This is a genomic window from Oceanobacillus locisalsi (assembly GCF_042675985.1).
Taxonomy (GTDB): Bacteria; Bacillota; Bacilli; order Bacillales; family Amphibacillaceae; genus Oceanobacillus; species Oceanobacillus locisalsi.
Genome location: NZ_JBHTKK010000028.1, coordinates 1 through 49,091, shown reverse-complemented (window position 1 = coordinate 49,091; position 49,091 = coordinate 1). Strand labels below are relative to the sequence as shown.

Below are 49,091 nucleotides of genomic sequence, written 5' to 3'. Positions count from 1 at the left end.
GCTCTCCCAATGTCCCTGTTCATCAAATAAGATGCGTTTTAGAATGTTCGTCTCCATACATTAAATCTACCACAGTGTTTCACACTGTGGTAGATTTAAATTTATATACTTTCTTATCTTTTAAAAAGAGCCCTTGGCCTTGCCGAAATAAAACTGATTTGCGCAGGAAGCACAGGCAATGAAGATACAGAAGTGATCAGACTATATCCTTTTCTCCCTGTCAAACGAGCATACACAATGATTGAAGAGATGTTACCGACTTATCAGATAACTTCAGAAATGAATCGTTTGCCTAAAAAAGCTTGGTTGCTTCGGATATTAAAGCCCAGCTGGGTATGGATGATAGCAACAGCCTTATTTTATTTTGTCAGACCTGACTTTTATAGTTTGAAAATACCTTGGTGGATACTTTCTTTCCTTCTTTTCACTCTGATAATGATGTCCAGACTGCTTTCTTCTTATCAAACCCGCTATAAGTTAAACAAGACATGTGTCCAGTTCAAGACTGGTGGATTTAACACAAGATTCTTTCTGTCAAAGAGAAAGAAGATATCGGAATTACAGCTGACACGTCATATCGTACAGCAAAAGCTTGGATTAACTTCAATTGTGATAAGCAATCGTGCAAAGCCTGTTATGCATACAAGGGTAAATCATCTTCCTATCGAATGGTGCAAAGCATTTGACAGATGGTACATGTTAAAGGAATAATATAAATTGCTTTTTCTCACAAAGAAGCGTCCGTAAAATGCCCACGGAGTAAAGTTTTTTATTTGAAAGAAGGCAATGCATGATGAAAATACTGCAGAGTATTTTATGCGGGTTCGGCTTTGTTATGATTTATGTTGTAATCATCCTTTGCGCGCCCTTTATCCTGAAAATGTTTTCTATTTTAGGTATACCTATCCATGCTACTATCTTTGGAACTGGTCTATTTGAGATGGAAACAAGTCAAGGCGGTTTTTATTCTCACCTGTCTCTCTTGGGTTGTATTCTTTCCTTTTTAACAGGCATCTTCTTTTATTATCTTTTATATCCAATCCAAGAGAAGCAGAAAAATCGGGAGTAAAAAATAGATAAACTGAAAAAATTCCTCAGACTTTTAATGAACGTGAAAATCTGAGGAATTTTTCATTCAAGCACTATGCTTTCTGTATAATTCCTTTCTCCAATATTTGTATAATTCTTTCTGTCTCTACTTCTTCTTCATCCCAATTGATTTCCGGAAGAAACACGTAACGAGCTACAATATACGATAAAATAGACGAAGCAACCGTACGTATAATGGCATCCGTCTTTATATCCGCCAGCTGCCCTTTTTCTTGATAATACGTGACAATTTCTCGCAGCTTATCAAAAACATCATTTCCCACATATTCAATAAACTTTTCTTTCAGGTCGGGATGAAACGGAATTTCCTGCACCAATATTTTTAACATCGGCAAATTATTTTGGATGAATTCTTTTCGATTTTCAATCATCGCCCGAATAAAATCTTGAATGTACTCAAATTCCTGATCAAGCACCTTATTCAGATCTTTTTTTATCATGGGGGCAATCCACTTCACCATCATTGGCGAAACAACCGCCAGCAGCAGTCCTTTTTTCGATTTAAAATGCTTAAAAATCGTTCCTTCTGCTACCTCTGCTTTATTGGCAATTTCACTCGTTGAAGTCCCTGCATAGCCTTTTTCTGCAAATAAATCCGTTGCCGCTTCTAGTATCGCTATTTGTTTTTTCGTCAGTTTAGGTTCTTTGTTTGTCATATTCACTCGCCTCTTATCACGTTAGACATATCTATCTATACTATATCGGATATGCAGCAAGTTTGTCATGAATAATGCGATGACTTCATACAACTGACAATAAACCAAAACAAAAAAATTTCCGATTATCTCATTTGGACAACCGGAATTTTTTTGACCTGCTATGTCAAAGCCTCTTCTCTATCACTTAATCCATTCTCCTAAAGGGAATTCGTTGCTCCGCCATCAATCGGAAATTCAGCACCTGTTGTATAAGAAGAATCATCCGATGCTAAGAACAACACCGTTTTCGCTACCTCAGCCCGTTTTCCTAAACGGCCAAGCGGATACCCTTCTCCAACTTCTTCCGTAGATTTTCCTTGTTGCTCCGCGCCATAATCTGCCATCTGCGTATCAATATAACCGGGATGGATAGAGTTCACACGAATCTGATCTTTAGCAACTTCCATCGCAACATCCTTACTCATAATACGGACTGCTCCTTTGCTTGCACCGTATAATGCATGTCCAGGAGCTCCGCCAAGTCCTGCAACAGAAGAAGCGTTGATAATGGAGCCACTTTTTTGCTTCTGCATCACTGGAAGCACATGTTTCATACCTAAGAAAGTACCTGTCACATTGATATTCATTAATTTATTCCATGTATCTAATTCAATTTCGGTGACTGGCTTAATAATATAGATACCAGCGTTGTTAAACAAGACATCAATTGTACCAAACTGGTCCACTGCTTTTTGAACAACTTCTTGCCAATCCGCTTCCTGACTGACATCATGCTTTATCGAAATAGCCTCTGCTCCAAGATCCTTTACTTCTTTTTCTGTTTCTTGTATACCCTCCACATTGACATCTGTCAAAATAAGCTTTGCGCCTTCTTTTGCAAATAAATGAGCTGTTTCTTTTCCAATACCTGTTCCAGCTCCTGTGATGAGCGTTACTTTATCTTGTACTCTCAATCTAAACTCCTCCTTGAACTACTTCTTAAAACATACAATTTCCTACACCCATTGTATATTTCCCTTTTTTTGTATGAATAAACATCAAAACATAATGTACATCGTATAGTTTCTGAGGAGTTTTATTTTTTATACATCGTCAAAATTGTAATCATTGATTCGCATTTGGACTCTGTAAATAGCAATACATGTAAAAATATTTTCAATATCCTTTTTGAACATCTACTTTATTTTCCAACACTTCTCCCGCTTCAACCTTATGCAGTGTATCAACAAAACAATCCGCCGCTTCTTTAGCAGTCGTCACAGCGGATATATGCGGCGTGACTGTTATATTTGGATGCCTCCAAAAGGCATGCGTTTCCGGCAACGGCTCTTCGCGGCAAACATCCAGCACCGCAAATCGCACCTGCTCCTTATCGATTGCTTCTATCAAGTCGTCCTCAACGACAGACTTTCCTCTGCCCACATTGATAAACCCGATATGCCCAACTTGGTTAAAGAATGATTTATCAAATAAATCAGCTGTTTTATCGGTTAATGGCAATGTATTTATGACATAATCAGCTTCTTTCATCAACGAGTTATTGGAACTAGCAGCTGCCACTTGTTCAAAAGCCGGCTTCTGCTTCCCGCTTAAAGATATGCCATACACCTTCATTCCAAACCCCGTCAATATATTAGCTACTGTACTGCCAATTTCGCCGGTTCCATAAATCACTGCTATTTTCGCATCCAATAGCGCAGGAGTAACTTCGCGCCACACTTTGTTCTCCTGCTGTGCTGCAAAAGTGGCATGTTCTTGGGTATCCTTTAGAATATAACTCAGACAATACTCTCCAATACGCTGCCCAAACGAGCAAACGGTCCGCGTTAATAATACGTTTTCATTCCAGTCCTGATGATACAAAAAACCATCGACGCCGGCTCCCAGAGAATGTACCCATTTTACTTTACTATAGTCAGTATCTTTCTGTACTTGAAAACCGCAAAAAACATCTGCCCAATCCAGGTCTTCTTCAGTCAAAACATCTTCGGTTACGTAACGAATGTTTTTGTCTAGTTTATATTGTTCTATGTGTTCTTTTAATTCCTTTATCATCGGGCTGACAATAACTATTTTTTGAATATCCACATTAACATCCCCTCTCCTTTTTTATTATAGAGGATTATTTGATTTTTTAAAAATATTCAATATAATGCTTTTATATAAAAACATCATCCTATTAGAGATGATCGTATTAAATTTTGAAGGTTCTCAAGCCTCTTTACAACTTATACTAATTTAGATATGATATGAATTACCATAACAACTGCATAAACCGAATCTCACTAGGGGAGCTTTTTTAAATAGCTGAGAAGGTGAAAACCTGACCCTTAATACCCGATCTGGATAATACCAGCGTGGGGAAGTGTAGTGGACCGTATGTCAATCGTTTTATTGATGCTACATTTTTCATACATACGTACAAACTGCATTCCCATCGGAGTGCAGTTTTTTTATGGATAAATATTATTGGAGGTATGGAAATGACGATCGAATGTGGTACAAGTCGAATTGCAGGGTGTCAATTTACGCTGTTTCCGATGAGCGATGATTTTGCGGAGGTTATTTTATCAACATTAGAAGAAGTTGACATGTCAAAGGTGTGGAAATCAACCGATGATGTAACGACATGTATCAGAGGCAAAAGAGTGCATATTTTTGACGTTACAAAAGCGCTTTTTCTTCATGCTGCTAAAACAGGGAAGCATGTCGCGATGAGCGGCACGTATTCCATCGGCTGCCCTGGCGACTCAACGGCTGATGTCTATATGGATGAGAGTAACGAGCTGATGAATGAATCCTCTTCGAAAGCGGTTCAGCAGCAAGCCGGATGTAAATTCTCTCTATATCCTTTAGGCGAAGAAGATTATATGGAAAAAATATATCAGCAGATCGATTGGTCCAAAACTACGGAAGTGTCTGTCAGTCACGCCCATTATGCGACAAGATTAGACGGGGATGTGCATGATATTTTCCGCGTTTTACAGCAATCCTTCGAGCAGGTGCAGGATGTAGTTTCACATGTGACGATGACGTTTACGATTTCAGCAAACAGCCCTTCTAATCCAAAAGAACAGGAGCAATAATCATGAAACAATGGAAATTGAAAGATATCGTTTTGATGTCCATTCTTGGAGTTGTTTTTGGACTGATCTACCTTGCTTTTTTCGGAGTGGGAAATGTGCTGTACGGCGTCTTGACACCGTTTGGATTGGGACCGCTCAGCTATGAGCTCATCTTTGGTGTCTGGTTTATTGTCTCGATTATTGCTGCTTATATTATTCGAAAACCCGGGGTAGCTTTTACCTCAGAGACCATTGCAGCACTAACAGAGGTGTTAGTCGGCTCTACTGCAGGACCAACTTTGATTTTATCCGGTATGGTACAAGGTCTTGGCGCAGAACTTGGCTTTGCTCTCACAAGGTGGAAAGATTACCGCCTGCGAGTTTTGATCCTGTCAGGTATGTTGGCAGCCACGGTAAGCTTTCCTTATGCTTACTTTATGTCCGGGTATGACGCCTATACGAACTGGCTTGTTATCGCCATGTTTATTACCCGTGTTATTAGTGGTGCGCTGATTGCCGGTTTATTAGGAAAATATATCGCCGATCAATTAGCAGCTACAGGAGCACTGAGCGGTTACCCGTTAGGAAAGGAGAGGCAGAAGCGACATGAGCAATCAAGCGCATCGTAACCCTTTATTCCAATTGAATGATTTTTCTTTTTTCTATCAAGATCAAGCAGAAGCCGTTATCAACCAGCTTACTGTTTCTCTTTATGCGGATGAAGTTACTCTATTGATGGGGGCGAGCGGTGCGGGTAAAAGCACTCTTGCCCTCTGCCTTAATGGGCTATACCCAGAAGCTGTAGAAGGAACAACGAAAGGCGAGATTCTTTTTCAAGGAAGAGCCACACAAGATTACGCAAAAGGCAAGCTTAACCAAAAGGTCGGCATTGTTTTTCAGGATCCAGAGAGTCAATTTTGTATGATTCGTGTCGAGGATGAATTAGCTTTTGTCTTAGAAAACATGGCCATACCAAGAGAAGAAATGTATATGCGTATCTTAACAGCACTAAAACAAGTAGGCATGCAAGATTTTCTCTATCATAAAATCCATGATTTATCAGGAGGACAGAAGCAGAAAATTGCCTTGGCCTCTGTATTGCTGATGGAACCAGATTATTTAATTTTAGATGAACCAACAGCCAATTTAGACCCGGTTTCCAGACTTGAATTCATTGAAACTATAATGCGGCTTCAAAAGGAATTGCAGCAAGGGGTGCTGGTCATTGAACATCAAGCTGAAGATTGGGTGGATTATGCAGATCGGATGCTGGTATTAAACCATGCCAGCCAAGTAGTTATCGATGATCAGCCAGCTACGGTTTTTTCAGCCTATCGGGAGGAATTGCACGCCCATCATATTGCCTTTCCGCCGGCCTATCGGAAAGAACTGGAGCAAGCATTACCAGCCATTCATGAATACGATTCAGCACCTATTATGGAGGTTGATCAGCTCGCTTTTCAATATAAAAAACAATCGATCTTAAATTATGTGTCGTTCTCTATTTATCCAGGTGAATTAATGGCAATCTTAGGTGAGAATGGTGCGGGCAAATCTACATTGCTGCAGTTGCTCACGCGATTAAAACAGCCTCAGGACGGTCAGATAACCTTGCATCAGAAAAATCTAAATGCATGGTCAGAACATGAATTAAGAAAACGGACCGGTTTTGTTTTTCAACAGCCGGAACATCAGTTTATACGCGACGCCGTTTATCAGGAAATAACATTTGGTATGCAATTAAATGGCATGCCGGCAAAGCAATTGGAAAGCAGAGCTTCTGCCTTATTGAAATTATTACATTTAGAAAAGCATCAGGCTCGTAATCCTTTTATGTTAAGCGGCGGCCAGAAGCGGCGCTTAAGTGTGGCAACCATGCTGGATGAAACCCCTGATCTATTATTCTTTGACGAACCAACGTACGGGCAGGATCATCAGACGACCAAGGAGCTGCTGGATATTATTCACAATTTGAGAGAGCAAGGAACTGCTGTCATGATCGTAACCCATGATATGGAATTAGTTGCCAAACATTGCCAACGGGCAGTTGTATTGAACGAAGGCGGCATTGCTTTTGATGGGGCTCCTGATTACTTATGGGAACAGACTCCGCTTTTAAATAAGGCGAGACTTCGATCTCCTTATCATAAAAGGTTCTCTAGCAAAGCGGCGATTGTTCCATGATTCAATCGATTAATCCGACGATAAAAGCACTGGCAGTTTTAATTCCAGGCATTCTATTAAGTTTCGCTTTCGATATGATCACGCCGCTTATTTTCTTGATATATATATTGATGCTAACTTTATTTTTCACTAATATACCATTAAAAAAATGGCTATTGTTTTTTATTCCGCTTTCACTATTTGCCATTGGACTGGCTTGGATGACTATGCTTTATACCGATGAATCTTACAATACCGGTCCGGTAGTTTTTCAGTTTCTATGGTTCGAGATCACCTCCGGAAGCTTTCAAGTCGGAATCAGCCTGGCATTACGATCGTTATGCTTTATCTCATTATCCTTGTTATTTGCCCTGACGACGGATCCGACTAAATTTATGCTCAGTTTAATGCAGCAGGCAAAGCTCTCCCCTAAACTGACCTATGGTATTTTAGCAGGTTACCGTTTTCTGCCTACCTTTAAAACGGAGCTTAATTTAATCAGGCAAGCACATCAAATACGCGGCGTACAGCGAACAAAAGGGCTTCGTCAAAAATGGCAGAACAACAAACAATATATTATCCCGCTGCTTGCCAGTTCGATTCGAAAGGCAGAGCGGGTGGCGATTGCAATGGAATCCAAAGGGTTTACCGGGGAACGCAACCGCACCTTTTATCACCAATTAACGATATCGAGTAAAGACTGGATTTTCTTCATTTCCATGTTCGTCGCCTTATGTTTCGCCTTCTTTATATCGGATCAGCTTGGATTTCTTCGCCTGATCGGGCAGGGTTAATTAATAAGGAAGAGGTAGATCTTGCATGATAGGCAATCTACCTCTTCCTTGTTTTACTAACTAAATAGAAAGAGAAGCTAATTGGCGATTTCTTCATCTGCTCTATCCAATTCCACCTGACAGCTTCCTTTTGTATGTTTTCCAATAACAAGTAACATACAATTCTTCCGTGAAGATGTAAAAGAAAAAGATCCCTTTTCGCTCTGATGAAATTCTTTATGGAAAACGACATTCCTTCGCTGCCTGAATGTTAATTCAAGCGAGCCCTTTTCTACTACGACATCATAATCAAAATGCACATTTTGATTTGTACCTACAACAAAAATATGATTGGAAATACCATTAAATTTTTTATAGCGGATGCGTAACTGGTTGTTTTTCAGGTGATTGGTAACAAATCCAACTTTGATAACGGGAAATCGAATATTTTTTATCACCCTTTTTTTGTACAGGAAATAGACAATACCAGCAGTAATTAAAATACCGATAAGCTCCATAGAGACACCTCTTTTTTTAACAAACGTTTATTACGTTCCCTTAATTCCTTTTTCCATCTTACAAAAGATAGACTAGTAAACCTTATAAGCCTGTCCAGTCTGCGCACCAAACACACTTTTTCGATAAGCCAGGCCAATTCGCTTGGAAGAAACAGGCTCAAATCCTTGGAATAGCTTCCCATACTTTTCTTTCGATTTCTCAAGCATGGATGGACTGACATGATTAATCCGGATCCCGCGCGGCATTTCAATTGCTGCTGACTTCACAAATGCTGATACACCGCCGTTTGCCATCGCTGAAGAGGAAGCTGTTTTTAATGGATCATCCATCAGGACACCAGTTGTCAATGTAATGCTTCCGTTATCCTTTAGATAATGTTGACCTATCAATACTAAATTTACCTGCCCCAGCTGCTTACTATTTACAGCAACCATATTCTGCTCCGGTGTCAATTCATCTACTGTTGCAAAGTGTGCGGAACCTGCTGCACAAATAATAGCATCTACTTGCCCCACTTTTTCAAAAAGCGCTTTTATGCTCGCTTCCGACGTCATATCGATCGGGTAATCCGAAGCGTTCCTGCTGGCTTGAATGATTTCTGCATCGTCCTTAAACTCTTCATACACAACTTCTCCGATGGATCCGGTTGCTCCTACTAATAGTATTTTCATGTTTATCTCCCCTTTAAATATAATTCTATTTGTCTGTGTATAGTATCTCATAGTGCTCTATAAATTGCATAGATTTTAAATAATCGGATTTTTATAATTATTGAATTAAAATCAAAATTTCTTTCTTTTCAAATTGTGCTTAAACCATGAAATCCAATAAAAAGATTATAAAGGCCTGTATTCGTTATATAAAGGAGTCGCTGTCAAATACAGCGACTCCTCCTTTTGCCCTATACCCATTTTGTGGTAATAACTTTCTTTCTTGTATAGAAATGCAATCCGTCTTTCCCATTGGCATGTAAATCTCCATAAAATGAATCCTTCCATCCAGAAAAAGGGAAAAACGCCATTGGCGCTGGCACTCCAATATTAACTCCAAGCATTCCTGCATCAATCGTTTCTCGAAATTGACGAACGCTTCCTCCATCTCTCGTAAAAATACATGCTCCATTAGCAAAGCGAGATTGATTAGTAAATTCAATTGCTTTACTTAAATCTTTCACACGAGCAATAGATAATACTGGAGCAAAAATTTCGTCCTGCCATATCTTCATTTCTGAAGTAACATGATCAAAGATAGTCGGTCCGACAAAATAGCCTCTTTCCTTTACAGTTTCATCCTTACGACCATCTCGAACCAAATTAGCACCTTCTTCTAGTCCAGCTTCGATATAGCTTAACGTACGTTCTTTATGGTTCTCACGTATCAATGGTCCAAGAAAAACCCCTTCATCTAAACCATTTCCAATTTGAATTTCATTGGCTTTTTGTATCAAAAGTTCGATAAATTCATCTGCAATGCTGTCTTCTACAGCTACTACAGAGGCCGCCATACAACGTTCTCCAGCTGAACCAAATGCTGCATTCATAATTTGTGTTGTAGCATTATCAAGATTAGCATCACGTAACACGATTGAATGATTCTTTGCGCCTGCTAAAGCTTGAACCCGCTTTAAATTATCTGTTCCACGTTTGTAAACATACTCGGCTACCGGCTGCGAACCAACAAATGAAATCCCTGCTACTTGCGAATGATCTAATAATCCATTTACAACATCATGTGCGCCATGAACGATATTAAATACACCACTTGGCAGGCCAGCTTCTTCCAATAACTCTGCTAGACGATTAGCAAGCAATGGCGTACGTTCAGAAGGTTTCATCACAAATGTATTTCCAGTAGCAATCGCCAAAGGGAACATCCAACATGGTACCATCATCGGAAAATTAAATGGTGTTATTCCTCCAATAACCCCTATTGGATAGCGATACAACCCAGACTCTAACTCTGTTGCAATCGAAGCAAGCTGTTCTCCCATCATCAATGATGGTGCTCCTGTTGCAAATTCTACACTTTCGATTCCTCTTTGTACTTCTCCATACGCTTCTGCAAAATTTTTACCATTTTCAATTGTAATCAATTTTGCCAGCTCTTCATGATTTTCTACCAAAAGCTGCTGATATTTAAACAGAATTCGTGCACGTTTAGGAACTGGAACTTCTTTCCACGTTTCAAATGCTTCTGCTGCTGTTTCTATTGCATGGTTTATATCTTCTAATGTAGATAACGGTACATAAGCAAGTACTTCTCCAGTTGCCGGATTAACAACATCTTCTGTTTTCTCTGTTTTCGTTTCAATCCATTTTCCACCTACATAATTTTTTAAAGTTTCTACTGTTGCTTGTGTCAATGAAATTACCTCCTAAAATCATTTTTATAAAATAAGGGTGTAGAGTACAATCGCCAATACTAATACGATACTTGGAACAAGAATACTTACAAGGAGAACCGGTTTATACGCTCGACTATGCGTCTCTCCACAAATAGCTCTTACTGTTGTCACAACAACACCATTATGTGGAAGAGAATCCAGCCCCCCCGATGCTAATGCAGAAACACGGTGCATCGCACCAGGATCTACTCCTTGAGCTAGATAAATAGGTGCAAGAATAGGCAGTGCAATTCCTAACCCTCCAGAGGCCGAACCTGTAATTCCACAAATAACCGTAACTCCGATAGCTAGCCCCAATAATGGCGGACCAGGCAGATTTACCAGTCCAGTTATCAATGTATCAAAGGCTGATACCTCAGCTGCAACACTCCCGAAACCAACAACTGCACAAGTATTTGCCAGTGCAATCAACGCATTTTGTGTTCCTGTTGCCATTGAGCTCCAAAATTCTTTAAGAAATTTCATCATTGTTAGGCAGGAAACAGCTATCCCTACAATCAAAGCAATTAACAATGCCGTTGTTGGATTCATAAACTGTCCTAGTATATTTAGTAAAACGATTACTAAAAGTAACGGTACAATAGCAACTATAATGTTCGGTAACTCTTGTGTGGCATTATCCTCCGTATTTGCTTCCTCTTTTTCCAGAACGGCTTTGGGAGGAGAAAATTCTTCTCCGTTGAACACAGCTTTCTTTACTATTGATCCAAGGTATAATCCACCGGCAATCATAATAAGCAAAGAACTTAAAACCCCAATCCACCCGCCTGCTGTTGGTGTTGTTCCAAAGAATTCAGTCGGAATAATATTTTGAATTTCAGGTGAACCTGGTGCAGTCATCGTAAACGAAATAGAACCAAAGATAAGTGCAGCAGGAATAAAACGATGCGGTAGATTGGCCGCTCGAAACAAAGAAACAGCAATTGGATAAACCGCAAAACCAACTACAAATAAGCTTACCCCGCCATATGTCATCACTGCTGCAGCCGCTACAACTGCAAACACGGCCCGTTTGACGCCAAATTTCTTTTTAATCCATTGTGCAATACTTTCAGCCGATTTAGTTTCATGCATAAATTTCCCAAAAATAGCTCCAAGTAAAAATACTAAGAACCATGAAGCAAAATATTCTGTAAAACCAGTCATATAATTATCCAATAATGCTGTCTCTAAGTTGAGTCCCCCTGTAACAGCAATAACTACCGAGCTGATTAATGCAGCAACGATAATATGGATGCCCTTCATTGTCAGATAAACAAGCAAAGCAAGTGCAGCTATCAATCCGATAAAGCTGATTATTTCCATCCCATTTGTCTCCCTTGATATCAACCCATCTATTATGACATTTTCTCTACACTAAACTGGTACGAGAAACAAACGTAATAAAGTTCCTCCACTTCTTCTTTTGTTGGTACTCTCGGATTATTTTGTGGACTGCCACTTGCAAGTGCATCCTCCGCCATTTTACTGACAACTGCTTCAAATTTCTCCTTTTCGATTCCCCATCCTTGTAAATTAGGAACATCTAACTCATAGCACAGTTTTTTCACCTCATAAACTGTAAGATCTGCAGCTTCTTCTTTAGAAAGTTTCTCTGCCTCTGCATCAAATAATGGGGCTAAATCAGCTAATTGATTTACACAGTCATCTCTGCTGAAATCAAGTACAGCTGGAAGAAGCATAGCATTAGAAATTCCATGCGGAACATGAAACAGTGCTCCAATTGGTCTGGACATACCATGCACTAAACACACAGAAGAATTGGAAAAAGCCATTCCCGCCTGCATGGAACCAATAGACATCGCCTCCCGTGCGTCTACATTTTTTCCTTCATTATAAGCAGGCTTTATATTGTTAACGATTTTTTCAATTGCCGATAATGCCAGCATATCTGTCATGGGCTGTGCTTTTTTTGAAATATAAGCTTCCACCGCATGACTTAAAGCATCAATCCCTGTAGCAGATGTAACAGATTTTGGTGAAGACATGCTTAGAACAGGATCTACAATGGCTACATTCGGCATTAATAATGGCTGCTTGATCATCATCTTAACATCATTTGTAGTATCAGTGATTACGGTAACATCTGTTGCTTCTGAACCTGTCCCAGCTGTAGTTGGTACAGCTATATGTGGGAGGGGTTGTTGTTCTATTTCTCTGTTTCCTCCCATATATTCACCAATATAAATACCATTTGTTGCAGCAACTGCCACTGCCTTGGCAGTATCGATACAACTACCTCCTCCTACAGAAATAACAACATCACATTTCTCTTTTTGGCATAATTCCAATGCCTCTGCCACATAAATATCAGTTGGTTCTGATTCAACCCCTAAATAGACAACGCTTTCAATTCTTTCTTTCAAAAGTAAATCTCTGCATTCACTAACATAACCTAGCTTCTCCATTATACGGTTACTGATAATCAGTGTCTTTTTACCTTTTATCGATGCTTCCATTCCTATCTTTTTAAAAGCATCTTTCCCATAATGAACGGTCTGTGGGGTACGAACCACATGACTCTCTCCCATAATTATCACTCCTTTTCTCTTTCACTTTTTAGAAGCAAAAATTATGCCAAATTTAAACCGCTTTATTGTAAGCGGTTTAAATTAAAAGTGTAGCTAAAAAGCTACACTTTATCGAAAAGATGTATTCATATTGCTACACTATTTATACAAACCATATTTTTTCATTTTTTTGTATAATGTCGTACGATGCATCCCAAGTTCCTTCGCTGCCTTTGATTTGTTTCCTTCGTTCTCTTCCAACGCTTTCATCAGAACTTCTTTTTCTTTATTCTTCATTTCCTGCTGGAAAATATAAGGGGATTCCAACAGATCAAAATGTTTTAAATAATTTGGGATGTGGTCTACGTCAATCACATTTGATTCAACCAAAATAATTAATTTTTCCATCGTGTTTATTAGTTCTCTTATATTTCCATACCAGGCGTAATTCATAAAGACAGTCATTGCTTCTGGTGTTACTTCTTTTTCTGGAATATCATATTTCTTACATAGACTCTTTAAGTAATGAGAAATCAATACAGGGATGTCTTGTATCCGTTCTCTTAACGGCGGTATCGGGATTTCAATAACATTAATTCGATAATATAAATCTTCCCGAAATAATCCGTCACGAACCATTTCTAATAAATTCCGATTTGTTGCTACAACGATTCGTGCCTCTAGCTTTTCTTTTTGTACTGCTCCTACTCGCTCAAATTCTTTTTCCTGCAGTACACGCAATAATTTCGTTTGCATCATCAAAGGCATTTCGCCAATTTCATCTAATAAAAGAGTTCCGCCTTTAGCTAATTCTAATTTCCCAGGTTTCCCGCCTTTTTTCGCACCTGTAAAGGCTCCATCTGCATAACCAAATAACTCTGACTCAAACAGTTGATCCGGTATTGCACCACAGTTTACACTGATAAATGGTCCATTTTGATAATAACTAAGTTCATGAATACTCTTAGCAATCAATTCTTTCCCTGTTCCACTTTCTCCTGTTATTAAAACGGTTGCATATGTTTTAGCAACTTTTCGAGTAATCCGCTTCAAGTCTGTTATCTGCTTACTAGATCCTTTAATTTTCTCTATCGATGCATGCTCTATTCTGTTTTCCTGCAAAGGCTTTTTCATTTGATTTTTGTTTACTGGAGTCTGCTTTGTTTTTTCCAAAAACCGATTATAAATTTGATATAATTCCGTCACTCCTTCAAAAATTAGCATCCCTATTGCACCCACCAATTTTTCTTCTCTCCAGATTGGAATACGATGTACTACCATCGGTTGCCCCTGAATATATTGAATAACTCCTCGCTCCGGTAACCCATTTCTAGCCGTATTATGCAGGTTAGTATTCTCAATAATCTTCTGTACCGGGCACCCAACAGCATCTTTCTGGTTGATTCCAGTAAAACTACTGTACGCTTCATTAAACTCAACAATTATTCCTTCTTGGTCAACAACAGCAACTCCTTCGTAAGCCCTTTCAAGAATAACATCCAATATTTCTGCAGTATGAAAAGTTTGATTTAATTCTTTCATATAGGATGATAAGCATTGTTGTATTTCTTTTCTTGTTAGTATACCTATCAATTGTTGCTTCTCATTGACAACAAAAAAATGGGAATATGGCATTTCATAGAAATCTATAATGAACTCATCTTTTCTAATAATAGAAAAATCTTCTTGTGATATATAATTCGCGATAGACGTTTCCCTCTCTCCTTGCAAACATGCTTTCAGAGTTGCTCTCGATGTAATTATTCCTACTGGACTCATCGATTCTCCAACGACTGGTAGGAACTCGACTGCTAAATCACTAAAAAGTTCTGCAGCAGCTTCTACAGTTTCATTTATATATATTACTTCTGGATTATTTTTCATCCATCTTCCAGCTTGGCTATCCACTTCATTTAATTGCTCCTGTGAATTCATTTGCAACATATTACTTTCCCTCCTAAATATAATGCGAAATAACTGGATTTTATTAACATTTTATGTTTTTTTAACTTATAGATGCGTGTTCTAACTCCACCGTCTTTAGACGGTATCCGCTTTAAGCCTTATCTTTTTTGTCCATACTAACAAAAGAGGTGATAGTATGGACGGATATAGAAAAAGCGGTCACGCAGTATATGACATCAAATATCATGTTATATGGATAACGAAGTATAGATATAAGGTGTTGCAAGGTCATATAGCAGTAAGAGCAAGAGAATTGATTAGGCAAGGTTGTGAAGCAAGAAGAATCACTATCCTGCAAGGAAGTGTTGGTAAAGATCATATCCATTTATTATTATTTTGTCCCCCAAGCATCGCACCAAGTAAAATCATGCAATATCTAAAAGGAAGATCATCAAGGTTATTACAGGATGAATTTCCAGAACTAAAGAAAAGATATTGGGGGCAGCATTTGTGGGCAAGAGGTTACTTTTGCGCCACAGTTGGAACAGTAACGGAAGAGATTATAAGAAACTATATAGCTAATCAATTCAATGAAAATAAAGACGATAAATTCAAAATTGAAGAGTGAGTTCAGTCTTATTTTGAATATGCTTCAGCTTAAGGACTTTGAGCAAGACTTCAGCCTGAAGAGCGACTTTAGTCGCTGACATTTATGTCCAAAACCACCTGCTTTAGCAGGTGGTTGTTTAAGCATCATTATGTTTGTCTACACCGGCTACTTTGACATCTCCAAGTTATGCTAGTACCCCATCAATTAGTCCTAAATCAATAATGATAACTTCTTCCTAATCATTGTCTGCCCTCCTATTGCACATCTACATTGGTCGTAACTCCCGGGCCTATTGGAATACCAAGCCATGTAAATAAAGAAAATAAAAGTGTTAAAGAAATCAATAGACAAATGACATAAGGGATAGCATGAGAAATAATTGTACCCAGACCTGCATTTTTATCCCACTTCCTCATAAATTCAAGAATCATAACGATATATGGATTTAGCGGTGACATCATGCTTGTCGATGCATCTCCAATTCGATAAGCCATTTGTACATAAGCCGGGTGATAGCCAAGCTGCAAAAGCATAGGTACGAAAATTGGTGAGAATATGGCCCATTGCGCAGCTCCACTAGTAATCACAAAGTTAACAATCGTCGTGACAAATATTAAGCCTATGATGACAGAAAAGCCAGTAAAATCAACAGAAGTTAAAAATTCTGCCCCATTTACTGCAAACCATGTCCCAACTCGTGTCCATTCAAAATAGGCAATGAACTGTGAAATAAATAAAATCAAGACGAGAAAATTTCGCATATTATAGATAGCCTCTCCCATATATCTACCAGCATCCCGGGTATTTCGAATCCGTTTCATTTTAATTCCATAAGTAACACCAATAACCAAAAAGAGTCCTATGATAAATGTAAGGATCCCATCTAAGAATGGAGAGGGTACCAGTCCTCCCTCTGCATTTCTAAGGGGAGATCCAGGTAAGCTGATCGCTATGACAACGAGAGTAAGATAGATTATTCCTGCATACATAGCCCATTTCAAGGCAATGGTTTCATCTTTCGTAACTGGGTTCACTTCATAATTAATATTTTCATTATAAGGACCCAATCGCGGCTCGGTTATCCTTTGTGAAATAAAGCCGCCGACCAGTGTAGCTACTACTGCCCCTGCAACCATAAAATAGTAGTTATCAACTGGCGTAACAGCAGGTGCATTGTCACTAATTAATGCAGAAGCTTCATTTGTCAGACTCGCAAGAATAGCCTCATTTCCTTGAATTAACACGCCAGTTCCAATACCGGAAGCAATACCTACAAACGCTGTGATAATTCCGGCAATCGGGTTTCTTCCTAACGAATAATAGATCATACCAGCAAGAGGAGGTAAAATTAAATAGGCAGAATCAGCTGCTACTGTAGCGAGATTTCCTGTAAATATCGTCATATACGGTAAAATAGCTGCTGGAAAAGAAAGCATAATCTTTTTAATACCAGCCTCTAAAAGTCCTACCCCTTCTGCAATGCCAATTCCAATACGAACACTCAATACAACACCTAATGGAGCAAAAGCTGTAAAATTGGTTACTAAACTGGTAACCATAAATTCAATCCCTTCACTTGACCATAGACTTCGGATTTCTAACTCTTCAGATGTTTTAGGGTCAAGTACAGTTATTTCAAAAATTGACAGGATCACCGAGACAATCATTAAAATAATGATAAAGAAAACAAATAACATATACGGTTCTGGAAGTTTATTACCAAAGCCTTCTATTTTAGAAAGTATATCGAACTTGCCTTTTAATCTTTTATTTTTATTCACTTTAGAGGATTTCATTTAGATTATTTCCTTTGTTATTGGTCCATACTGATAACTCTTCCAAAACGGTTCCTCTATTTATAACCATACCATTCCCAATTGTTACATGACGTGTAATTGTAAATTGAAACTTCATATTTCTACCTCTTTTCTAAAAATTAGTTTTATCACATCCTCTATTTAAATATCATTTTCTTCCTAAAGTCAATACATTAATTCCGACAATCCACTGTGAAGAGTCTAAGAAGATTCCCTGTCAAAAACGGCTCCTTCAGAATAGATTATCCTTCCATTTTTCATAATCTCCTCTTTTAAATCTTCCGAAGCATCTTCATACTTCATCAAATCTAAAAAAAGCAATGTATCTAACTCTTCTTCTAAAGTAAACGTTAATTCTACCCATTCCTCCTTCGTCATATTTGGAGCAACAAATGCTAGATCAATATCCGATTTTGGCGTATAATCTCCAACAGCTCTGGATCCAAAAAGAATAATTTTTTGAATGGTATTGATACGTTGGCCTGCGTCAGCTAATTGATCCTTTACTTTTTGCTCAATCATCATGGGGTTCTCTCCTGTCTTCCTGATACTTCTCTTTTAAAAACGTAAAAGTCTTCTTCATTTCAGGGAAATAACCAACAATATTTTCATAAATATTTCTTGCTTTTTCTTCATCATATACATGGGAGGTTTCATTTCTATCATGGAGCATTTGTAACCAAGATTGTTCATTTTGAATCCAATCTACCGCATAGGCTTGTTTTAGTGTCTCTCTCGAGGATTTTGCTTCAATTCCTTGTTCTTCTAACATTCGTTTCAGTGTTTTCCAATAAATTTCAACAGTAGTTTTTAAACGTTGAATTGTACCATCGATATACAAATCATCCGAATTGTCTTCTTTTAGTGCCTCTTCCAGTCTTACAAATGTTTTTTCCAAGTTATCTAAACACTGCACCGACTCCATTTCAAGTATAAATAACGCCTCCCTGCATTGTAGAACACGACACTCTTATTGCTATGTATTTTACTATATAGCAAGCTGTATGAGCAAACCAATGTGAAACGTACGAACAGCAATGTCAACATATTATTTATCCGATGTTTAACATAATCTTCAACAGTTATATAATTTATTTTAGACAACCCTGTAACTATTTTAAATCTAAAACGTGTTATATACAGACAGAAAGGAGGGACATATGAAATCAATTGATTCCATTTACCAATTTTATTTTCAAGATATTTACCGCTTCCTTCTTTCTCTGAGCCGTGATCCCTATACAGCGGAGGATTTGCTTCAGGAAACCTTTTTACGCGCATACCTGTATCTAGAATTCTATCAGAATGAGAATGTGAAATCCTGGCTATTCACCGTAGCTTATCGTACTTATATTGATTATTACCGAAAACATAGAAAAAATGTCGTCACCGAATCCGATTTCTTTCAGCAATTACCGAAAAAGGAAACAGACGTCCATCAGCAAATCATTTTAAGTGAAGAAGTACAAGAAGTTTTAACCCTGATGGATCAGCTGCCTGACAAACAGCGAACCGCGATGCTTCTTCATGATATACATGAACTTTCTTACAAAGAAGCTGCGCAAATTATGGAGATAAAGCTCGGTCATTTTAAAATAGTGCTGTTCCGCGGCAGACAAGCAATCAGGCAGAGAAAGGAGAATAATAATGACGAAAACATTTGAAGAGAAACTAAAGGCTTATGAAAAAGGAGAATTAACAGCTGAGGAACGAGAAGCATTCGAAAAAGAACTGGATAGGCTTGAAAATATCTATGAGCAGGAAGAAAATCAACAGAAGAAGCCTTCTCATAACAACGAACAGAAAATCCTGCGAAAGGGGAAATGGAAAGCACGCATCCAGACGACCTTCTATGTATTTATGATAGGTATTGGTATCTTTTTTATCAGCACTATTGGCACTAGTATTTATTATGCCTGGGGAACGCCGGATAGAGCAGATGTCATACGAAATGTAACCGACTATACCTATGCACTGACCGATCCTTATGGCAATCTCTCTCATTCCTCCACGCAAGGGAATTTCTTTTTCAGTTTGGATGTAGAAACCCCCAGACAAAAACAAGTTGGTGACGAAATCATTGAAGTTGGTCAATCGGAATCATCCTTTTTCTTTTCCTATTTAAGATCGCAGGAAAACACATCTTATTCAGAGGATAATTCCGCTGCTCCTGGTTTTTATTTACCTGAAGCAAATGAAACACGGCAATCTGATTGGAATCAATTGGAGAATTTACCTGAGGGCACCGTGTCCTCTGCTTATATTTCTTTCGATGAGCTGCTGGAAACCGATGACGTATTCACCCTCTTGGATGATTACAATATAAACATTCTATGGTTCGGCGTAGAAGCAGGAGCCTATCGGGACAGTCATGAAGGTAGTATGGATACCTATGTTTCCGAACCATTTCTGTTTGGCTTTCCTGCTGCGCCCATCTGGATGGAAGAAGACATGGGGACAGATGATATCGAGGAAGAAGACGGTTGGTTTGGCACAAGAACAGTTTCTGAAACAAGCTCCTCTCCTGCTTATGAAGAAGGAGACAGCGCGATCCTGCATGAACAATTTTTTAAAGTGTTGGCGTTTCTTTCAGACCATGAGGAAATGGCTGACAAAATGACTTTTGGGGATATGCCAGCAGAGGATATGTTGAACTATTTGGAGGAGAATGGCATTCATCACTATGGTGTGGTTGTTACCGGCCCGACAAAGGAACTGTTAGAATTACGGGATAATGATGCGATTTCAGCATTGCAGCTGGATGAAACAAGGCTTTGGAATTGGATAGACAGTGAATAGAAACACCTTCTCGAACATCTTTTGATTGGTTGGCAGTTTTTAAAGCGACCAATCAAAAGATGGTTCTTATATACTTTAGAAAAAAATCTTTTAGCGAATAGCTATTTAATTTAATAGAGCTTAGTAATTTAAATATTCCTCTATATATTGATAAAAAACTGCTGGATGCATACATTTTATTTTTCCAATTTGTGATGGAAATCTTCGTGTATTTGTTGTTATGATATATTGGCAATTTTGTTGAATAGCTGCCGCCCATACATGGAAGTCTTCCTGATCATAATAATTCAAAGGAATTTTCATTTCGCTCGTTTGATTTATTGCCAACCTTTTAGCTTTTTCATGATTTAAACCAGTTAATTCCGATAATACTTTACCAATTGGCTGATTTTCTCTCCGTCTCGTTTCCATACTGTATCTACCTACTACACTATTAACTGGTAATTTTTCATAAATTTCAAGTATTGGATATATAAAATCAAACATGAATTTTTCTATTTCCCATATCTCGTATTTTATTTCTTTACTCCCTCTTCCAATACCATTAATTGCATTTCTCACAAACTCAAACAAACAAACTTTGGAAAGCACAAGATGATACAAATCCGTCATCCGAGCTAATTTCAAAAGATTTCTATTTATTCCGTCTTTTCGTATCGCACCACAAATAACTGTTGTATCTAAAAAAACTTTAGGAGGCTTATCTCTATGAAAGATTGAATTCATCGACGTCATCCGCTTCCTGATTTTTCCTGTCAAGATGCCCTAAAATAGTATTTGCTTTATTATCTTGCTCTCTTGTTGTAACAAAATTATCTTCAGGAATTCGCCAATGTCCGCCTTCTGATCGGTAAACTCTTTTGAATTTACCTCTTTCGCACATTCTACGTATGGTTTGATCACTTAACCCTAATTTATTTGCAGCTTCACTTGTTGTATAAAACTTTTTTTTATTTTCTCCAGCAGTACTATTTTCATCGTTTTCTTCTATTTCATGAAGATAAGCAGGCTTTCTTTCCATTATATAGTGAGGTTGATTTTTTTCCTCTATCCATATAGAGGCCACAATTTTTTTATAAATAACTTGTGGATTTTCCGTCATTTCACTAATTTTTTCAATATAATTTAAAATGGTTTCGTAAGATGGTTCAGAAATATATTCAACTGTTTTCTTTCTGATTTCATTGTCTAAACATCTAATCGCTTGTATAGATTCTTCATTTTGTATAGATAAATGTAAATCAGAAATAAGTGTCGTACTCATGTTAAGTTGTATGAATAACCTTTCAATAGCCGCTTTTAATACTGCTTGGGCTTTTAATTTATCATATTGAATTAACTCTTCCACAGCATCCCATAAAAGCTCTTGCTCTTCATCTCTTCTAGCGCTCATCAAAACACCTCATTCTTGATACATTACTTATATTATATAATGTATCATAAATAATCAATAAGCTCAACAAAATTCCAACAAACTCAACAAATATTGTTTAAATCATTTCCATTCAAGGTAATTTTTATAATTATCATCTAGGATTATACTTATTTTGCGACCCTTCCAATGTAACCAATTAATAGGAGAAAAAGCAAAACGTCCATATACCTATCCATTTTTAATGAATAAATTAAATCACTATTCCACTATTCTCGCTTCTTTTATGTTATATTATTTTGTACTGTAAAAAATATTGCACACACCCTTAGAAAACCAACAACAAGGAGAGACCAAGAATGACAACCATTTTATTCACAAATGCCAAGGTATTTACCGGTAACAATACAACATTTGAAACCATGGACTTTATGGCAGATACAGAATCAGGCCGTTTTGTCCGCCAAGAAACAGCAATCGCAGAGCAAACCATCGATTTAAAAGGCAAATACGTCATGCCGGGTTTAATCAATGCACACACACATATAATGTTAGATCCTTTCTTCAAAATTGGCGGCCTTTCTTCCGTCAGTACTGCTGAAACAGGAGCAGTCGTAAACACGTATATTGCAGCGCACAATTTAAATAAACTCTTAAAGCACGGTGTTACGTATTTGCGAGATGTCGGTTCTTCCGACAACATCGACTTACAGCTGTCTAAATTGGAAAAGGAAAACAAAATAACGGCACCCGGCATTATCGGATCCGGTCCGGCACTCGTAATGACTGGCGGACATGGTGTAGAACTTGGCTGGGAATCAGATGGTGTAGATGAGATTCGTAAAAACGCACGTACCAATATCAAAAACGGAGCACGAAATATCAAAGTCATGGCCACCGGCGGCGTAAGTATGGATGGAGAAACACCGGATGATGTGCAACTCAGCGTGGAAGAAATGCGCGCTGCAGTAGATGAAGCGCATCACAAAGGCTATACGGCCTGCGCACATGCCCAAGGGACGGAAGGAATCAAAAATGCTATCCGCGCAGGTGTCGATTCAATTGAACATGGTATTTATTTAGATGATGAAGCCATGCAGATGATGCTCGATACCAACACATACCTTGTCCCGACATTGATGGCGCCATGGGCGATCAGTCAGCATCTGGATGAACTGCCTGATTTCATGGTGAAAAAATCACTCGCGGTTCAGGAAGCGCATATTGAAAGTATCGGCAGAGCAGCCAAAGCTGGTATTCCTATTGCAATGGGAACAGATGCCGGGACGGCTTATAACGATTTTGAAAATGGCTCTGCCCAAGAGCTTGAACTGCTGGTTAATGCCGGTTTAACACCTCTGCAAGCATTGCAGTCCGCTTCTGTTCGTGCAGCAGAATTGCTTAAAATCAACGACTTTGCGGGTTCCATTGAATCAGGAAAGCTTGCTGATTTTATTGTGATAGAAGAAAATCCATTGGAGGATATTACAGCTGTTCAGGGAGATAAAGTGGTTTATAAAAAAGGCAGGAAAGTTGAATAAGCGTTCCATAATAAAGAGCCTGGACAGGAAAGATAAATGCTATCTTTCCTGTCCAGGCATTTTTAAATGTGTGCTATTTTATTCGCTATTTCCAGGATAAACCAGACTGCCAAAATGCTTTTAGGGCGGCGACAAATCCTCTAACCTTCTATCCCTCCTGTTTTGAACCGGTCTGCTTAGAAAATGCCATATTCCAGCTGTAATAGTCATTTTCCTTATTCTTTTCATAACTTAAATAAGCATTAAATTTCTTCCCTTTTTTACTTGTCAGCCCTTTCACAAAGACTTCCTTCTCCTTCAGCAGCTTTTTCACCATGGTTTTCGTCGGCTTTTTGCGCATCGAAGCTAAATATTTATCATTTTTCCAAATCGCAAATGTACAGCCCTTCTTCCAATTATTGCAGCCAAAAGCTTTATAGCCGTCTGTCACCTTGCCGCCGCATGCCGGACATGTTCCCAATACTTCATTGGTTGCTTTCGTACTTGTTACCTTATGAATTGTAACTTCCTCTCCATGCTTAATGGTGTCCACCGATTCTGTTGTAAAACGAAATATAAGCCGGAGAAATTCCTGTTTGCTCCCTTCTCCTTTTTGAATATCCGATAATGCTTTTTCCAGCCGTCCCGTAAACTCCAAATCGAATAAATCTTTCACAGGAAAGGTTTCCACAAGCCGATTGCCGAGCTCGGTACAATGCAGATGTTTCTTTTCCGCCGCAATATAGCCTACATCCTTCAATTTTTTGATGGTTTCCGCTCTGGTTGCAGCTGTACCAATACTGAAACCGGCTAAAATACTTTCCGGCACCTCTTCGTTTTCATCTTCCTTATAATTTTTCCCGCATGTCTCCATAACACGAAGCAATGTTCTTTCCGTATGATACTTTGGCGGCTTGGTTACATGAGAAGTAACTTCAGCGCCTGCAACATGGACACGCTCTTCTTTACTCACAGCCGGAAGCAACGTATCTTTTGACTGGATTTTCTCTACCTTTTTCCAGCCTTCAACGAGCTGTACTTTTCCTTTTGATTGGAAAACACCAGGTAAATCCACCTCTACAATTTTAGTAGTTATCTTTGTCTCTTCATATTCAGCAATCGGCATAAACTGCATAATGAAGCGGTTTTTAATAGCTGTATAAACGATTTCTTCATCAGCTGACAGTCGTTTCGATTTCATATACGTTGGAATAATAGCGCTGTGGCTTTCTACTTTCGCATTATTAAAAACACGCTTGGTTTTCATAAATTTAATTTCATCTTGATAAGGAAGGTCTTCCGAATGCACTTTCAACACATGAGCTGTTTTTCCAACTAAACTCTCCTCTAATGCCGTACTAGGCGTACGCGGATAGGTAATCAGCTTTTTCTCATAAAGGGACTGCGCTACTTTTAACACTTTATCGGAAGTCCATCCCTTGAATTTATTCGTTATAAAGCCTTGCAGATTAGATAAGTTGAATAAAAACGGCGGAAATTCCTTCTTCTTCTCCACTTGCTTGTCGGTAATGACTGCTTGTTTGTTTTGTATTGCTTCGTTAATCGGCTCCAACAATTCTTTTTTCTTGAATTTATCTTCTTTATTTTCCGTGTAAGTACCTTCATATTCCTGATTTGCTGCAGTTTGAAAAGTTGCTGTCAGTTTAAAATAATCTTCCGGCTTAAAATGTTTAATCTCTTGGTCACGATCATAAATGATTTTCAAGGTCGGAAGAAGGACTCTCCCGATATTTAATGCTTTGCTTTTCCCTTGTTGATATTTTAATGTTGCAACAGATGTCAGGTTAATACCAATGACCCAATCGGCCCATTGTCTGCTGACTCCTGCGTCCCGTAACGGCTGCATTGTATTGTTGGCCCTGAGATTTTCCAATCCTTGCAGTACTTCCTTCTGCGTCCATTCATTTAAAAGCAGGCGATATACTTTTGCCTTTGGTCTTTTCCCACCCCGGTAGATAATACTGTCCGCAATCAACTGTCCTTCCCGGTCATAATCGCACGCGGAAATAATGGCTTCCACATCATTTCGCTTCATAAGTGCGTAAATCGTTTTTAACTGTTTGGCTGCTCCACCGTCTGTCTGCGCCCGATTTCTGGGATTGCTTTTCACTTTATATTTAAATTCAGAAGGAATGAACGGAAAGTTGTCCATCTTCCAGCTGCGCATTTTCCCATCATAGTCCTTTGCATCATATAACTCGACAAGATGGCCAAAAGCCCAGGTAATTACATAATTATCCCCTTCAAAATAGCCATCTTTCTTGGTTTTTATGTTTAATGCATCTGCTATATTTTTTGCAACAGATGGTTTTTCTGCCAGTATTAATTGGACTCCCATTTCACATTCATCGCCTTTCTTTTGAAGCTGAATTCATTCGTTTACGTTCTTCATTTCTCACTGGAAACATTCGTTCGATATATGATTCCATTATGCCATAGATTGTACATTTTTTCTAATGGATTTACATTTTCATTCTCTGCAATGATATCGCATCGATGAACAGTATAAGCCGCTCTTCGTGACTCATAATATTCCACTGGGTGGTTAAACTAGCTTCATTGGTGATTGTAATCACCATAAATATTCACAGGAGGTGCGCAGTCATGTCTGAAGAAAATAAAAATCGCAATAAGGACAAAGGAAAACAAAATAACCGCAACAAGCATAATAAAACGGGTCATCATACAGAGTTTGCAAGTGAAAACAGCGAATTTTTGAATTTGGACAATAAGAAAAACAAGCGAAAAAGATAACCCCTAACGAAAAAGCTGCGTCTTACATGAACGCAGCTTTTTCAGCGTGTATATGTTGAATAATATCCATTTACTTTTGAAGTTTTCCCATCTTATCAATATCAGGCAAACTTTGAATATTTCTATTCGTTAAATAAAAGGCACCTAATATGATTAATCCTATCCCAAACAAACACAGAACAAAAATCGGTGAAGTAAGCTCTGTTAAAAAGCCTCCAATTAATGAGCCGACAGGCATGGCAAAACTGATAATACTTTCAACAGCTGTATTCACACGCCCCAGTATTTTTTCTTCCGGAAGCTTCTGAAAAAGAACCGTAAACAATACATTTACAGCCCCGATAAATGCATAGGAGATAACCAGCAGCATATAAAAGAGAATTGATGATATGTGAATGCTGAATACCATCAAAATCCACGCAGCTCCGGATAACATAAAACCAAAAGACAAGATAATACCTAATCGCTGTTTTGTTTTGAACCTGTCTATAAATAAAGCCCCCAGCATCGAACCTAATCCTAGGAATGCAATTGTCAATCCATATGTTGAAGAACCATTTCCATACTGATCTGCAAAAGACGGCAGTGTCACAAGAACCATCGCAAACAAAAAATTAACCATCGTCAGCGGAATTAAAAATGCTCGCAGCAAAGGGTGATTAACTGCCTTTATACCCTCCAGCAATGCTGCTTTATAGTTCGTGTTCCTAGCTTGATCCTCTTCGTTTTTTATGACTTGAACCCTTTTAAGCAATATCATCAACAGTATAGGAATCATAAAAAATATGATATTTATTCCATATAAGGTAGAAATGGCAAAAAATCCAATTAACATTCCCGATAAGCCGTTAAATACAAAATCCAAGCCTTGATAAGCAACAGACATGACAGCATTTGCTTTTACTAAATGCTTTTCTGGAACAACCTTTGGTATCAGAACATTTTCAATAGGATATACCACCTCTGTAAAAATAGTTAAAAGAAAAATAATACACAGTAACATCCATACATTTATATCTCCAACGCTAGAAGAGAATAAAATTATTCCTAATAAAAATGCTTGCAAGAAGCTTACAAATATATATAATTTAATAGGATTACTGCGATCAATCAACGGACCAATAAACACATTTAAAATGGAAGGCAATGTGAATAAAAATCCTGCCACTCCAGTCAATACTGGAGAATCGCTTATTTCTAAAACCACCCACATGGAAACAACATAAAAAATACTATCCCCAATATTGGATGAAATTCTGGACCAAATTAAATATTGAAACTTTTTATTTTGAAATAACATCATGCTTCCTCTTTTCTGTGAAATTTGACTTTCACATATAAAGAGGGAGTAATTTTCAATCTATATTATTTTTTAGAAATAAAAAAAGACCGCTCCATTAACGAACAGTCTTCTCCCATCGAAATATGTGAAAAAGAATAGTTAATCAGCTGTGTAACATACCTATTTTGCTAAAATTGGGCAGACTTCTCCCGTTATCAGCAAATATAAGCATGATGACACATGTAAAAACAATAGCATATCCCAAGTTTTCACGTGTGTTCACAGCCATTATATCCATTCCTTTTCACCTCCGTTCTAAAAATTATATTTAGTATACCAATCATTTTGTTTTCCGTAAATATTATTTTAATTTTTAATATAAAATGAAATGTTACTGTTTTCTCCATATTTAAGTAAAACCATCTTTCACGAGGTAAAGATATCTTTACTTTTAAGGCGGTGAAAAAATGCCCGTTAAAAATAATATTAAACAGATTCGAAAAGAAAAAGGTATCAAGCAACTAAAGATGGCTGAAGATTTACAAGTTACAAGACAAACATTCACAGCGATTGAAAACAATAAATATAACCCAAGCCTTGAGTTAGCATTAAAGATTGTCAGCTATTTTAACCTTCCTATTGAAGAGGTATTTATTTTAGAAGAGGAGTGAAGCTATTGAAAAAAAGGAATTTTTCTCAATGGACGTTCAGTTTTGGCGCTTTTGGAGCATTTATCGGCACAGCGATTTCTCAAATTGGTAATTTCAACCTTGGTACTTTGCTTGGCGGCTTCAGCGCTGCTTTGTTGGTTTTTATAATTAACATTATTTATGTCGTAAAAAAATCAGACAAAACACCGGAGTTCGATGAACGGACGATTCGTAATATGCGGAATGTTTACTTTTACACTTCAAATATTTTTACAGTTTTGCTCATAATCATTCTTGGAATATTACTAGCAGCAGATGTTTCTTCTATCCCTACTATAACAGTTCTGCTTACCGTATTCGGTTATTTTGCGTTAACTGGAATTATCGCCTTAATAGTTAGTCGCAGGTAGCAGATTGCAATAATTAAAAATAAAGCGCAAGCAGTGCCCTTGCAGGTATTTAAAACAAAGATGTTCCTTTCTTAGCCTGCATAAGCTCTACTTGCGCTTCTCTTATCGAACTTTTTAATACACTGTTAGATCTGCTTTGGCCTACTCTACTTTCTTTTGTAAAAGTTAGACTTAAGCCTCAGATTGTTCCACATTTGGACGATTATTCTCATTAATAAACATGCTGGCAATCGTACCAATGACAAGCAATCCGGCTGCAAAGTAGAAACCAGCATTCAATGTACCAGTCACATCGGTTAAGAACCCGGTAATATATGGCGCAAGTATAGATCCGCACATGCCAATAAAGTTATAAACACCAAATGCTGTACTATAAGCATTTTTAGGAGCATTATCAGCTACAACTGCAACCAGAACCGGATTGGTACTGATTTTACCGAAAATACCATAACCAATCAAAGCAACATATAAAACAACCATGCTATCAAATGCGACGATGGATATAATAGCCAAGATAGATAACGGCAGCATTACAAGCAATACGGGACGCCGTTTCCCCATTTTATCAGCAATCCAGCTAAACAAAATGGAACCTGGAATTGCTGCCCAAGGTACCAGGGAAGATACAAATGCAACGGACCCGCCTGTAATACCACGTGCATGTTCCAAATAATAAGGCAGCCAAGTAAGAATAACGAAGAAGCCATAAATGGCACTGAAAATGGTGATATAAGCCATAATCAAGTTTTTGTTTTTGAACAAATCTCCAAGTTTTAATTTATCATCTGTTCCCTTAGCCGCTTCCCGGTCCTCTTTCGTAACCGGCTTGTCTTTGATGACAATCCACATGGTAATCCCAATCAAAATAACGATAACACCAATGATGTAGAATGGTGTGCGCCAATCCATTCCCCACACATTAACAGTATAAGTAGAAATATAGTAACCAAGGGAGGTACCAAACGCCATTCCACTGTTAATAATCGCACTGCCGATGGTAATGCGTTTTGTCGGAATGGCTTCCGATGATAACCCATACTGCGGGCCATAGTAGAATCCCTGGAAAACCCCGACCATTATCCATGTCGCCATGAAAAGGAAGAATGTCGGCATCATACCAGTGATAATGGCAAAAGCACCAAATAAAATCACACCTGGAACAAGTACCCGTTTCTTACCAAGTTTATCGCCAAGTATTCCGGATGGGACATTCAAACCGGCATACCCAAGGAAAAATATACTCATAATCAAACCAAGTTGGGAATTGGATAAGCCAAAGTCTACTTGAATATTGTCCATTATCGGATTTAAAATCGTACGAGTTGCATATAATGCAATCCACCCCAACGTAAATACAATAACAGCCTTCACCCAATACGGAATCCGGCCTTTGGATTCATGAGATAATGCTTCATTCTGTTCAGTCATGCTGCTTCCTCCTTACCTAAACGAAAATAGATTTACATATGATTCATAAAACGTTAAATAGGATAGCTATCTTTATTAATAACCATACTACATAACCCATTACAATCGAATAAAAAGGGAACAGCCCACATTGCAAAAACATTAAAAAAATAAACTAAAATAAAAACCGCCAATCAACCAAAATGGAAGATTAGCGGTTTAATATTTTATCACGGAGAAATAAGGAAGCAGACTAAGTTCGCGACGTCCTGGGGCTACGATTACTCGCCCCATCGAAAACATTTGGCGTCGAAAAACTCCCACTGAATGAAGTTTCGTTTTATGAGACGCTCTGCAGCATATAACCAAGACCAGGATAGGTCACAATGTATTCCTTTTCTTCATTTATCTGACTTTTCATTTTACGTCTTATCCGGGCAATGGCCACTCGTAAATATTCCACATCATCCCTGTACTGCGGTCCCCAAACTTCTGCGAGCAGCGTTTCATGCTGAACAACTTTATCCAAATGCAATGCTAGTATTTCCATCAACGAAAATTCGGTATGTGTTAATTTAAATTCGCGCTGATTTATCCAGCACCGCTTGCTTCCAATATCAATAACAAACTCCCCAGTGTGGATCACCTGGCTGCAATCCGACTGCTGATTAGCATGTTCCGGCTGACTCCGGCGCAAAACGGCATTCACTCTGGCAAACAATTCTTCAAGAGAGAATGGCTTAGTCAAATAATCATCCGCTCCCAAATTTAATCCTTGTACCTTGTCTTTCGGATTGCTCCGGGCAGTCAGCATGATAACCGGGACATTCGAAAACTTACGAAGTTCTTCCAACACATAAAATCCATCATGACCTGGCATCATAATATCTAACAATACCAAATCAGGTGATACCATATCAAAGTTTTCCAGCAATTCATCTCCGGAATCCGCTGTAATCACTTCATAATGGACGGATTTCAAATTGGCTGCTATGAAACGCACTATTTTTCTTTCATCATCCACTATGTAGATTTTCTGTTTCAAACGAATCACCATCTCTTTCAGAAAAATAAAGCTTAAATACACTTCCCTCACCCGGAATGCTGGATACTTCCACTCTGCCATGATGCGCTTCCATGATACCCTGACAAATGGAAAGTCCAAGACCGGTACCGCCCGTTCGTCGAGTAGCTGTTATATCCACCTGGTAGAACCGGTTGAATATTTTTTTGATATGATTATCGGAAATACCAATACCATTATCTTCTACAGCGATGACTGTCTCTTTCCCTTCTGTTTGCAACGTAACTTGAATTACTTTCTTCGCTTCATCGTTATATCGTAAAGCATTGGTGAGCAAATTAATTAAAACTTGTTGTATACGGTGTTTATCCGCATATATATACCGACTTTCCTCATTTTGATTGTTAAAAGTGATCACAGCATCTTTCCGCAGAGATTCCGGAATCTGATCAATGGATGATTCAATAACATCATCAGCCCGTATATAATCAGGTTCTACGTACATCGTACCGGATTCAATTTTAGAAATATCCATCCAGTCGTTCACCAGATGCTGAATACGTTCAATGTCCTCATGAACTCCTTCAAGCAGCTCCGTCTGAAACGCAGCATCCCATTCTACTTCCGGCCGCAGCAGTGTTTCCACGCTTCCCTTAATATTGGTAATTGGCGTTTTAAATTCATGGGAAGCCAGAGAAATCAGATTATTTTTTAACGTATCAATTTCTTCTTCCTTGGTAATATCACGCAGTAATAGCCCTTCACCCATCTTCGTTTCCTCAGACATTACCAGAAATTTATACAGCATGAAATATTTCTTCTTCCCTGCCGGCAGCTCTTTTTCAAGCTTCAAGTAACCTTCTTCATTATCAAAAAATCGATTTAACTGCTGTTTCTTCACGTTAAACGTAGTCATAAAACAATGATAAACATCCTTCATCTGCAATAATTCTTGATGTGAAAGGCTCCATTCGTTGATTTCTTTTTGGAAAAAGTCATTCACATAATGCACCTGCCGATCATTATTCAAAAGCATTAATCCTTCTGACATACTCTCTAATATGGCATCAAATTCGGCATGTTTCTGTCGATACCGTTCAAATAATAATTTGTTTTCCAGCATGATGGACAGCGAGTTGGCAAAGGTCTGCAGGAATTCCTTATTTCCCTCACCCATTGTTTTTTCATGACGCCACTCTACGATAAAATATCCAACCTGGTCAGGTACAATGTTTATTTTTTCAACATAGAAGTTTTTCTGGTTCATCCATTCCTGTACATACTGATCACGATTCGGCTGAACCGTAATATCACCAGCTGTAATAGAATACCCTTGAAACAAGATGCGAATCGGATGTGGAATAGCTGATTTAATTTGTGTTAAACAAAACTGGATAAAGTTCATGATATCTTTATCGGTGGACACAGATGTGATTAATTGATTCACTGTATTTAATTCTATATTTTTATTTTCTAAATCGGTTGTACGGTCCTGTACACGCGACTCCAGATCCGCATTGAGCTGCATCAGTTCTAACCGGTTTTTTTCAATTTCATGAATCATATGATTAAAATGATGCGACAGCTCTTCCATCTCACGCGGACCCTCTATTTGTCTGGTAACAAAGAGTTTATTTTTATAGCCGCGTGTATATTCCTTGATATACTCAAGCAAGTTTCGAATTGATTTTTCTAAACGTTCTGTTAAAATAAAACTAAATCCTGTCATGACAACTGCTGTAAGGAGAATAAAAAGAATAATGGTTATAATCGCATTCACATAGGTGTTCGAAATAGCCGCAGCAGGTCTTGCAACCCAGACTCTCCAGCCATCCAAATCTTCCATCGTTTCATATGTAATGTACTCTTTACTGTCACCTTCATCGAGTGTGAAATACGCTCCTCCTGCCGCCTGATTTTGATCCTTCATATGCTGTACTACCGGACTATCATTCCAATCAACAACTTGTGATCGTTCGTCCAGACCTGGATGAACAATGACGTTATTATTCTGATCAAGTACTACCGCATAGCCTTCTGTCCCTACATTTCGATTTGTAATATACTGTTCGAGCGCACTTAAATCTAATGCGCCGAGAATATAGCCGTCCATCTCTCCCTGTTCGTTTAAAAGAGGCGTTGCAATCGTGATCAGGAGCTGATTCGTACCGCCTCTTCCCATAAAAACGCTCGAGATAACTGTTTCTTTTTGCTCCATCAGATTTTGATAATATCCTCGATCACTAAAGTCCTGATTGTCAACAGCGCGCCCTTCCTCGGTAACTTCAGGAGAAAAAACAACGGACTGTCCATCGCTGTCCCCGACATACAAATTAACAAATCCTGGATAGGTTTGCCGAATCGAAAGCAATTTGTCCTGAATTTGTTCATATTGATTGTTTTGCATATCTTCTCTTATCTCAGGTACTCTGGTTTCAATCGCTTTTTGATAGTCTTGAATATAAGAAGTGATATAGTTTTTCAGAAATTTCGTTGTCTGCGCTTGATTTTCCTGATTTTCATCAACAAGGGAAGAAAGCTGATAAATTTGAAACACACCTAATAATAGGATGGATATGAAGGAAATGCTAACAAAAGAATAAATTAATTCTTTCTTAAAAGAGCGTGGATGTCTCTGCTTTTTCTTTTTCAACGGAACATTCTTCCTCTCTTTCAACGTGCATCTAACTCTTTTCATTATATCTCAAAATATATCTCTTTTCACCATCTCTCTGTGATTTGTTGTGTAAATGAGGTGATAAAAATCGTTACATCATCAAGTGCACTTATCCGAACACAGCAGAAAAAAATGAAATGTACGTTTTACAAGTCAAAGGGAATACTTTATGATTTATTTTATGCGCTTTCATTAAAGCATTTTATCTAATTTCATTAAAAGAAAGGAAAGATAACCAAATGAAAAAATATTTAAAAATCACTTGCTATAGCTTCCTTCTTTTTATCATGTTATTACTTATCGCCTGTTCCAATAATACCAACGAAGAAAATAATCAAGATACGGATACAGATGAAACAGTGGAAGTTCCGGACACAGCAGACGATGAGAATATAACAGATGAAAATGAATCCGAAGATCATACATCCATAGACGAAACCCCTGAAAATAACTCGGAAAACAATCCGAGCGAGGAATCAGAAACAGATACTGCTGAAAACAATACAGCGGCAGAAGAAAGCGAGGAAAATTCCTCTGAAGATCAAGATGCAGAAGATAACCATGCATTATCCAGTTATTCTGCTGAAGAAATTGAATATGCCCGCGTCTGGCTGCAGCTTGGTCCAAACCAAGATGTTGATGAATTATATGTAGAACATATTCCAGCCGGTACACCGCTTGACCCCAATGATGACGAAAACGATATCAGCTACCCCGAAGACGTTATTCAGATATCCGGTTCCCGCATCGTAGACGGCATGGTAACCTACAGCGGCAATGGAGACGGAACAATTAATGTATATAACATTCCCTATGGAAATCGCTGGTACGGAGGAATGCCTCGTCCGGATGATATAGATTTAGAAGATGTTAAAGAGGACATGAGAGAAATCATTGAAAATACAAAACTTGTCTCTATTGACCCAGGAGATGATGATGAAGTGAAAAATCTGATTGAAAAAATATATATGATGGATTAAGACTCATTTTCATGTCAAAGCGGATGGGAAATGTTGATCCCATCCGCATTTTCGTCTATTTCATACCCCTGCGTTCCACCGTTTTAATGATTTTATTGAATGGATATATTCATTCAAATTAATAAATCGAATCACAGCGAAACGTCACCTTGATACTCTATGCCAATAACCTAATCTGCTTCATAACGAATCATCGTCCACTTACCGATATCTTCAAAACCTAATCGTTTATAGATATTTCCAGCTGCCGGATTATCATAAAACAGGCAAAGCGACTTTCCCTCTGCTAATAACGCTGTACATAATTTCTCCATACACTTCGTTGCATAGCCCTGCCGCTCATATCCCGGCCTTGTACCTACGCCGACAATCATCGCGGATTGGGAATTTTCAGCAGTGGTCGATGCAGATGCAACCATTGTTCCTTGTTCATCACGAATAAAGTAGGTGCGCCCTGTCTTATTTTTCTCTGCATCTTCTCTGGATTCTTTCGTTAAATTACTTGTTGAAAATTCCGGTATAGAACCCAGCATGTCAATATTCTCTTCATAATCAGCAGAAGTCAGATATTCTACCTGTTCTATTTGCTCTGCACTTACTGGATAGCTTAATGTTTCACAAGCTGCATAGTATGTTTCTTTATGTACACGCACGTATCTATCAATATATGTTTCTAAGGGTTCAATCAAATGTTTCAGACCACTTAAATCAAACCGCTGTTTATGTGCGTTTATGATTTTCGCAAACCCTCTGATATCATATTCCCCTTCACTATAAATCACAAAATAAGTACGATAACGTTGGAGAACAGCGATTAGTTTGTCCTGCTCCCACTCTCCCCACACTTCTTGCATATCAGAATCGTAGCCGAACGCTTCAATGTTTCCAATGATAAACAAATTTTCTGCTGCTTTTGGTTCAACCAATTCCATTACTTTCGCATGATCTGTTTTTGTAAGTTTACGTATCATTCCCGTTCCTCCAATAAATATAAATGATTACTCCCTATCATTCTCAGCAAGAAATTCCAGTATCTTATCCCAAGAATCCTTTGCCGCATCTGCGTTTGCTTCCTTTGTCCCGCCAAATGTCATTGTCATTCCTCCCCCTACTTGCATGAATACATTAGTAGGAAGATTTACAAAACTATAGGGAAAAGATAGAAAATGACCGGCATTTTCATAATATAAATAACGATCTTGATATGGTTCCTTCAAATTCTTCCGCGTCTTTTCCATCATATTGACATAGCGGTTGGACGGCCATAACTGATCATCGCCGCCAGAAATAAACATGATAGGAGCATGAATATTTTCAACGGAAATTCTGGATTCTGCCGTCTTCTCCTGATTTTTCAACGTTTTCTCCCATATAGCTGAAAAGGATATGGGCTTTTTTATGAGCCAATTCTTTATACTTGAAAACATCATAGAAAGAGGGTACTTAAACTTGATGGCAGGCAAAGCTTCCTGATGGAAAACCCAGGACGTTATCGGAGCAAATATCCCATTTTTCATACCTGGAGTTATGTAAGCGCTGGGTACACCGGCAATGATAGATTGATAGTCATCAAATGTTGCTCCCAAAAGCAGGGCAAGTTCTCCGCCTCTCGAATAACCAATTACATGTATATCTCCATTAACATATTCGTGATGTTTCAGCCACCTTGTTGCTTCTTGAAAATATTCTAACGGAATTTCCTCAAGGTCTTTCGGCACTCCTTCCATCCCAAAGTAAACAAGAGCCAATGCGGTATATCCTTTAGAAGCCAATAAAGCAGCTGCATGTTCTTGCATTCCGCCATCTGATCCGCTTAATACTAAAACAGCAGGATAACTTCCCTGTTCTTCCGGATGAAAGAGTGTTCCTTTTAGTTGATGATGCTGCACAGTTTCCTTTACTACACCTTCCATATAAAAATGCCTATAAATCGTGACAGTATCTTTTTCTTCCTCATTCACTTTTAAAACCAGAGTGATAGAAACCTTATCCGAACTGCTCTTTTGGTAATAATCTCCCCATTTGGAATCCGTATAGTCCATTGACCAGAACAAGCCAAATGGATCCGCTTTATCATAAGTACCTTCCACAGGCTTTTGTGAAGATACATCCACAACGCCATCATCATTTGCTATAAATGTCGCGTAAGAACTAAATTTTTTATGCTCTTCATCATAGGTGGATGCATGAATGGAAACGTTCGTATTTGCTGCACAGTCAATTACCTTTATCATAACTTTCTTGTCAATATAGGAATCTATTGAACTGACTTGTAGTTTGGGTGACATAGCGTCCCTCCGATCGAATCTTGTCTTATTTTTCTCTGTTTTTTTAAGAACCTTTATCTTTCATAACGATTTATTCTATTTCCTTACGAAACAGAATACGATCATTGCCAACTCCATCATCATTTGCTTTCACAGCTATACCATCCACTGTTTTATCTCCTTGCTCCATCACAAAACCCATTTTTTGATGGAATGCAATCGATGTTTTATTTACTGGTGAAGTGATGGAACGGATGATTTTCCGATCAGCCCCTTTAACCTTGGTAAAAAAGGTTTCGTAAAGTGTTTTTCCAATGTTTTTCTTTCGGTAATCCGGATGCACACCTACAAAATGAATATATGCTTCATCTAGCTGATCTTGTGATAAAAACCCAATTACAAAACCTGCAATCTTTCCTTCATCTTCTACGATAAAGCTGGTATTTTTAAAATGATTAAAAAATAATTTAGGCAGCATCCCTGCCATATCACGTCCGCCCCACCATTCATTTATCTGTGGAATCAGGACATCATAATCCGCACTTTGCAAATGACGAATCTCCATTTTAATCGCTCCTTTATACAAATACTGCGATGTATTATCCATTCATATCAGTGCTTCCAAATATCAAATATAAAGGTATATATTCTTATATGTTATTTACTAATATATCAAAAAATTATCTCTATTTCTTTCTTTATTTGCATTTTGGGACTTTATATTTTTTTCATCAATATGTTAGCCTTATATAAATTAAGTTACCAGCAGAAGGAGGTTTAATTTATATGTTTAAGTCTTTAAGAATCCAGTTGATTCTTTCGTCATTCGCTTCATTGCTGTTCATCATAAACACTTATTTGCATTTCAATTTTGCTTATCGATTCAATGATTTAATTGTAAATTTATTTTTATTCATTACGCTGGCTTCGGTTTTTAATACTGGTTTATTAACGCAAAAGTATTTACATTCAAAAACATAATAATACTTGTAACATTATACATGCTAAAATAACACGGTTTATTCAATAAATACAGGATAACCAATGATTTAACAATGTGAGAATCAATCCATGTAAAAAAGGAGACAGGAGAAGAACTCCTCTCCCAATCTCCTTTTCTTTCTAAAACTTATTTCCAAACATCCTCAGCAATCCGAACAACATGCCGGATTTTTTCCCATTGCTGCTCCTCAGTCAATAAATTCCCTTCCTCTGTGGAAGCAAAGCCGCATTGAGGACTCAGACAAAGCTGGTTCAACGGTACATAGTCCGCAGCTTCTGCTATCCTTGCTTTCACAGCTTCCGGATCTTCCAGTTCGCTGAATTTAGACGTAATCAGACCCAGTACAATATATAAATCATCACGGTTTACATGACGTAACGGTTCAAATCCGCCCGAACGATCATCATCAAACTCCAGGAAAAGCCCATCCACCTGCAGACTGCCAAAAATCGTTTCAGAAACCGCTTCGTAACCGCCACTCGACATATAGGTAGATTGGAAATTACCTCGGCAAATATGCATCGTCACCAGCATATCATCCGGTCTTTTAGCGATGGATTCATTGATTGCCCTTGCACTTAATTCAGCTGTTTTCTCCGGATCTCTTCCTTTTTCAATCAGAGAATTTCTGCCTTCCTCTGAGAAAAAAGTGGCCCAAGAAGTGTCGTCCAGCTGTAAGTAGCGGCATCCTTCATCATATAACGCCTGAATCACCCCTTGATAAGCAGTGACCAAATCATCAATAATCGCTTCATCATTTTCATAGACTCCGTCTTCGAAATCCGCCCGGAAAAAGAGCATATTCGGACTTGGAATCGCAAATTTGGCAACTGCATCTCCAGCAATACCATGTAAAAATTTATAATGCTCAATCATATAGTGATCGCTGAAACCGATTTTACCAGTCACCTTAATACCTCGTTTTTTGGTCTCCACTCCAGTGAACTGCAGACCTTGTTCTGCGGTATAACCTTCCACGCCATCTAAGCCTTCCAGAAAATCAAAATGCCACCAGGCACGGCGAAACTCGCCATCTGTCACTGATTGAAGTCCGGCTTCTTTTTGCTGTTCTACCAGTTTCGTAATTTCCTCATCCTCAATTTGACGCAATTGTTCCTGACTAATCTCTCCCTTTGCCTTTTGCGTACGCGCATCTTTCAAACGCTTTGGACGGAGAAAACTCCCTACATGGTCTGCTCTGAATGGAGCACGTGTATGTTTTGTTTCTGCTGCTGTTGTCATCAAAATACCCCTTCCTCTTTATCTACTGCTTTCATTCTATAATCCAATTTAAAAACCCCTTCTAAAAAAAGAAGAGGTTAACTATGATTAAGAACTCTTCTTATCTTCAAGCAAAAATGCTCCTGGAATTAGCACAGTACAAATCAGCGTCTGCTGCTAAGGCTTCAACGGGCCAGTCCCTCCGCCTTTCTGGATAAGAATATATGGAATTATACGAATAATTATTAATTACTCTACATGGAAGCGATGCATTCGTCAAGGAAATTACTAAAATTTAGGCAATTTGCTGTAATATATTTTCATCAACATTTTGTAAAAAATAACATGAATCAATTGATATATTCTTTTATTTCAGTAAAAACCTTTAGAATGCTTATTTTATATACCCTATTCTTTTCCATTTCATAAGTCCTTTAAAAAATCCACATGATTCTCTAAAGTATTCACCGCTCGTTCAGCTATAAACAATATAAAAGGCTCATAATCTCCTTTTGTCCCAGAAATATCAAGCACCTCATAATACCTAAACCTATCATCTTTTTCAATTGTAATTGGAGGAAATCCAAACTTCATCAACTCAAAATTCATCAATAATCTGGAAGTTCTTCCATTCCCATCAGAAAAAGGATGAACATTTACAAATTTGGCATGTAGCAGGCTAGCTTTTTCCACGGGATGTAAATCATTAACATTTTCACACCAATCCACCAAGTCATCCATCTCATCTTGAATTTTTTCATGAGATGGAGGTGTATGATTAGCACCGGTTATCAAAGCAGCAGTATTTCTATATTTGCCAGCAATTGATCGATCTATGCCTTGCATTACAATGGCGTGAATATCTTTTATGATACGTTGGTTTAACGGACTCTCAACATTTATTAATTCCTCTACGTACGTAATAGCTTCTTTATGATTATTCGCTTCAGCATGTTCACGAAAAGATTTGCCTTGAATAGTGATACCATCTTCTAAAACTGCCTTTGTTTCATACAGGGTCAACGTATTTCCTTCGATTGCATTGGAATGGTACGTATTTTTAATATAAAAATCCTCTTTCATATCTTTTACCACTTCATTTGGTAAAGGCCTCTTTTTATCTAATTGTTCTTTTAAAACATTTGATTTATTTAATAATTTCTTTTTCACACCCAAATATATATCCCTCCTGCCTTTAAATTGTAATCGTTTCGACTAATGCTGTTCAATAGTATAACATAAACCAAACCCTTTAACAGCTGCTCTGGCACATAATAAGAGCGACAGCCATATCCAAATTCGCCGTGGCAGTTGGACTTCTCGAAATACAAGGTCATGTTCTTTCTTCATGTCTATATACTCTCCCTTAATCATTTTAATAACGTTTAGATAGTACAACAAATGATGAAAAGACTGTTGCTATCGTTAATGTTTTATTAAATATTAACATATTTCTATTAGCAACGTTTGACTACAATACCGCTTAAGCTTGTTAAACATAAAAATGCATGTGTGGTTTATCCTGCTTATAATAATTTATTCTATCTTGCAGAGTACCCGTGTGGAATTCAAATTTATGACCATCAGGATCTGTAAAATAAATAGAGTTTTTATCTTTTTTATCCCTGGGACGACCAGTTAAGATGTTTACATCCAATTTTTCTAATTTGTTATACATTTTATCAAAATCATCTTCTTCAATTGAAAAAGCAATGTGCGTGTATGACTGACTTATTTCATTACGCGGGATATCTTTCTCTAAATTAAGTGCCAGCCACATTCCATTTAAATCGAAATAAGCGGTACTCTTCCCTTTAACTAGCAATTTAGCATCAAATACGCTTTGATAAAAATGAATCGATTTTTCCAAATCTGAAACTGAAAATAATAAATGGTTAATTCCTTTAATTGACAACTATAACACTCCTTAATTAGTGGTATTTCTATAAACTTAGTTGAGTTTATTATATTATAATTATATCCCTGTAATTTGCTTGATTCTATTCATCATCCAATAAAGCGATATCTTTTTTTCTTATAAAATCTTCTTCAATGTTTTGCTCCCTCTGTCGTTTCTAATACAATTTCTTTAATCTTTTCACCTTTAACATCTTATAGCTTTATCTTCACAGTATCATTAGGGCTATTAATTGCAGTTATAGGGGTTATTCACTCCTATTTCGTATATAAAAGAGTTAACGGTAAAAATAAATAAAGAACACTAATCAATCGGTAAAAGTCTTTGTTTAGCAGAACTTGTGTGTTTTATCATGAATGTACGAGAAAAATGAATCAGACGAATGGACTGATAATCTGATTTATTATATGAACTAAAATAAAGCACTAACCGTGGAAAGCTGTTACAGAATCAGATAATTGATTGTGCAACAGCTGCTAATCTTGCCTTAAAATACAAATGAAGTCTCTCTAACCAATCTCTTCTTGATAGTAATTCCTTTTCGATTTATTCAGTACAATCATATTAATGATTACTCCTAGGATTAAAAACACCATGGAACCTAGAATATACGTTTGCCGAATCTCAAATAGTTCCGCAAACAACCCAATCGAAGCAGTAAATAGGATAATGAAAAAAGCCTCTACCAGACTAAAAACACTTGAAAACCTCCCCATCATCTCTACAGGTATATTATTTTGATAAAAAGTTAAAAATCCTGTATTTGCGAATGCCAAAGCGAATGTCAATAAAAAGACTCCAATAGCTGCCAATATAAAATTACTCGAAAAGGCAAATATGACATAGCCTATCGACGTAGACATAGCTCCAAAACCAATGAGAATATTCAGCTTTAAATATTTTGTAAATAAAGCATTAATCAATGCTCCGGCAATCATTCCCATTCCTGCTATACTTACCAAAAAGCCATAAGTACTTTCAGATAACGAAAGAACTTCGGTAGCAAATGCAGCTTCTAAAGAATCCAGCGCACTCATAAATACGATAACTCCGCTAAATAGTACATAAACCAGAGCGATATGGGTATGGAGTTTACTAAAGCCGACAACTCTTTTCCAATCATTAAAAATGATCGCCATACTGACTTTTTCCGAAATTAATTTTTCATTCCGTAATTCCAAGTTAGGAAGAAATAGAATAATAACAGCTGATATAAATAAAGCAACCGCATTTAATTGAATGGCTAAGTAGGGAGAATCGAATAGAAACAGGACACCTGCAATAGAAGGTCCTAATTTGAACCTCTCATGACTGAAGTCACGAGATTCTTGGGAATAGAGTTTACTTGCGAGTATATTTCTTTACTCACAGCGGTTTCTCTTATTTACCAAGCTATCTCCGCAGTTCCTGCGGTTCTTGTTATTTTACACGAGGGATTTTATTCGTAATCCCTCCGCTAAAATATTTTTGCTAGCGTTTATATCTCTGTCATGGTGTGTATGACAATTAGAACATGTCCAATGTCGTATATCCAATGATTTTTTGCCATCTTGATGTCCGCACTCCGAACAAAGTTGACTGGACGGGAACCATCTGCTTATCTTAATGATTTCTCGTCCGTACCATTCTGCTTTGTACTCCAATTTCGCAACAAAACTTGACCAAGATACGTCAGTTATACTTTTTGCCAGTTTACGATTACGTAACATCCCTTTTGTATTTAAGTCCTCCATACAGATTATATCGTTGTTTTTGATAATTTCTGTACTTAACTTATTCAAAAAGTCGTTACGTTGGTTCATTACTTTTTCATGCAGCCTAGCTACTTTACGTTTTTGTTTTTGATAATTTTTTGCATCAAATAGGTCGATGCCCTTCTGTTTAGCTAACAAAGCACGTCTTGACAGCTTACGTTGCTCCCGTTTTAATTTCTTTTCCATTTTTGATGTGAATCGATGATTATCAAACTTTTGTCCGTCAGAAAGAATCGCAAAGTCTGTAATACCCAGATCAACCCCAATGGCAGCATTTGTTTTAGGAAGTTGGCGGATTTCTTCTTCACAAAGAAGCGAAACAAAGAACTTCCCGCTTCCTTTTTTTCGAATCGTTGCATGTAGTATTCGCCCTTTGGGTTCTTGACTTTTGGCACATTTAACATATCCAAGCTTCGGTAATTTCATCCGATTACCCAAGATAGCGATACTGTTATTGACATTTTTAGTGGTATAACTTTGCACTGGATTCTTTTTGCTTTTGAATTGCGGTTTATTATTTTGTTTTTTGAAAAAACGGGAAAACGAATCAGCCAGATGCATGACGGATGATTGAAGGGCAATGCTGTCAACTTCTTTCAACCAAATGGTTTCTTCCGTCTGTTTCATTTGTGGAAGCATAGCTGAACAAGCATGATAAGTTAATCCTTTTCCAGTCTTAGAATATGTTTCATTCCACAATGCTAAAAAATGATTATACACGAATCGCGAGCAACCAATGGTTTTAGAGATAAAAATTTTTTGTTCTTCATCAGGATACAATCTGAATTGGTAAGCCTTATGTTGAATCAATGCATTTACCTCTCCTTTTTTGGTTTTTAATATACGTCCGCAACTGTTCTGCTGTGGCTTCATTACCAGTAGTTCCAAAAGTGAATATGATCTTTATCTGATTCCATTTCAACCATTTTAACGTTATGATTGTCAGCTATTTGTTTTAACAAGTTTTTAACATCCGTATCCATTTCCCATACAAAATATCCTGTCGATACTTCACGCATCAAACCAAATGGTATTGAATCGAATAGACATAACCGTGTCCATAATATACTTCAGACATACAAAAACACCTCTACATACATTTTAACATATGCAATTTTTAAAACGTACTTTTAAAGGGGACATATACGATAATTTTTTAAACATGTGTTGGTTGTTTAACATAGCTGAAACGATGTCACAAACGAAGCTGATTCATCTACACGACTAAAGTCGCGAGTATTCTCAGAGACTCGATAAACCCAAGCTCCTAAATTGGAAACCCCAATCCCTAATAAAAGCAGGAAAGGATCCTTTCTGTTCATAAACGTCATTTTAAGCCCTCCTCCATTCAAGGTTTTTTATTTCTCAATAAAAAAAGAATCTCACCCCCAAAGTAATTTACTTTGAGGACGAGACTCCTTGAATTTAGAAGTTCGTGGTGCCACCCCACTTTGTTTCCATGTCGCCATAGAAACCTTTTCAAGTACGACATCATCTCAAATGATATGTATACTCTATCTCTGTAACGGGAGAACCCGGCACACCATCCGTCATTGAAAGAAACTTCCCATGTGCGGCTCAGAGACTTGATTCCATGTATCATTACATCCTCCATTTCCAGCTGCCGGAGTTCTCTGTCATGCTTGGATACATTTACTCTTCTCTTCCTTGCCTTTTAGATATATTTAGTGACTCAAATAAAATATAGTAATGAGAATATTATCCCAGCAGGTTGTTTCTGTCAATACCAGAAAATAAAGGCAATAATCATCCATACCAAAGATGTAAAGATACATTTACATTCCAAAAAGTATATGTTATAAATAATGTAAAGGTATGTTTACATTATGTGAAGGTGGAGAGAAAATGCCTGTAAAAAACAACATTAAAGAAATCAGAAAACAAAAAGGCATTAAGCAATTACAATTAGCAGAAGAATTGCAAGTAACACGGCAAACAATGACTGCGATAGAAAATAATAAATACAATCCAAGTTTAGAGCTTGCTCTTAAAATTGTTAAATACTTTGAACTTCCGATTGACGATATTTTTATCTTAGAAGAGGAGGAAAAATCATGAATGAAAACTTTAAAAAATGGGTGTGGACTTTCGTTGGCTTTATTTGTGTTATCAGTTCTTTTATCACGCACACGATTATCTATGTATTCACTGGTGAACTGAATATCTCTGGGTTGCTTGGAACCCTTGCCGGCTTTATTATCATTTTCCTCATAAATGCAATCTATGTAAAAACAAAGAAAAATAAAACGCCCGCTGTTGATGAAAGAACGATTAATAATTTGAAAAAATTCTACGCTATTGTTCCGCATATTTATTTAGGAGTTATTATCATCGGCCTTGCTGTGCTAACAATTATTGGGATAGACGTCATCTCCATGTCTTACCTATGGTTAGCAATCATGGTCTACTTGGGCCTGTGTGGAGTTGGGGCTTTTATATTAAATTTGAAATAAAAAAGCTTCCCTTCTTCTATTTTAGAGAAGGAGAGGGAAGCTTTCGGACTACGATTCACCAGACACGAAGATTAAAGAGATTAGTAGTAAATTTATTTTTTATTAAATCGCTGTCACTTCCTTTTCAACTACAGGCAATATATCCTCTTGAATAATTTGATAAAATAACCCTTGTTCATCAATAAAAGGAGTGTGCGCAGAATTTTTAAAAGTATATATTTTCTTAAATGGTGCTTCTAATAATTCATAGAAGCGTCTTGCTTGTGTAAGTGTCGTTTGGTAATCATGCTCCCCCTGCAGAATAAAGACCGGAAGCTCCAGCTTCGGGACAAGTTCTGCTAAATCTGCTGTCGCCATTACATGCCCTAGTGACTGCCAGCCTAAAATAGCTCCCTTAAAGCTATTGATTCGCTCCTTCAACGTATAATTTGAACAAGAAAAAACATGCTTCAGCCTCTTTGAGTTGGAGTAGCCTTCCCGCTTGAAGCCCCCGCCATACTTCTCAGTAAATTTGCTTCGGATGGCCGCATAAGCTCGATTTTGATAAAAGTTTTCATCAAAATGCACATTTTGAATTTGCTTGATAGCACGTTTATCATTTCTGTCCATTGCTGTTTGTAAAATATATTGATAAGCTTCTTTTTCCGATTCCAGTTGAGCTCCTATCTGTCCAACTCCGATATAAGCATAGAAAAGTTCAGGTCGTTTTTGCGCCACCAGACTGCCTAGGTAACTGCCCCAGGAGTGACCAAGAATAAACACTTTATTTCGTGTATATTTATTTCTTAAATGGTTTGTTATTTTAATTGTATCGTCAACTAACTGTTCCACGGTAACCCCTTTTTTAACTGATTTTGCATCATACGACATTCCAGTTCCTCTCTGGTCCCAATAGCACACATCAAAATATTGTTCCAGTTTTACCCCTAATGCCTTATTGATAGGATAAGCAGGAAATCCGGGCCCGCCATGCAAGAATAAAAGCAATGGTTTGTTTTGATTTACAGATTCTACAATAATTCCTTGCTCTACACCGTTAATTTTCACGTATTCCTTGATGGCTGTTCTTTTACTTTCATTGTTTCCCGTAAACTTTGATTGCATATTGACACCTCCGCTATTTATAAAAATTTTCTTAATTTTCAATGGGTAACACGTTTTCATTTAAAATCATGAGCAATCATCATAATGGCTCCATTTTGTTGTATCCCCCTCCATTCATTTTCTAACATGCTCATCTCCCATAAGCTCCAATATCCATCTCCAACTTTCCTGACATCTCGGAGTAAACCTTCTTTTACAAAACCAACTTTTTCATAACTCTTTATAGCTGCTTCATTAAAGGTAAAGACACCAAGCCCTATTCTATGTAACGACAGTTGATCAAAAGCAATGTTAAGGACTTTCGTAACCATTTTCTGCCCTATGCCTTTACCACGTATGTCAGTACTTCCTAACAAAACCTTTCCTATTCTCGCAGAACGGTTCTTTACATCAATATTGTTTAGAGAAATATGGCCAATCGTTTCATTGGTTTCATTTAAGATGACTTTATAAATATGTATTTGGGAGCTTTCTTCATTAGCACCTTCTATATAATGATTTAACTGTTCTACATCCAAAGGATAATTAAAATGCGGTCCTGCCCATTGCATAAGAAATTCTGGTGAATCAATCCAGCTAATAAGTAAATCAAAATCTTGCCTGCCAAAATATCCTAATCTAATCAATACTATTCAACTCCCATCATTTTGTGTCACTCGGAAATCGATAAAAGGAATCGCTTTCATAATTTTATTTTGATATATGGTTCCTTAATTAATAATTAAATATTAGCATAATTCAACCCGTATTATCTATAGTTTCCAGAAGGAACTAATAAATTTTAAATGTCTTTATTATTTATGATAAAAATTATTACCTTGCTTTCTATTGTTCTGGCAGTAATACCACTCTTACCCATCGTTTTTCATATGTTCCTTTTTGGTTAAATTTCCTCAAAATCATTTATCTATGTACAGTACAGATTTAAAATTGCAAAACAGATTCCGGTATCATGACCTTCACATATTGATCCGATTTATGTTGCCCTTTCTTCGATAAAACATGTCATCCGTTAAATTTCTAATTTTCACATTTTATTTGTTTTTGTATTATTTTGAAATATTATAGTAAAGCTTCATAGTAGTACCTCACTCCAGAAATTTTTAATTGGAATAACAGGTATTTTTCTATTTTTTAGTTTCTGCTGACCATGTTAAGCCTGTTGGCAGGGTTGTTTTTTAAATTTGTTATGCTACAGTGATTAACATAAAACTTATAAAAACGAAATGGAGTGTCTTTATTTTGAGCAGAGTTCGAGTGCGAAATTTGACCAAAGTGTTTGGTAGAAGAACGCAACAAGCACTTGATATGGTCAAAGACGGAAAATCAAAACAGGAAATTTTAGAAAAAACTGATGCTACTGTCGGTGTTAATGATGTAAGTTTTGACGTAGAAGATGGAGAAATCTTTGTCATTATGGGTTTATCCGGCAGTGGGAAATCTACTTTGGTACGTTTAATTAATCGATTAATTGAACCCACTTCAGGGAGTGTTTATATTAACGATGAAGATGTATCGAAAATGTCGAAAGAAGAATTACGTCAAGTGCGCCGTACAAAAGTTAATATGGTTTTTCAAAACTTTGGTCTTTTCCCAAAACGCACTGTTTTGGAAAATGCGGAATATGGATTAGAAATACGCGGTGTTGGTAAAGAAGAGCGGCGACAAAAAGCCGAACAGGCTCTAGATAATTCCGGGCTGCTTTCCTATAAAGACCAATATCCCGACCAACTTTCCGGCGGGATGCAACAACGTGTCGGTCTAGCCAGGGCTTTGGCGAATGATTCAGAGATTCTATTGATGGACGAAGCATTTTCTGCCTTGGACCCTTTAATACGTCGTGATATGCAAGATGATTTATTAGACTTACAAGAAAAACTCCAAAAAATCATCATTTTTATTACGCATGATTTAAATGAAGCTTTGCGTATTGGAAATCGGATTGCGTTAATGCGAGATGGAAAAATTATGCAAGTTGGTACTGGAGAAGAGATTTTAACGAATCCAGCCAACGACTTTGTGCGCGAATTCACGGAAGATGTTGATCGTTCCAAAGTTCTAACGGCAGAAAATATTATGGAGCCGGCTTTGACGATTAATGTGGAAACAGACGGACCATATGTTGCTTTACAACGTATGCGAAAAGAAGAAGTAAGCATGCTGCTGGCTGTTGACCGCCAACGTAATTTAAAGGGAAGTTTAACAGCAGAAAACGCCTTAGATGCCCGACAAAATGAAAAAGACATCAATGACGTATTAGATAAAAATGTACAAAAAATTGGCAAGGATGCTTTAGTTACGGATATCTTTGATTTGATTTATAATTCTCCAGCCCCACTGGCTGTTGTGAATGAAAATGATCGCCTCATTGGTGTTGTGGTCCGAGGCAGTGTGATTGGTGCGATGACAGATAAGAATGAAGGGACCGCGCACAAAGAGGGAGTGAACACAGATGCTTGACTTTCTACAACATGAAATACCTCTTCCTAGTTGGATTGATAGTGGGGTCGATTGGCTGACGGAACACTGGTCAGGACTATTTTCCATCTTACAGACAGTTGGCGAAGCGGTTATGAACTTCACGACTAATACCCTATCAGCTGTTCCTCCGTTATTTTTGATGGTACTATTAACCGTAGCTGCTTTTTTCGTTTTTAACCGAAAATGGGGTTTCGCCCTTTTTACTTTTATAGGTTTACTATTTATCTATAACCAAGGTATGTGGACTGATTTAATGAACACGGTAACCTTGGTAATCATTTCAAGTTTGGTCGCCATTGTTATCGGTGTCCCACTAGTGCCACGCGGCTGAAGTAAATACCCCACATTAAATTTGTAAGGTTTTAGCTTCCTTCGTCCAACGGAATGGTTTAGCCAAATGTTCATTGTAGTAACTGATAAATTGTTTTATCTTTTGTT

Annotated in this window: 50 protein-coding genes and 2 riboswitches; of the genes, 18 read left to right on the top strand and 32 right to left on the bottom strand. The window is 37.6% G+C overall.

Going from position 1 to position 49,091, the window contains the following annotated elements:
• The first annotated feature begins 237 nt into the window (after positions 1 to 237).
• Together ACFQ19_RS17605 and ACFQ19_RS17600 are read left to right on the top strand one after the other, a co-directional pair.
• Positions 238 to 711, top strand: a complete 474-nt coding sequence (locus tag ACFQ19_RS17605; RefSeq protein ID WP_379593979.1) for a PH domain-containing protein — start codon at positions 238 to 240, stop codon at positions 709 to 711.
• 79 nt (positions 712 to 790) lie between these two features.
• Positions 791 to 1,069 carry a hypothetical protein gene (locus ACFQ19_RS17600; RefSeq protein ID WP_379593978.1) on the top strand — a complete coding sequence of 93 codons (279 nt, stop codon included), beginning with the start codon at positions 791 to 793 and terminating at the stop codon, positions 1,067 to 1,069.
• 73 nt (positions 1,070 to 1,142) lie between these two features.
• Here ACFQ19_RS17600 and ACFQ19_RS17595 read toward each other — a convergent pair whose 3' ends face one another.
• From ACFQ19_RS17595 to ACFQ19_RS17585, 3 genes are all read right to left on the bottom strand, one after another.
• Positions 1,143 to 1,766, bottom strand: a complete 624-nt coding sequence (locus ACFQ19_RS17595) for a TetR/AcrR family transcriptional regulator (RefSeq protein WP_379593977.1) — start codon at positions 1,764 to 1,766, stop codon at positions 1,143 to 1,145.
• A gap of 200 nt (positions 1,767 to 1,966) precedes the next feature.
• The gene (locus ACFQ19_RS17590) at positions 1,967 to 2,722 is read right to left on the bottom strand and encodes an SDR family NAD(P)-dependent oxidoreductase (RefSeq protein WP_379593976.1); all 756 of its coding nucleotides are present in this window, start codon (positions 2,720 to 2,722) and stop codon (positions 1,967 to 1,969) included.
• 202 nt (positions 2,723 to 2,924) lie between these two features.
• The gene (locus ACFQ19_RS17585) at positions 2,925 to 3,857 is read right to left on the bottom strand and encodes a D-2-hydroxyacid dehydrogenase (RefSeq protein ID WP_379593975.1); all 933 of its coding nucleotides are present in this window, start codon (positions 3,855 to 3,857) and stop codon (positions 2,925 to 2,927) included.
• A 189-nt stretch (positions 3,858 to 4,046) separates the two neighbouring features.
• Positions 4,047 to 4,150, top strand: a riboswitch (TPP riboswitch).
• Between the two features lie 102 nt (positions 4,151 to 4,252).
• Between ACFQ19_RS17585 and ACFQ19_RS17580 the strand changes: the two genes are divergently transcribed.
• Genes ACFQ19_RS17580 through ACFQ19_RS17565 form a run of 4 tightly spaced genes read left to right on the top strand, consistent with a single transcriptional unit; the run spans position 4,253 to position 7,791 of the window.
• Entirely contained in the window at positions 4,253 to 4,855 is a 603-nt protein-coding gene (locus tag ACFQ19_RS17580) for a YkoF family thiamine/hydroxymethylpyrimidine-binding protein (RefSeq protein ID WP_379593974.1), read from the top strand.
• A complete protein-coding gene (locus ACFQ19_RS17575; protein WP_379593984.1) occupies positions 4,855 to 5,463 on the top strand; it encodes an ECF transporter S component in 609 nt (202 codons plus the stop codon). The genes ACFQ19_RS17580 and ACFQ19_RS17575 overlap by 1 nt, the downstream gene beginning before the upstream one ends.
• Positions 5,441 to 7,018, top strand: a complete 1,578-nt coding sequence (locus ACFQ19_RS17570) for an ABC transporter ATP-binding protein (RefSeq protein WP_379593973.1) — start codon at positions 5,441 to 5,443, stop codon at positions 7,016 to 7,018. The genes ACFQ19_RS17575 and ACFQ19_RS17570 overlap by 23 nt, the downstream gene beginning before the upstream one ends.
• Positions 7,015 to 7,791 (top strand): energy-coupling factor transporter transmembrane component T family protein, encoded by a 777-nt coding sequence (locus ACFQ19_RS17565; RefSeq protein WP_379593972.1) that lies wholly within the window; start codon positions 7,015 to 7,017, stop codon positions 7,789 to 7,791. The genes ACFQ19_RS17570 and ACFQ19_RS17565 overlap by 4 nt, the downstream gene beginning before the upstream one ends.
• 77 nt (positions 7,792 to 7,868) lie before the next feature.
• Here the strand turns inward: ACFQ19_RS17565 and ACFQ19_RS17560 are convergent, their stop codons facing one another.
• The 6 genes from ACFQ19_RS17560 to ACFQ19_RS17535 form a co-directional block, all read right to left on the bottom strand.
• Positions 7,869 to 8,288, bottom strand: coding sequence for a hypothetical protein (locus tag ACFQ19_RS17560; RefSeq protein ID WP_379593971.1), 420 nt, complete (start codon positions 8,286 to 8,288; stop codon positions 7,869 to 7,871).
• Between the two features lie 72 nt (positions 8,289 to 8,360).
• Positions 8,361 to 8,960 (bottom strand): short chain dehydrogenase, encoded by a 600-nt coding sequence (locus tag ACFQ19_RS17555; protein WP_379593970.1) that lies wholly within the window; start codon positions 8,958 to 8,960, stop codon positions 8,361 to 8,363.
• Positions 8,961 to 9,190: 230 nt separating this feature from the next.
• Positions 9,191 to 10,651 carry a CoA-acylating methylmalonate-semialdehyde dehydrogenase gene (locus tag ACFQ19_RS17550; RefSeq protein WP_379593969.1) on the bottom strand — a complete coding sequence of 487 codons (1,461 nt, stop codon included), beginning with the start codon at positions 10,649 to 10,651 and terminating at the stop codon, positions 9,191 to 9,193.
• Between the two features lie 24 nt (positions 10,652 to 10,675).
• A complete protein-coding gene (locus tag ACFQ19_RS17545) occupies positions 10,676 to 11,998 on the bottom strand; it encodes a GntP family permease (protein WP_379593968.1) in 1,323 nt (440 codons plus the stop codon).
• 32 nt (positions 11,999 to 12,030) lie between these two features.
• Entirely contained in the window at positions 12,031 to 13,224 is a 1,194-nt protein-coding gene (locus tag ACFQ19_RS17540) for an iron-containing alcohol dehydrogenase (RefSeq protein WP_379593967.1), read from the bottom strand.
• A gap of 138 nt (positions 13,225 to 13,362) precedes the next feature.
• On the bottom strand, positions 13,363 to 15,147 hold the full coding sequence (locus ACFQ19_RS17535; protein ID WP_379593966.1) for a sigma 54-interacting transcriptional regulator: 1,785 nt from the start codon (positions 15,145 to 15,147) through the stop codon (positions 13,363 to 13,365).
• Between the two features lie 157 nt (positions 15,148 to 15,304).
• Here ACFQ19_RS17535 and tnpA point away from each other — a divergent pair, with 157 nt between their 5' ends.
• The gene (tnpA, locus tag ACFQ19_RS17530) at positions 15,305 to 15,736 is read left to right on the top strand and encodes an IS200/IS605 family transposase (protein ID WP_379593964.1); all 432 of its coding nucleotides are present in this window, start codon (positions 15,305 to 15,307) and stop codon (positions 15,734 to 15,736) included.
• Positions 15,737 to 15,972: 236 nt separating this feature from the next.
• Here tnpA and ACFQ19_RS17525 read toward each other — a convergent pair whose 3' ends face one another.
• The 3 genes from ACFQ19_RS17525 to ACFQ19_RS17515 all read right to left on the bottom strand — a co-directional run bounded on the left by ACFQ19_RS17525 (position 15,973) and on the right by ACFQ19_RS17515 (position 18,460).
• Entirely contained in the window at positions 15,973 to 17,514 is a 1,542-nt protein-coding gene (locus ACFQ19_RS17525; protein WP_379593963.1) for an AbgT family transporter, read from the bottom strand.
• 222 nt (positions 17,515 to 17,736) lie between these two features.
• Entirely contained in the window at positions 17,737 to 18,060 is a 324-nt protein-coding gene (locus tag ACFQ19_RS17520) for a nucleotidyltransferase domain-containing protein (protein WP_379593962.1), read from the bottom strand.
• Entirely contained in the window at positions 18,050 to 18,460 is a 411-nt protein-coding gene (locus ACFQ19_RS17515; protein WP_379593961.1) for an HI0074 family nucleotidyltransferase substrate-binding subunit, read from the bottom strand. The genes ACFQ19_RS17520 and ACFQ19_RS17515 overlap by 11 nt, the downstream gene beginning before the upstream one ends.
• 235 nt (positions 18,461 to 18,695) lie before the next feature.
• On the opposite strand from ACFQ19_RS17515, the gene ACFQ19_RS17510 reads away from it, so the two are divergent.
• Both ACFQ19_RS17510 and ACFQ19_RS17505 read left to right on the top strand, forming a co-directional pair.
• The gene (locus ACFQ19_RS17510; RefSeq protein ID WP_379593960.1) at positions 18,696 to 19,199 is read left to right on the top strand and encodes a sigma-70 family RNA polymerase sigma factor; all 504 of its coding nucleotides are present in this window, start codon (positions 18,696 to 18,698) and stop codon (positions 19,197 to 19,199) included.
• Positions 19,183 to 20,334, top strand: a complete 1,152-nt coding sequence (locus ACFQ19_RS17505) for an anti-sigma factor (protein WP_379593959.1) — start codon at positions 19,183 to 19,185, stop codon at positions 20,332 to 20,334. Before ACFQ19_RS17510 ends, ACFQ19_RS17505 begins: the two co-directional genes overlap by 17 nt.
• A 120-nt stretch (positions 20,335 to 20,454) precedes the next feature.
• Here ACFQ19_RS17505 and ACFQ19_RS17500 read toward each other — a convergent pair whose 3' ends face one another.
• Positions 20,455 to 21,060, bottom strand: coding sequence for a PIN domain-containing protein (locus tag ACFQ19_RS17500; RefSeq protein ID WP_379593958.1), 606 nt, complete (start codon positions 21,058 to 21,060; stop codon positions 20,455 to 20,457).
• Positions 21,041 to 21,727, bottom strand: a complete 687-nt coding sequence (locus ACFQ19_RS17495; RefSeq protein WP_379593957.1) for a helix-turn-helix domain-containing protein — start codon at positions 21,725 to 21,727, stop codon at positions 21,041 to 21,043. The genes ACFQ19_RS17500 and ACFQ19_RS17495 overlap by 20 nt, the downstream gene beginning before the upstream one ends.
• 338 nt (positions 21,728 to 22,065) lie before the next feature.
• Here ACFQ19_RS17495 and ACFQ19_RS17490 point away from each other — a divergent pair, with 338 nt between their 5' ends.
• Entirely contained in the window at positions 22,066 to 23,247 is a 1,182-nt protein-coding gene (locus ACFQ19_RS17490; RefSeq protein WP_379593956.1) for a metal-dependent hydrolase family protein, read from the top strand.
• Between the two features lie 148 nt (positions 23,248 to 23,395).
• Here ACFQ19_RS17490 and ACFQ19_RS17485 read toward each other — a convergent pair whose 3' ends face one another.
• The gene (locus ACFQ19_RS17485) at positions 23,396 to 25,585 is read right to left on the bottom strand and encodes a type IA DNA topoisomerase (RefSeq protein WP_379593955.1); all 2,190 of its coding nucleotides are present in this window, start codon (positions 25,583 to 25,585) and stop codon (positions 23,396 to 23,398) included.
• 266 nt (positions 25,586 to 25,851) lie between these two features.
• Here ACFQ19_RS17485 and ACFQ19_RS17480 point away from each other — a divergent pair, with 266 nt between their 5' ends.
• A complete protein-coding gene (locus ACFQ19_RS17480) occupies positions 25,852 to 26,001 on the top strand; it encodes a hypothetical protein (protein ID WP_379593954.1) in 150 nt (49 codons plus the stop codon).
• Between the two features lie 70 nt (positions 26,002 to 26,071).
• Here ACFQ19_RS17480 and ACFQ19_RS17475 read toward each other — a convergent pair whose 3' ends face one another.
• Positions 26,072 to 27,301 (bottom strand): MFS transporter, encoded by a 1,230-nt coding sequence (locus ACFQ19_RS17475; RefSeq protein WP_379593953.1) that lies wholly within the window; start codon positions 27,299 to 27,301, stop codon positions 26,072 to 26,074.
• A 449-nt stretch (positions 27,302 to 27,750) separates the two neighbouring features.
• On the opposite strand from ACFQ19_RS17475, the gene ACFQ19_RS17470 reads away from it, so the two are divergent.
• Positions 27,751 to 27,954, top strand: coding sequence for a helix-turn-helix transcriptional regulator (locus ACFQ19_RS17470; protein ID WP_379593952.1), 204 nt, complete (start codon positions 27,751 to 27,753; stop codon positions 27,952 to 27,954).
• 5 nt (positions 27,955 to 27,959) lie between these two features.
• Positions 27,960 to 28,343: a hypothetical protein gene (locus ACFQ19_RS17465; RefSeq protein ID WP_379593951.1), complete on the top strand. Its 384-nt coding sequence runs from the start codon at positions 27,960 to 27,962 to the stop codon at positions 28,341 to 28,343.
• A 171-nt stretch (positions 28,344 to 28,514) separates the two neighbouring features.
• Here ACFQ19_RS17465 and ACFQ19_RS17460 read toward each other — a convergent pair whose 3' ends face one another.
• The 3 genes from ACFQ19_RS17460 to ACFQ19_RS17450 form a co-directional block, all read right to left on the bottom strand.
• Positions 28,515 to 29,771, bottom strand: coding sequence for an MFS transporter (locus tag ACFQ19_RS17460; protein WP_379593950.1), 1,257 nt, complete (start codon positions 29,769 to 29,771; stop codon positions 28,515 to 28,517).
• Positions 29,772 to 30,090: 319 nt separating this feature from the next.
• Positions 30,091 to 30,795 carry a response regulator transcription factor gene (locus ACFQ19_RS17455; RefSeq protein WP_379593949.1) on the bottom strand — a complete coding sequence of 235 codons (705 nt, stop codon included), beginning with the start codon at positions 30,793 to 30,795 and terminating at the stop codon, positions 30,091 to 30,093.
• Positions 30,767 to 33,427 (bottom strand): ATP-binding protein, encoded by a 2,661-nt coding sequence (locus ACFQ19_RS17450; RefSeq protein WP_379593948.1) that lies wholly within the window; start codon positions 33,425 to 33,427, stop codon positions 30,767 to 30,769. Before ACFQ19_RS17450 ends, ACFQ19_RS17455 begins: the two co-directional genes overlap by 29 nt.
• Before the next feature lie 263 nt (positions 33,428 to 33,690).
• Between ACFQ19_RS17450 and ACFQ19_RS17445 the strand changes: the two genes are divergently transcribed.
• The gene (locus ACFQ19_RS17445) at positions 33,691 to 34,431 is read left to right on the top strand and encodes a hypothetical protein (RefSeq protein WP_379593947.1); all 741 of its coding nucleotides are present in this window, start codon (positions 33,691 to 33,693) and stop codon (positions 34,429 to 34,431) included.
• Between the two features lie 170 nt (positions 34,432 to 34,601).
• Here ACFQ19_RS17445 and ACFQ19_RS17440 read toward each other — a convergent pair whose 3' ends face one another.
• The 11 genes from ACFQ19_RS17440 to ACFQ19_RS17390 all read right to left on the bottom strand — a co-directional run bounded on the left by ACFQ19_RS17440 (position 34,602) and on the right by ACFQ19_RS17390 (position 43,925).
• Positions 34,602 to 35,402: a GNAT family N-acetyltransferase gene (locus ACFQ19_RS17440; protein ID WP_379593946.1), complete on the bottom strand. Its 801-nt coding sequence runs from the start codon at positions 35,400 to 35,402 to the stop codon at positions 34,602 to 34,604.
• Positions 35,403 to 35,429: 27 nt separating this feature from the next.
• Positions 35,430 to 36,719 carry an alpha/beta fold hydrolase gene (locus ACFQ19_RS17435; protein ID WP_379593945.1) on the bottom strand — a complete coding sequence of 430 codons (1,290 nt, stop codon included), beginning with the start codon at positions 36,717 to 36,719 and terminating at the stop codon, positions 35,430 to 35,432.
• 70 nt (positions 36,720 to 36,789) lie between these two features.
• Entirely contained in the window at positions 36,790 to 37,263 is a 474-nt protein-coding gene (locus ACFQ19_RS17430) for a GNAT family N-acetyltransferase (protein WP_379593944.1), read from the bottom strand.
• Positions 37,264 to 37,827: 564 nt separating this feature from the next.
• Positions 37,828 to 38,943: a 5-methyltetrahydropteroyltriglutamate--homocysteine S-methyltransferase gene (locus tag ACFQ19_RS17425; RefSeq protein ID WP_379593943.1), complete on the bottom strand. Its 1,116-nt coding sequence runs from the start codon at positions 38,941 to 38,943 to the stop codon at positions 37,828 to 37,830.
• Between the two features lie 97 nt (positions 38,944 to 39,040).
• Positions 39,041 to 39,143: riboswitch (SAM riboswitch) on the bottom strand.
• A gap of 202 nt (positions 39,144 to 39,345) precedes the next feature.
• Positions 39,346 to 40,092 carry a Fic family protein gene (locus tag ACFQ19_RS17420; protein WP_379593983.1) on the bottom strand — a complete coding sequence of 249 codons (747 nt, stop codon included), beginning with the start codon at positions 40,090 to 40,092 and terminating at the stop codon, positions 39,346 to 39,348.
• Positions 40,093 to 40,137: 45 nt separating this feature from the next.
• Positions 40,138 to 40,272 carry a hypothetical protein gene (locus ACFQ19_RS17415; protein WP_379593942.1) on the bottom strand — a complete coding sequence of 45 codons (135 nt, stop codon included), beginning with the start codon at positions 40,270 to 40,272 and terminating at the stop codon, positions 40,138 to 40,140.
• A gap of 142 nt (positions 40,273 to 40,414) precedes the next feature.
• Entirely contained in the window at positions 40,415 to 40,837 is a 423-nt protein-coding gene (gene fosM / locus ACFQ19_RS17410; RefSeq protein ID WP_379593941.1) for a FosM family fosfomycin resistance protein, read from the bottom strand.
• Positions 40,838 to 41,349: 512 nt separating this feature from the next.
• Entirely contained in the window at positions 41,350 to 42,123 is a 774-nt protein-coding gene (locus ACFQ19_RS17405) for an MFS transporter (RefSeq protein ID WP_379593981.1), read from the bottom strand.
• 141 nt (positions 42,124 to 42,264) lie between these two features.
• Complete coding sequence (gene tnpB / locus ACFQ19_RS17400) at positions 42,265 to 43,404, bottom strand: IS200/IS605 family element RNA-guided endonuclease TnpB (RefSeq protein WP_379593940.1); 1,140 nt, start codon at positions 43,402 to 43,404, stop codon at positions 42,265 to 42,267.
• Positions 43,405 to 43,466: 62 nt separating this feature from the next.
• Positions 43,467 to 43,577 carry a transposase gene (locus tag ACFQ19_RS17395; protein ID WP_379593980.1) on the bottom strand — a complete coding sequence of 37 codons (111 nt, stop codon included), beginning with the start codon at positions 43,575 to 43,577 and terminating at the stop codon, positions 43,467 to 43,469.
• A 192-nt stretch (positions 43,578 to 43,769) separates the two neighbouring features.
• The gene (locus ACFQ19_RS17390) at positions 43,770 to 43,925 is read right to left on the bottom strand and encodes a hypothetical protein (protein ID WP_379593938.1); all 156 of its coding nucleotides are present in this window, start codon (positions 43,923 to 43,925) and stop codon (positions 43,770 to 43,772) included.
• Between the two features lie 535 nt (positions 43,926 to 44,460).
• Here ACFQ19_RS17390 and ACFQ19_RS17385 point away from each other — a divergent pair.
• Together ACFQ19_RS17385 and ACFQ19_RS17380 are read left to right on the top strand one after the other, a co-directional pair.
• Positions 44,461 to 44,673, top strand: a complete 213-nt coding sequence (locus ACFQ19_RS17385; RefSeq protein WP_379593937.1) for a helix-turn-helix transcriptional regulator — start codon at positions 44,461 to 44,463, stop codon at positions 44,671 to 44,673.
• Positions 44,670 to 45,068, top strand: coding sequence for a hypothetical protein (locus ACFQ19_RS17380; RefSeq protein WP_379593936.1), 399 nt, complete (start codon positions 44,670 to 44,672; stop codon positions 45,066 to 45,068). The genes ACFQ19_RS17385 and ACFQ19_RS17380 overlap by 4 nt, the downstream gene beginning before the upstream one ends.
• Before the next feature lie 102 nt (positions 45,069 to 45,170).
• Here the strand turns inward: ACFQ19_RS17380 and ACFQ19_RS17375 are convergent, their stop codons facing one another.
• Positions 45,171 to 46,172, bottom strand: coding sequence for an alpha/beta fold hydrolase (locus tag ACFQ19_RS17375; protein ID WP_379593935.1), 1,002 nt, complete (start codon positions 46,170 to 46,172; stop codon positions 45,171 to 45,173).
• Between the two features lie 56 nt (positions 46,173 to 46,228).
• Positions 46,229 to 46,798: a GNAT family N-acetyltransferase gene (locus ACFQ19_RS17370; RefSeq protein ID WP_379593934.1), complete on the bottom strand. Its 570-nt coding sequence runs from the start codon at positions 46,796 to 46,798 to the stop codon at positions 46,229 to 46,231.
• A gap of 616 nt (positions 46,799 to 47,414) precedes the next feature.
• On the opposite strand from ACFQ19_RS17370, the gene ACFQ19_RS17365 reads away from it, so the two are divergent.
• Positions 47,415 to 48,632 (top strand): quaternary amine ABC transporter ATP-binding protein, encoded by a 1,218-nt coding sequence (locus ACFQ19_RS17365; RefSeq protein WP_379593933.1) that lies wholly within the window; start codon positions 47,415 to 47,417, stop codon positions 48,630 to 48,632.
• Positions 48,625 to 48,984 carry a hypothetical protein gene (locus ACFQ19_RS17360; protein ID WP_379593932.1) on the top strand — a complete coding sequence of 120 codons (360 nt, stop codon included), beginning with the start codon at positions 48,625 to 48,627 and terminating at the stop codon, positions 48,982 to 48,984. Before ACFQ19_RS17365 ends, ACFQ19_RS17360 begins: the two co-directional genes overlap by 8 nt.
• The last annotated feature ends 107 nt before the right edge of the window (positions 48,985 to 49,091 follow it).

Coding starts and splice junctions, on each gene's coding strand:
- ACFQ19_RS17425 (WP_379593943.1), bottom strand. CDS start 38,943: ATGACAACAGCAGCAGAAACAAAACATACACGTGCTCCATTCAGAGCA.
- ACFQ19_RS17375 (WP_379593935.1), bottom strand. CDS start 46,172: ATGCAATCAAAGTTTACGGGAAACAATGAAAGTAAAAGAACAGCCATC.
- ACFQ19_RS17360 (WP_379593932.1), top strand. CDS start 48,625: ATGCTTGACTTTCTACAACATGAAATACCTCTTCCTAGTTGGATTGAT.
- ACFQ19_RS17565 (WP_379593972.1), top strand. CDS start 7,015: ATGATTCAATCGATTAATCCGACGATAAAAGCACTGGCAGTTTTAATT.
- ACFQ19_RS17430 (WP_379593944.1), bottom strand. CDS start 37,263: ATGGAGATTCGTCATTTGCAAAGTGCGGATTATGATGTCCTGATTCCA.
- ACFQ19_RS17495 (WP_379593957.1), bottom strand. CDS start 21,727: ATGAGCGCTAGAAGAGATGAAGAGCAAGAGCTTTTATGGGATGCTGTG.
- ACFQ19_RS17480 (WP_379593954.1), top strand. CDS start 25,852: ATGTCTGAAGAAAATAAAAATCGCAATAAGGACAAAGGAAAACAAAAT.
- ACFQ19_RS17545 (WP_379593968.1), bottom strand. CDS start 11,998: ATGGAAATAATCAGCTTTATCGGATTGATAGCTGCACTTGCTTTGCTT.
- ACFQ19_RS17595 (WP_379593977.1), bottom strand. CDS start 1,766: ATGACAAACAAAGAACCTAAACTGACGAAAAAACAAATAGCGATACTA.
- ACFQ19_RS17555 (WP_379593970.1), bottom strand. CDS start 8,960: ATGAAAATACTATTAGTAGGAGCAACCGGATCCATCGGAGAAGTTGTG.
- ACFQ19_RS17440 (WP_379593946.1), bottom strand. CDS start 35,402: ATGATACGTAAACTTACAAAAACAGATCATGCGAAAGTAATGGAATTG.
- ACFQ19_RS17380 (WP_379593936.1), top strand. CDS start 44,670: ATGAATGAAAACTTTAAAAAATGGGTGTGGACTTTCGTTGGCTTTATT.
- ACFQ19_RS17445 (WP_379593947.1), top strand. CDS start 33,691: ATGAAAAAATATTTAAAAATCACTTGCTATAGCTTCCTTCTTTTTATC.
- ACFQ19_RS17580 (WP_379593974.1), top strand. CDS start 4,253: ATGACGATCGAATGTGGTACAAGTCGAATTGCAGGGTGTCAATTTACG.
- ACFQ19_RS17540 (WP_379593967.1), bottom strand. CDS start 13,224: ATGGGAGAGAGTCATGTGGTTCGTACCCCACAGACCGTTCATTATGGG.
- ACFQ19_RS17505 (WP_379593959.1), top strand. CDS start 19,183: ATGACGAAAACATTTGAAGAGAAACTAAAGGCTTATGAAAAAGGAGAA.
- ACFQ19_RS17500 (WP_379593958.1), bottom strand. CDS start 21,060: ATGAATTCAATCTTTCATAGAGATAAGCCTCCTAAAGTTTTTTTAGAT.
- ACFQ19_RS17520 (WP_379593962.1), bottom strand. CDS start 18,060: ATGATGATTGAGCAAAAAGTAAAGGATCAATTAGCTGACGCAGGCCAA.
- ACFQ19_RS17605 (WP_379593979.1), top strand. CDS start 238: ATGATTGAAGAGATGTTACCGACTTATCAGATAACTTCAGAAATGAAT.
- ACFQ19_RS17485 (WP_379593955.1), bottom strand. CDS start 25,585: ATGGGAGTCCAATTAATACTGGCAGAAAAACCATCTGTTGCAAAAAAT.
- ACFQ19_RS17390 (WP_379593938.1), bottom strand. CDS start 43,925: ATGACGTTTATGAACAGAAAGGATCCTTTCCTGCTTTTATTAGGGATT.
- ACFQ19_RS17525 (WP_379593963.1), bottom strand. CDS start 17,514: ATGAAATCCTCTAAAGTGAATAAAAATAAAAGATTAAAAGGCAAGTTC.
- tnpA (WP_379593964.1), top strand. CDS start 15,305: ATGGACGGATATAGAAAAAGCGGTCACGCAGTATATGACATCAAATAT.
- ACFQ19_RS17560 (WP_379593971.1), bottom strand. CDS start 8,288: ATGGAGCTTATCGGTATTTTAATTACTGCTGGTATTGTCTATTTCCTG.
- ACFQ19_RS17535 (WP_379593966.1), bottom strand. CDS start 15,147: ATGTTGCAAATGAATTCACAGGAGCAATTAAATGAAGTGGATAGCCAA.
- ACFQ19_RS17395 (WP_379593980.1), bottom strand. CDS start 43,577: ATGGATACGGATGTTAAAAACTTGTTAAAACAAATAGCTGACAATCAT.
- ACFQ19_RS17415 (WP_379593942.1), bottom strand. CDS start 40,272: ATGAAGAAAGAACATGACCTTGTATTTCGAGAAGTCCAACTGCCACGG.
- ACFQ19_RS17475 (WP_379593953.1), bottom strand. CDS start 27,301: ATGTTATTTCAAAATAAAAAGTTTCAATATTTAATTTGGTCCAGAATT.
- ACFQ19_RS17490 (WP_379593956.1), top strand. CDS start 22,066: ATGACAACCATTTTATTCACAAATGCCAAGGTATTTACCGGTAACAAT.
- ACFQ19_RS17435 (WP_379593945.1), bottom strand. CDS start 36,719: ATGTCACCCAAACTACAAGTCAGTTCAATAGATTCCTATATTGACAAG.
- ACFQ19_RS17515 (WP_379593961.1), bottom strand. CDS start 18,460: ATGGAGTCGGTGCAGTGTTTAGATAACTTGGAAAAAACATTTGTAAGA.
- ACFQ19_RS17570 (WP_379593973.1), top strand. CDS start 5,441: ATGAGCAATCAAGCGCATCGTAACCCTTTATTCCAATTGAATGATTTT.
- ACFQ19_RS17385 (WP_379593937.1), top strand. CDS start 44,461: ATGCCTGTAAAAAACAACATTAAAGAAATCAGAAAACAAAAAGGCATT.
- ACFQ19_RS17470 (WP_379593952.1), top strand. CDS start 27,751: ATGCCCGTTAAAAATAATATTAAACAGATTCGAAAAGAAAAAGGTATC.
- ACFQ19_RS17600 (WP_379593978.1), top strand. CDS start 791: ATGATGAAAATACTGCAGAGTATTTTATGCGGGTTCGGCTTTGTTATG.
- ACFQ19_RS17460 (WP_379593950.1), bottom strand. CDS start 29,771: ATGACTGAACAGAATGAAGCATTATCTCATGAATCCAAAGGCCGGATT.
- ACFQ19_RS17510 (WP_379593960.1), top strand. CDS start 18,696: ATGAAATCAATTGATTCCATTTACCAATTTTATTTTCAAGATATTTAC.